40 protein-coding genes and 1 pseudogene (1 of these 41 running past the window's edge) are annotated in these 57,671 nt (G+C 71.4%); 21 read left to right on the top strand and 20 right to left on the bottom strand.

Annotated features, from left to right (window positions below; translation table 11 throughout):
* The 3 genes from ABZ385_RS28775 to ABZ385_RS28765 form a co-directional block, all read right to left on the bottom strand.
* A protein-coding gene (locus tag ABZ385_RS28775) for a glutamate ABC transporter substrate-binding protein (RefSeq protein ID WP_358913764.1) crosses the window boundary here: on the bottom strand, positions 1 to 147 show its start. It extends 759 nt beyond the left edge of the window; 147 of the gene's 906 nt are visible here — the first part of the coding sequence; its start codon is at positions 145 to 147; its stop codon lies beyond the left edge, outside the window.
* Positions 148 to 176: 29 nt separating this feature from the next.
* Positions 177 to 920, bottom strand: a complete 744-nt coding sequence (locus ABZ385_RS28770; protein ID WP_358589813.1) for an amino acid ABC transporter ATP-binding protein — start codon at positions 918 to 920, stop codon at positions 177 to 179.
* A 114-nt stretch (positions 921 to 1,034) separates the two neighbouring features.
* The gene (locus ABZ385_RS28765) at positions 1,035 to 1,478 is read right to left on the bottom strand and encodes a DUF6278 family protein (RefSeq protein ID WP_358589815.1); all 444 of its coding nucleotides are present in this window, start codon (positions 1,476 to 1,478) and stop codon (positions 1,035 to 1,037) included.
* A gap of 283 nt (positions 1,479 to 1,761) precedes the next feature.
* Between ABZ385_RS28765 and ABZ385_RS28760 the strand changes: the two genes are divergently transcribed.
* Positions 1,762 to 3,567 carry an SGNH/GDSL hydrolase family protein gene (locus ABZ385_RS28760; protein WP_358913763.1) on the top strand — a complete coding sequence of 602 codons (1,806 nt, stop codon included), beginning with the start codon at positions 1,762 to 1,764 and terminating at the stop codon, positions 3,565 to 3,567.
* A 5-nt stretch (positions 3,568 to 3,572) separates the two neighbouring features.
* On the opposite strand, the gene ABZ385_RS28755 is transcribed toward ABZ385_RS28760, so the two are convergent.
* The 3 genes from ABZ385_RS28755 to pcaC all read right to left on the bottom strand — a co-directional run bounded on the left by ABZ385_RS28755 (position 3,573) and on the right by pcaC (position 6,407).
* Complete coding sequence (locus tag ABZ385_RS28755) at positions 3,573 to 4,352, bottom strand: exodeoxyribonuclease III (RefSeq protein ID WP_358913762.1); 780 nt, start codon at positions 4,350 to 4,352, stop codon at positions 3,573 to 3,575.
* A 30-nt stretch (positions 4,353 to 4,382) separates the two neighbouring features.
* Positions 4,383 to 5,015, bottom strand: coding sequence for an MBL fold metallo-hydrolase (locus ABZ385_RS28750; RefSeq protein ID WP_358581627.1), 633 nt, complete (start codon positions 5,013 to 5,015; stop codon positions 4,383 to 4,385).
* A 63-nt stretch (positions 5,016 to 5,078) separates the two neighbouring features.
* A complete protein-coding gene (gene pcaC / locus ABZ385_RS28745) occupies positions 5,079 to 6,407 on the bottom strand; it encodes a 4-carboxymuconolactone decarboxylase (RefSeq protein WP_358913761.1) in 1,329 nt (442 codons plus the stop codon).
* Positions 6,408 to 6,670: 263 nt separating this feature from the next.
* On the opposite strand from pcaC, the gene ABZ385_RS28740 reads away from it, so the two are divergent.
* A complete protein-coding gene (locus ABZ385_RS28740) occupies positions 6,671 to 8,428 on the top strand; it encodes a serine/threonine-protein kinase (RefSeq protein WP_358913760.1) in 1,758 nt (585 codons plus the stop codon).
* A gap of 778 nt (positions 8,429 to 9,206) precedes the next feature.
* Here ABZ385_RS28740 and ABZ385_RS28735 read toward each other — a convergent pair.
* The 3 genes and pseudogenes from ABZ385_RS28735 to ABZ385_RS28725 form a co-directional block, all read right to left on the bottom strand.
* Positions 9,207 to 9,776: a hypothetical protein gene (locus tag ABZ385_RS28735; RefSeq protein WP_358581613.1), complete on the bottom strand. Its 570-nt coding sequence runs from the start codon at positions 9,774 to 9,776 to the stop codon at positions 9,207 to 9,209.
* Between the two features lie 251 nt (positions 9,777 to 10,027).
* Positions 10,028 to 10,132: pseudogene (locus tag ABZ385_RS28730) on the bottom strand (3-oxoadipate enol-lactone hydrolase); the annotation flags it as partial.
* Between the two features lie 263 nt (positions 10,133 to 10,395).
* Entirely contained in the window at positions 10,396 to 11,391 is a 996-nt protein-coding gene (locus ABZ385_RS28725; protein WP_358913759.1) for a PHB depolymerase family esterase, read from the bottom strand.
* Between the two features lie 397 nt (positions 11,392 to 11,788).
* On the opposite strand from ABZ385_RS28725, the gene ABZ385_RS28720 reads away from it, so the two are divergent.
* The 4 genes from ABZ385_RS28720 (at position 11,789) to ABZ385_RS28705 (ending at position 18,574) form a co-directional block, all read left to right on the top strand.
* Positions 11,789 to 14,002 carry a 1,4-beta-glucanase gene (locus tag ABZ385_RS28720; protein ID WP_358913758.1) on the top strand — a complete coding sequence of 738 codons (2,214 nt, stop codon included), beginning with the start codon at positions 11,789 to 11,791 and terminating at the stop codon, positions 14,000 to 14,002.
* A gap of 95 nt (positions 14,003 to 14,097) precedes the next feature.
* Positions 14,098 to 15,204: a ricin-type beta-trefoil lectin domain protein gene (locus ABZ385_RS28715; protein WP_358913757.1), complete on the top strand. Its 1,107-nt coding sequence runs from the start codon at positions 14,098 to 14,100 to the stop codon at positions 15,202 to 15,204.
* 214 nt (positions 15,205 to 15,418) lie between these two features.
* A complete protein-coding gene (locus tag ABZ385_RS28710; protein ID WP_358913756.1) occupies positions 15,419 to 16,822 on the top strand; it encodes a non-reducing end alpha-L-arabinofuranosidase family hydrolase in 1,404 nt (467 codons plus the stop codon).
* Positions 16,823 to 16,909: 87 nt separating this feature from the next.
* Positions 16,910 to 18,574, top strand: coding sequence for a ricin-type beta-trefoil lectin domain protein (locus ABZ385_RS28705; protein ID WP_358913755.1), 1,665 nt, complete (start codon positions 16,910 to 16,912; stop codon positions 18,572 to 18,574).
* Between the two features lie 61 nt (positions 18,575 to 18,635).
* Here ABZ385_RS28705 and ABZ385_RS28700 read toward each other — a convergent pair whose 3' ends face one another.
* Positions 18,636 to 19,844: an ROK family protein gene (locus ABZ385_RS28700; RefSeq protein WP_358581599.1), complete on the bottom strand. Its 1,209-nt coding sequence runs from the start codon at positions 19,842 to 19,844 to the stop codon at positions 18,636 to 18,638.
* 105 nt (positions 19,845 to 19,949) lie between these two features.
* On the opposite strand from ABZ385_RS28700, the gene ABZ385_RS28695 reads away from it, so the two are divergent.
* The gene (locus tag ABZ385_RS28695) at positions 19,950 to 22,088 is read left to right on the top strand and encodes an alpha-galactosidase (protein WP_358913754.1); all 2,139 of its coding nucleotides are present in this window, start codon (positions 19,950 to 19,952) and stop codon (positions 22,086 to 22,088) included.
* Positions 22,089 to 22,344: 256 nt separating this feature from the next.
* Positions 22,345 to 24,573 (top strand): alpha-xylosidase, encoded by a 2,229-nt coding sequence (yicI, locus tag ABZ385_RS28690; RefSeq protein WP_358913753.1) that lies wholly within the window; start codon positions 22,345 to 22,347, stop codon positions 24,571 to 24,573.
* A gap of 71 nt (positions 24,574 to 24,644) precedes the next feature.
* Here the strand turns inward: yicI and ABZ385_RS28685 are convergent, their stop codons facing one another.
* From ABZ385_RS28685 to ABZ385_RS28675, 3 genes are read right to left on the bottom strand one after another with little or no spacing between them, the layout of a single operon-like run.
* A complete protein-coding gene (locus ABZ385_RS28685; protein WP_358913752.1) occupies positions 24,645 to 24,959 on the bottom strand; it encodes a hypothetical protein in 315 nt (104 codons plus the stop codon).
* A complete protein-coding gene (locus tag ABZ385_RS28680) occupies positions 24,956 to 25,825 on the bottom strand; it encodes a phytanoyl-CoA dioxygenase family protein (protein ID WP_358913751.1) in 870 nt (289 codons plus the stop codon). The genes ABZ385_RS28685 and ABZ385_RS28680 overlap by 4 nt, the downstream gene beginning before the upstream one ends.
* A 53-nt stretch (positions 25,826 to 25,878) precedes the next feature.
* The gene (locus tag ABZ385_RS28675) at positions 25,879 to 26,712 is read right to left on the bottom strand and encodes an AraC family transcriptional regulator (protein WP_358913750.1); all 834 of its coding nucleotides are present in this window, start codon (positions 26,710 to 26,712) and stop codon (positions 25,879 to 25,881) included.
* 362 nt (positions 26,713 to 27,074) lie between these two features.
* Between ABZ385_RS28675 and ABZ385_RS28670 the strand changes: the two genes are divergently transcribed.
* The 3 genes from ABZ385_RS28670 (at position 27,075) to ABZ385_RS28660 (ending at position 31,818) form a co-directional block, all read left to right on the top strand.
* Positions 27,075 to 29,060 carry a beta-galactosidase gene (locus tag ABZ385_RS28670; protein ID WP_358913749.1) on the top strand — a complete coding sequence of 662 codons (1,986 nt, stop codon included), beginning with the start codon at positions 27,075 to 27,077 and terminating at the stop codon, positions 29,058 to 29,060.
* 165 nt (positions 29,061 to 29,225) lie between these two features.
* The gene (locus tag ABZ385_RS28665) at positions 29,226 to 30,740 is read left to right on the top strand and encodes a glycoside hydrolase family 43 protein (protein WP_358913748.1); all 1,515 of its coding nucleotides are present in this window, start codon (positions 29,226 to 29,228) and stop codon (positions 30,738 to 30,740) included.
* Between the two features lie 91 nt (positions 30,741 to 30,831).
* On the top strand, positions 30,832 to 31,818 hold the full coding sequence (locus tag ABZ385_RS28660; RefSeq protein ID WP_358913747.1) for an acetylxylan esterase: 987 nt from the start codon (positions 30,832 to 30,834) through the stop codon (positions 31,816 to 31,818).
* Between the two features lie 42 nt (positions 31,819 to 31,860).
* Here ABZ385_RS28660 and ABZ385_RS28655 read toward each other — a convergent pair whose 3' ends face one another.
* From ABZ385_RS28655 to ABZ385_RS28645, 3 genes are read right to left on the bottom strand one after another with little or no spacing between them, the layout of a single operon-like run.
* A complete protein-coding gene (locus ABZ385_RS28655) occupies positions 31,861 to 32,787 on the bottom strand; it encodes a carbohydrate ABC transporter permease (protein ID WP_358581572.1) in 927 nt (308 codons plus the stop codon).
* Positions 32,784 to 33,887, bottom strand: coding sequence for an ABC transporter permease subunit (locus ABZ385_RS28650; RefSeq protein WP_358913746.1), 1,104 nt, complete (start codon positions 33,885 to 33,887; stop codon positions 32,784 to 32,786). Before ABZ385_RS28650 ends, ABZ385_RS28655 begins: the two co-directional genes overlap by 4 nt.
* Positions 33,887 to 35,566 carry an extracellular solute-binding protein gene (locus tag ABZ385_RS28645; RefSeq protein WP_358913745.1) on the bottom strand — a complete coding sequence of 560 codons (1,680 nt, stop codon included), beginning with the start codon at positions 35,564 to 35,566 and terminating at the stop codon, positions 33,887 to 33,889. Before ABZ385_RS28645 ends, ABZ385_RS28650 begins: the two co-directional genes overlap by 1 nt.
* Before the next feature lie 256 nt (positions 35,567 to 35,822).
* Between ABZ385_RS28645 and ABZ385_RS28640 the strand changes: the two genes are divergently transcribed.
* Entirely contained in the window at positions 35,823 to 38,693 is a 2,871-nt protein-coding gene (locus ABZ385_RS28640; protein ID WP_358913744.1) for a glycoside hydrolase family 3 C-terminal domain-containing protein, read from the top strand.
* A 28-nt stretch (positions 38,694 to 38,721) separates the two neighbouring features.
* Here the strand turns inward: ABZ385_RS28640 and ABZ385_RS28635 are convergent, their stop codons facing one another.
* Positions 38,722 to 39,735, bottom strand: a complete 1,014-nt coding sequence (locus tag ABZ385_RS28635; RefSeq protein WP_358581625.1) for a LacI family DNA-binding transcriptional regulator — start codon at positions 39,733 to 39,735, stop codon at positions 38,722 to 38,724.
* 189 nt (positions 39,736 to 39,924) lie between these two features.
* Entirely contained in the window at positions 39,925 to 40,893 is a 969-nt protein-coding gene (locus ABZ385_RS28630) for a phytanoyl-CoA dioxygenase family protein (RefSeq protein WP_358913743.1), read from the bottom strand.
* Between the two features lie 501 nt (positions 40,894 to 41,394).
* Between ABZ385_RS28630 and ABZ385_RS28625 the strand changes: the two genes are divergently transcribed.
* The 9 genes from ABZ385_RS28625 (at position 41,395) to ABZ385_RS28585 (ending at position 54,571) form a co-directional block, all read left to right on the top strand.
* Positions 41,395 to 42,816: an ABC transporter substrate-binding protein gene (locus tag ABZ385_RS28625; protein ID WP_358913742.1), complete on the top strand. Its 1,422-nt coding sequence runs from the start codon at positions 41,395 to 41,397 to the stop codon at positions 42,814 to 42,816.
* A 97-nt stretch (positions 42,817 to 42,913) separates the two neighbouring features.
* The gene (locus ABZ385_RS28620) at positions 42,914 to 44,818 is read left to right on the top strand and encodes a radical SAM protein (RefSeq protein WP_358913741.1); all 1,905 of its coding nucleotides are present in this window, start codon (positions 42,914 to 42,916) and stop codon (positions 44,816 to 44,818) included.
* On the top strand, positions 44,811 to 45,902 hold the full coding sequence (locus ABZ385_RS28615; protein ID WP_358913740.1) for a ThiF family adenylyltransferase: 1,092 nt from the start codon (positions 44,811 to 44,813) through the stop codon (positions 45,900 to 45,902). The genes ABZ385_RS28620 and ABZ385_RS28615 overlap by 8 nt, the downstream gene beginning before the upstream one ends.
* On the top strand, positions 45,899 to 47,656 hold the full coding sequence (locus tag ABZ385_RS28610; protein ID WP_358913739.1) for a carbamoyltransferase C-terminal domain-containing protein: 1,758 nt from the start codon (positions 45,899 to 45,901) through the stop codon (positions 47,654 to 47,656). Before ABZ385_RS28615 ends, ABZ385_RS28610 begins: the two co-directional genes overlap by 4 nt.
* A 19-nt stretch (positions 47,657 to 47,675) precedes the next feature.
* A complete protein-coding gene (locus ABZ385_RS28605) occupies positions 47,676 to 49,703 on the top strand; it encodes a hypothetical protein (RefSeq protein ID WP_358913738.1) in 2,028 nt (675 codons plus the stop codon).
* 45 nt (positions 49,704 to 49,748) lie between these two features.
* Positions 49,749 to 51,068 carry an MFS transporter gene (locus ABZ385_RS28600; RefSeq protein WP_358581543.1) on the top strand — a complete coding sequence of 440 codons (1,320 nt, stop codon included), beginning with the start codon at positions 49,749 to 49,751 and terminating at the stop codon, positions 51,066 to 51,068.
* Position 51,069: 1 nt separating this feature from the next.
* Entirely contained in the window at positions 51,070 to 52,704 is a 1,635-nt protein-coding gene (locus ABZ385_RS28595) for an ATP-binding cassette domain-containing protein (protein WP_358913737.1), read from the top strand.
* 61 nt (positions 52,705 to 52,765) lie between these two features.
* Positions 52,766 to 53,491, top strand: a complete 726-nt coding sequence (locus ABZ385_RS28590) for a 2OG-Fe(II) oxygenase (RefSeq protein WP_358581537.1) — start codon at positions 52,766 to 52,768, stop codon at positions 53,489 to 53,491.
* A gap of 90 nt (positions 53,492 to 53,581) precedes the next feature.
* Complete coding sequence (locus ABZ385_RS28585; protein ID WP_358913736.1) at positions 53,582 to 54,571, top strand: aldo/keto reductase; 990 nt, start codon at positions 53,582 to 53,584, stop codon at positions 54,569 to 54,571.
* A gap of 33 nt (positions 54,572 to 54,604) precedes the next feature.
* Here the strand turns inward: ABZ385_RS28585 and ABZ385_RS28580 are convergent, their stop codons facing one another.
* Both ABZ385_RS28580 and ABZ385_RS28575 read right to left on the bottom strand, forming a co-directional pair.
* Positions 54,605 to 56,860 carry a GAF domain-containing SpoIIE family protein phosphatase gene (locus ABZ385_RS28580; protein ID WP_358913735.1) on the bottom strand — a complete coding sequence of 752 codons (2,256 nt, stop codon included), beginning with the start codon at positions 56,858 to 56,860 and terminating at the stop codon, positions 54,605 to 54,607.
* Complete coding sequence (locus ABZ385_RS28575; RefSeq protein WP_358581531.1) at positions 56,857 to 57,282, bottom strand: STAS domain-containing protein; 426 nt, start codon at positions 57,280 to 57,282, stop codon at positions 56,857 to 56,859. The genes ABZ385_RS28580 and ABZ385_RS28575 overlap by 4 nt, the downstream gene beginning before the upstream one ends.
* Positions 57,283 to 57,671 lie beyond the last annotated feature (389 nt).

Genomic DNA, 57,671 nt, shown 5'->3' with positions numbered 1-57,671 from the left:
CCGGGGCAGTTCGAAGCCGGCCGCCACCCGGTACTCGGGGAGTTTCCCGGCCGCGGGTCCCTTCGTCGGCGGGCTGCCCTCCTTGCCGCAGGCGGCGCAGGCGAGTGCGGCGAGGACGAGTGCGGCCGCGAGCCGGGCCGTGCGCATGGTGTGTCTCTTCACGAGCGTCGCCCCCGTCAGTGCTTGAGGATCTTGGAGAGGAAGTCCCTGGCGCGTTCGCTCTCCGGGTGCGTGAAGAAGTCCTCCGGGGCCCGGTCCTCGACGACGCGGCCGTCGGACATGAAGACGACGCGGTTGGCGGCGGAGCGGGCGAAGCCCATCTCGTGGGTGACGACGACCATGGTCATGCCCTCGCGGGCGAGCTGCTGCATGACTTCCAGGACTTCGTTGATCATTTCGGGGTCGAGGGCCGAGGTCGGCTCGTCGAAGAGCAGCGCCTTGGGGTCCATGGCCAGCGCGCGGGCGATGGCGACGCGCTGCTGCTGGCCGCCGGAGAGCTGCGCGGGGTACTTGTCGGCGTGGGTGGACAGGCCCACGCGCTCCAGGAGTTCCCGGGAGCGGCGGTCCGCCTCGTCCTTCTTGCGGCCCCGCACCTTGGTCTGCGCCAGGGAGACGTTCTGCAGCACGGTCTTGTGGGCGAAGAGGTTGAAGGACTGGAAGACCATGCCGACCTCGGTGCGGAGCCGGGCGAGCGCCTTGCCCTCGTCGGGCAGGGGCCTGCCGTCCAGCCTGATCTCCCCGGACTGGATCGTCTCCAGCCTGTTGATCGTCCGACACAGTGTCGACTTGCCCGACCCCGACGGGCCGATGACCACGACCACCTCCCCCTTGCCGACGGTGAGGTTGATGTCCTGGAGGACATGCAGCTCTCCGTAGTACTTGTTCACATCGCGCAGTTCGATCAACGGATCGACGGCCATGGCGAGACCTGCCCACTCTCAGCTGTGTACGTCCGCGCAAACTATCCACGTGAAAACGGGACCTAATGGACGACACGCACGTATGGGCATTAACCGTATTTGCGGCAGCCGCGGCTACGTCTCGGAGGCCTCGGAGTAGATCTGCGACAGCTCGGGCGCCCCCTGCACCGCCCAGTCGAGCCCCGCCTCGACGACCGGGATGTCCCGCCCGGACCTCAGCCGTACGACGGGGCTGCCGCCGGGCCACACGTGCCAGACGGCGCCCGGCACGGTGCGCACCACGACCGTCCCCAGGTACAGCCCGGCGTCGTTGCCGAGCCAGGGCAGCAGTTCCGGGTCGTCGCGCCAGCGGGGCAGCAGCTGGTCGAGGGCGGTGAGGGAGGCCGGGGAGTCGTCCAGTTCGAGGCCGGCCGCGGCCGCCTGGGACCGCAGCAGCTCGCACTCCGAGAACAGCTCGGCGACGGCGTCCGGGTTCCGCGCGAAGGCCGCCGCGAGCCCGTCGGCCGGGTCCGCCACCACGTGTCGACGGCGCCACTTGGCGAGGAACGGAATGTTCATGATCGGCCTCTCCGTCGAGTGGCGCCACCGGTCGCGCGGCCGGACGCTGCCGCTGTGGTGTCCCAAAGGTAACCGGCATCAGTTGATCACGAAATCCTCCGAATCACCCTTCGGGGGCCGCCGGGTGGACCATCCGCGGGCCCGAGGGGGCGGGAGCCGGCGGCGGGCGGTGACCGGACGTCACATGAAGCGGGCGGGCAGCGTGTTCGCGTGCCCCGTGCGACGAGTTCGCGTCGTGTTCCCGCCCCGCTCATTGACGCGCCTCCGACGCCTCCTTAGCTTCATGGCGCATCCACCATCACCCTCGGGAGGGTCCGTCGTGCGCCGACACATCTGGGGAACGGCCGCCGTGCTCGCCCTGCTCGCGGGTGCCGTGCCCGTGGCGTCGGCGCGCACCACGGCCGCTTCGCCCCGGCCACTCCCCTTGGAGCGGCTCTTCGACAACAGGGCGGTCAGCGACGACGCCCGGCCCGGCGCCGCCGACTTCGACGGGGCGGGCGGCTCCCTCTCGGCGCGGGACCTGCGGGCCGCGGGCTGGACCCCCGGCCGCTCCCTGGACCTCGACGGAGCGCGGCTCGCCCGGCCGCGCACCCGGCCGGGCGAACGGGACAACGTGCGGGCCGACGGCCAGTCGGTGCGGGTGCGCGGCCGGGGCGACGCCCTCGCCTTCCTGGTCGCGGGCACCGGCGGCGCGGCGAGCGGCACCGGGACGGTGCGCTACCGGGACGGCTCGCTCAGCCGCTACCGGCTCACCGCGCCGGACTGGCGTTCGGGCCCACTCGCCACGAAGGCCGTCGCCCTGCCGCACATCAGCACACCCGGCGGACAGCTCGCCGAGAAGGCACGGCTGTACGTGGTGACCGTGCCGCTCGTCCGGGGGCGCGAGGTGGCCTCCGTCACCCTGCCGCCCGACCCGGGCGCCCCTGACCTGCACGTGTTCGCCGTTTCGGTGAGGGCGCGGACCCAGGGGTGGACCGGCAGCTGGTCGGCGGCGAGCGCCGGGTACACGGCGGTGGGGCCCTGGAGCGACCGCACCGTGCGGCTCGTCGTGCACACCAGCGCGGGCGGGCCGCGGGTGCGCGTCCGGCTGGCCAACACCTTCGCGGCGGCCCCGGTACGGATCGGCGCCGCGACCGTGGCGGTGCAGCGGGCCGGGGCCACGGCCACGGGCGTGCCGCGGCGGCTCTCCTTCCGGGGCCGGGCGGGCACGGAGATCCCGGCGGGCGCCCGGGCGGTCAGCGATCCGCTCGACTTCCGGGTGCCCGCGGACACGAACCTGCTGGTCAGCTTACATCTGCCCGGTCCGGTGGTGACGGCGCCCGTGCACAGCCAGGCCCTCCAGCGCTCGTACGTCAGCGGGCCGGGCGACCACGCGGCGGACGCCTCCCCGGCCGCGTACACCTCGACGATCACGACATGGCCGCTGCTCACGGGTGTCGACGTAGGGGGCGGGCCCGGCTCCGTGGTGCTGCTCGGCGACTCCATCACCGACGGCGTCAAGTCGACGCCGGACGCCAACCGGCGCTGGCCCGACGTCCTCGCCACCCGGCTCCTGAACCAGTCGCGGGTCCCGCGCTACGGCGTCCTCAACCAGGGGATCTCGGCCAACCGCGTGGTCGCCGACCGCTATCCCGGCGACGGCGTCTCCACGGACACGGGCGGGGTCAGTGCCCTGCACCGCCTGGACCGTGACGTCCTCGCACAGACGTCGGCGCGCACGGTCGTGGTCTTCGAAGGGGTCAACGACGTGCGCTGGGGGGCCTCGGCGCGGGAGGTGATCGCGGGCCTGCGGGAGATCGCGGAGCGCTCCCGGGCCAGGGGGCTGCGGGTGGTGGCGGCGACGATCGCGCCCTGCGAGGGCGAGTCGCTCTGCACGGCGGCGGCGAACACCCGGCGGGAGGCGGTCAACGCCTACCTCCGCGGCGGCGGGGACTTCGACGCCGTGCTCGACTTCGACGAGGTGCTGCGCGACCCCGCGCACCCGGCGCGGCTGCTCCCCTCCTATGACAGCGGGGACCACCTGCATCCGGGGGACGCGGGGCTCGCGGCGCTGGCGGACTCGGTGGACCTGCGCCAGCTGGTGCCCTAAGGGGCTCAGAGGTTCAGGTCGACCACGACCGGTGCGTGGTCGGAGGCGCCCTTGCCCTTGCGCTCCTCGCGGTCCACGTACGAGTCGGTGACGGCCTTCGCGAACGGTTCGTTGCCGTACACGAGGTCGATGCGCATGCCCTTGTTCTTCGGGAAGGAGAGCTGGCGGTAGTCCCAGTACGTGTACGGGTGGTCGTACTTCAGGGGGCGGGGCACGACGTCGGTCAGGCCCGTCTCGCGCAGGGAGGCGAGGGCGGCGCGCTCGGCGGGGGTGACGTGCGTGGCGCCGACGAAGAGCGCCGGGTCCCAGACGTCGTCGTCGGTCGGCGCGACGTTGAAGTCGCCGAGGACGGCGAACGGGCGCGAGCCGCCCGCGTCCCCGGCGACAGCGGCCTTCAGGGCCTCGAACCACTGGAGCTTGTAGGCGTAGTGCGCGTGGTCGACCTCGCGGCCGTTCGGCACGTACACCGACCAGAGGCGGACCGGGCCGCAGGTGGCGGAGACGGCACGGGGCTCGTCCACGCCCTCGTACCCGGGGTCGCCCGGCAGGCCCCTGACGACGTCCTCCAGGCCGACCCGGGAGATCAGCGCGACGCCGTTCCACCGGCCGGTGGCGTGGACCGCCGACTCGTAGCCCAGCTCGCGCAGCTCGGCGGCGGGGAAGCCCTCGGCCGTCGTCTTGGTCTCCTGGACGCACAGCACGTCCGTGCCGGTGCTCTCCAGCCAGGCCAGGAGCCTCGGCAGCCGAGCGGTGATCGAGTTCACGTTCCAGGTCGCGATGCGCATGCCTCACAACCTACCGGCCGCCACCGACAGTCAGAGTTCGGCCGTCTCCCCCGGCGTCAGACGCAGGTGCTCGGCGCCGCCCAGGGCCCCGATCTGGTGGTCGTAGATCGGCCGGGCGAGGTCGGTGAGGAGCGCGTCGTGGATGTCGTAGGCGCGCTGCGGCCTGACCTCCCGTACGTAGTCGATCACCTCGGAGATCTTGTTCCAGGGCGCCATGACCGGGAGCAGCAGGGTCTCCACGGGCTGGTCGGGGACGGTCAGGGCGTCGCCCGGGTGGAACACCGAGCCGTCGACGAGGTACCCCACATTGGTGATGCGGGGGATGTCCGGGTGGATCACGGCGTGCAGCTCGCCGTGCACCTGGACGTCGAACCCGGCGGCCGTGAAGGTGTCGCCGTGCCCGACGGTGTGCACGCGGCCCGGGAAGGCGGCGGTGAGCTGGTCCGCGACCGACTTCAGCGTCCAGATCTCGGTGTCGGGGCGCTCTTCCAGGGCGGTGCGCAGCCGGCCCTCGTCGAAGTGGTCGGGGTGCTCGTGGGTGACCAGGATCGCGTCGGCGCCGAGGGCCGCGTCGCCCTCGCTGAAGCCGCCCGGGTCGATGACCAGCGTGCGTCCGTCCTTTTCGAGACGCACGCACGCGTGGGACTTCTTCGTGAAGGTCATGCGCTTCGCGCGCGAGGGGGAGCTGTCGGCGGGGTTCGTCATGCCAGTCATCCCCCCATCCTGCTACTCCGGGGGCGTGGTTTCCTCACGGATCACGGCCTGGGCGACCTTGAAGGCCGAATTCGCCGCGGGAACGCCGCAGTAGACGGCGGCCTGGAGCAGCACTTCCTTGATCTCGGCCGGGGTGAGGCCGTTGCGCAGGGCGGCCCGCGTGTGGAAGGCCAGCTCGTCGAGGTGGCCGCCGGCGACGAGGGCGGTGAGGGTGACGCAGCTGCGGGAGCGGCGGTCCAGACCCGGGCGGTTCCACACCTCGCCCCAGGCGTAGCGGGTGATGAGCTCCTGGAAGTCGCCGGAGAAGTCGTCGGCGGCGGCCAGCGCCCGGTCCACGTGGGCGTCGCCGAGCACCTCCCGGCGGACCTTGAGCCCCGCCTCGTACGGGTCGCTCCTGACCGCGCCGGCCACGGCCTCGGGCTGCTCCGGCGAGGCGATCTCCGCCACGGGACCCATGGGTGCCAGGGGAGCCACGGGAGCCATGGGCGTGACGGGGGCTGCGGGCAGCGGGGTGGTGACGGGCTTGCCGAGCGTGGGTGTGATGATCGCCGTCTGCGTGTCCTGCCAGGCCGTGGAGAAGTGGCGCACGAGCAGGTCGGTGACGGCCGCGGGCTGCTCCACGGGCGCGAGATGCGAGGCGCCGGGCACGACGGCGAGCCGCGAGTCCGGTATCCCGGCGACGAGGGTGCGGGCCTCGCCCTGGCCGGTGACCTGGTCCTCGGAGCCGACGAGGACCAGCGTGGGCACGCCGATCCGGCCCAGTTCGGCGCGGACGTCGAAGGCGGCGAGGGCCTCGCAGGCCGCGATGTAGCAGCCGGGGTCGGTGGTGCGCACCATCTGCACGGCCCAGTCGGTGATCGCGGGCTGCGCGGCGGCGAACCCTGGCGTGAACCAGCGCTCGGGCGCGGAGCGGGCGATGGGGTCGAGGCCGTTGCTGCGCACGATCACACCGCGTCGGCGGAACTCGTCGGCGGTGCCGAACCTGGGCGACGCGGCGATCAGCGCCAGCGAGGCGACCCGCTGCGGATGCCGCAGCGCCAGCTCGGCGCCGATGGCCCCGCCGAAGGCGCAGCCGGCGTACCCGAAGCGCCGCACGCCCAGCTCGTCGAGGGTCGCGAGCAACCGCCCGGCCAGCTCCCCGACGGACCCGCACGGGTGTGCGGGGGCGCCGCCGTGCCCGGGCATGTCGAACCGGAAGACCCGCCAGTGCCGGGTCAGCTCGGGTATCTGGCGGTCCCACATGTGCCATGTGGTACCCAGTGAGGCACCCAGGATCAGGACCGGGGCGTCCTCTGGCCCGTCAAAGCGGTATTGCAGGGTGTTCATCGGTGTCTCACTCACCCGCCAGACCCTCTCATCTGTCACGAGATGTCACATCGCCGGGGTGAACGTAGCTCACCTCAGCCCTCTCACGACGGCACGTCCGGGCGCTGCCCCCGGACCTTTGAGACTCGTCGTCGAGTTCCGCCGCCAGCGCGCGACGATTCGTCGCACGCCACTCGCACACCAGGTACTGCGTTGGACAGTCGGCAGCAGGCCGCCGCTTCTCGTCGGTTTCACCCTGCGCCTGCACGTCCTTCAGGGGGTGTCATCGCCAGTCGTTCGTGGCCCACAGCAGCAGCAGGGACGAGTCGGCGTACCGGCACCGGCTCGCGCACCCGGTCGTCGGCGACATCGGTTCGCCGGGCGCTCTGCGGCGGCAGCGTCGACGCCTCTCCGCCGCGGGCCCGAGCAAGCGTCGGCTGGCGGCGCCAGGGATGGCTCAATCTTTCCGGGGTACTTGCGTTCGGGGCCGTGTCGACCACCACCTGGACGAGCCCCCGCCTTTTGCAGCGATGGGAGATGGCATGGGACTCCGTGAGTCGGCTCTCGCACTGACCTCGCGGTTCTCCGCCGAAGTGCTGGCCGGTCGGTATCGTCTGGACGCGCTCATCGGCTCGGGCGGTGCGGCCGACGTACACCGCGGTGTGGACCTGCGTCTCAAGCGGCCGGTGGCGGTCAAGGTCTTCCGGCCGGGCACCGACATCGGCATGGAGGAGCGCTTCCAGAGCGAGGCCGTGATCCTGGCCCGGCTGCAGCACCCCGCGCTGGTCACCGCCTACGACGCCGGAACACACCACGGCCACGCCTACCTGGTCATGCAGCTGATCGACGGGCCCACGCTGAAAGACCGCATCGCCGAAGGCACCCTGACCCCCGGGGAGACCGCCGCACTCGGCGCCGCACTCGCCGAGGCGCTGGCCCATGCCCACGAGGCAGGGGTCGTGCACCGTGACGTCAAACCGTCCAACATCATCCTGGACGCCTCGGGCCGCCCGCACTTGACCGACTTCGGTATCGCCCGACTGCTCGACGCCACCACTCACACCGCTACCGGCGCGCTCATGGGCACCGCCGCCTACTTGTCTCCCGAGCAGGTGCTCGGCCGGCCCGTCGGCCAGCGCGCCGACATCTACGCTCTTGGCCTGGTGCTCCTCGAATGCCTCACAGGCAGGCTCGAATACGACGGCGGGCCCCTGGAGGCCGCGATCGCACGACTGCACCGCCAACCCGCATTGCCCAGTTCTCTGCCGGAACAACTCGGGCATCTGCTGCGGGACATGACGGCCCTGGACGAACCAATTCGGCCGTCGGCACAGGACTGCGCCACCGCACTGGGCACCCTCACCGGCACGACGGGGCCCGCACTCCTCTCTTCTGCGGCATACCTCACGAACGCCGTTTCGCACCCGGTTCCGGCACGGGACACGAATCCCACGCACACGGACCCCGCGCACACCGCCCCCTCGGCCGCCGCCGCGGTCGCCGTCACGCCGAAGGCCACACCCGCCCGGCGCCATGCCTTGGTCGCCGGTGGAACCGCCGCACTCGCCACTGTCCTGGCCGTCACCCTCGGCATCTCCGACAGCCCGCGGCACCAGGGAAACAACGAGAGCGGGAAACGAACCACCAGCGGCCCCTCCGCAAAATCCGATTCCCCCAGCTCTTCCGAGGGACGGAACGACACGTATCCCACGCCCCCGCCGTCATCCGCTCAGGAGACCTCCGCCACGTCGTCCGGTGACACCACCCACGACTCACGCACCCGTTCCGCCACTGCCCCTCCCCCGGCCGGGCGGGAACGATCCGTCAGCGCTACGACCGGTCCTGGTGCAGCCGCCAGGGGACCCGCCGGGTCAGCCGGCCCCCCAGCGGCCCCGACAGAGCGAGCTCCCCAGACGGCAGGACAGGCGAAGACGGAATCGCCCGGCGGGAAGGCCGGTAAGCCCGGCAAGCCCGGCAAGCCCGCAAAAGAGAAAAAGGTCAAGAAGGCGCAGAAGAACGAGAAGGCAGGCAAAGAAAAACCGTCCAGGGCGCGTTGAAGGCCCGCCTGTGCCGCACAGCGCTGCGGCGCAGCCCCCACTTACGCACACCTCAGTCGCAACGACGATGCCGCCCGGCACAGCGCGCTGACTTCAATGAGAGAGAAGTACGACCGTTCCCATGTACAGCGCTCGGCAGCGCATCGCTTCCGTGCCCGCCAAATCCAGACCGGACCGGCGCGGAACGCGCTCCGGAGCCCACCCGCCCGTGAGCGCTGCCGACATCGCGCTTGTGCGAGCCAGTCTCCCGGTCGCGAACCGCATGTCACCGAACTCGACGTCCAGCGCGAACGTCTGGTGCGGGCTCTGCTGCGCATCGCCCACACGGCGGAACTCCCCGTCCCCTCACAGCGACCGCGACGTCGGCGGACAGAACGATGAGTACGCCTCGGCGCGGTGAGCACACGCAGGCACGTCGGCTCCTTGGAGCTTGAGCATCTCGCAGAAGCCTCCGGCCGATTGACCAGGTCCCGGTAGGTACCGCTCTCGGAAATGCGGTCCTGGTCGGGGACGATGATGCGGTCGGCGAGTGGGGCGTTGCGGCGGTCGACTCATCCTTACAAGCACGGGGGCGGCGCAGTAGAAGCCCCGGGGAGGGGCCGAGAGTGCGGCCCGTACGTGAGCGAGAAGGCCATGCGTGCAGTCCTCGGCGACGCTGTGGCCTGAGCGGTGCCGTACCGTCGAACGGCCGATACTGTCCCCCTTGGGGGGGCCGCAACCGCGATGGGCCACGGGAGATCTCGTGGCCCAACGTCGCCTCCACAAGGTCGCGGCCGGTCTACGTCAGGAGGAACACTGCGGTGGTGGCCGCGCCGAGCGAGGCGCCCGCCACGGTCTGGGCGGTGGAGTGGTAGGTCAGCGCGACGCGCGACCAGCACACGGCGGCGACGAGCACGTACGCGGCGATCCACCACGGGGAGGCAATGACCGCCAGCATCGCGACGACTGCGGAGGCGACCGCGGAGTCGACGCTGATCTTCCAGGCGGAGTTCACTGCCAGGAGGACGACGGTCATCGCCCACAGCGCGATCATCGCGACGAGGATGCCCGTGGGCGCGTGGCCAAGGATCATCGCCACGGAGCCGAGGCCGATGGAGCCGAGGATCACGAAGAAGATCGGGGCGCGCTGCGTGCGGTCGACGACGTGCCTGTCGCCCCAGGTTCCGCGTTTGCGGTGCCACTCGATGTAGGCCGCGGGGATGATCCCGGCGCAGACGGCGCCGAGGAGCCCCCAGGGGAGGCCGGTCCAGTCGCCGGCGGCGGCCAAGCCGATGCCCAGCATGCCGACGAGGAGGACGTTGCGGGGCTGGAGTGCGTCGGTGATGGTGCGAGCTGCGGTGGTGCTCATGCGTGTGCTCCGATAGCGGCGAGCAGGGTGTGTGCCGGGTCGGCGGTGGTCTTGACGTAAGCCTTGGCGACGAGGCGGAGCCATGCGACTTCGCTGCTCTGGCTCGTTGCCGGGGCCTGTTCGAACGCGGCGAACTTCGTGCCGGTGGGGCGGCCTAGTCACCAACCACGTTGACATATCTGGACCGCAAGGCCCTGACCTGCTCTTACGCCCCTGACCTGGACCACCTAGACCCCACAGGACGCATTCGCCCACCTGTGCCATGTGGTCCCCAGTGAGGCACCAAGGATCAGGACCGGGGCGTCCTCCGGCCCGTCAAAGCGGTATTGCAGGGTGTTCGACGGTGTCTCACTCACGCCCCAGACCCTCTCACGTCTCCCGGACGCCCCTATGACGTGGGGGTACGGGGGACCTGTCCGACCAGGTCGAAGACCTCGCGGGACTAGGGCGTGTTTCGAAAGTAGCGTCGTCCGCCCGCAGGGCGGGCCTGGCGGCGTCTGGTGCGTGCGATCGCAAGGCGGAGGGTCGCCCCGATACTGGTGGTATCGGGGCGATCCCGACAACGCTGCGAGCGTGCGTGCCAGGCGTCGCCAGGCAGACGGGACTTTCGAAACATGCCCTAGGGTGCCAGGCCCATGAACCTCAGGGCCAGCAGTGCCATGCCGGGTTTGGGCAACTCGTGGCCGTAGCCCTGGAAGCTGTTGGCCTCGACCGGTGGCTGCGTGCCGGCGTCACCGTAGCGGGTCCTTGTCCAGTTCGGCTGGGGCTGGTCGGTGCAGACCGGGGTCTGGCCGACACCGTGGACGTTGGTCCACTGTTTGATCTCTTCGCCGAGGTTGTGGTGGTCGAGGGCCTCGTCCTGGGTGCCGTGCCACAGTTGGATGCGCGGCCGTCGCCCGGTGTGGCCGGGGTGGGCGGCGCGGGCCAGGTCGCCCCATTCCTGCGGGGTCTTGGTGATGTTGCCTGTGGAGCAGTCACTGTTCCAGCCGCGGAAGGTGCCGGTGTAGAAGCAGTGGTACGGCACGCCCATGAACGCCGATCCGGCTTTGAACACGTCCGGGTAGTCGGCGAGCATGACATTGGTCAGCATCGCGCCGGAGGAGATGCCGGTCATGTAGACCCGATGCTGGTTGGCACCGCGTTTCGCGATCTCCCACCGCACCATGGACATCACGCCGGCCGGGTCGCTGGAGCCGTCGTGCTTCAGCGCGGCGTCCGACGCGACGTCCCAGCACTTGATGTCACCCGTGATCGAGGGGTAGACCACGATGAATCCGTACCGGTCGGCCAGTGACGCGAATTCCGTGTTGTGGTACACGTCAGGGCCGGATCCGGTGCACCAGTGCGCGACCACGAGCACGGCTGGATGACGGGGCAGCTTGGCCGGCACGTACTCGTACATCTGGAGGTTCGTCGGGTTGTGGCCGAAGTTGTCGACCAGGGTCAGCGTCGCCGCGGACGCCGGTGACGCGGACGTCACGCCGCCCGCCAGGACGCTCAGGGCCACAGCCACCGCTGTGGCCGCCCTCCTCAGCCATCCTCCGGCCCTGCCGACGGGTGTCGCCCGCGCCAGGCGGGCGGCCGCGGCCGCGAAGCGGCGCCTTTGTCTGCTCATGCTTCCTCCACCGTGCGGACTTGTTCACGGGCGGCGACTCTTCTGCATGGACGTGTCGAAGCGCTTGAACCAGCCGCGAGGTTAGCGACACACCGTCCCGTCCGACAAGCCTGGCGACTCAGCACATTCGCGGCCACGCGAGCGTGTTGGAGGAGTCAGACCCCAATGCCGCACAGAGGCAGGGGAGGAATCTCCGTACCGACCCTTGAAGGCCCCTGGGCGTTCACCTAGCCTGGCAGCCACGTCGAAGCGCTTCGAATGCGTCACCCGCGTTTTCTGCCGACCCTCGCCGTTCAGCCCTCCCGCGCCGTACCGACAGCCATCCCCCTGTTCTCCGCGGTCGGGTACGGGAGCGCCCGCGGCCTCCCCCTTTGTCCTGCACGGAAAGAGGAGAGTCATGCGCGCATTCCACCTCAGCAGACGAGCCGCACTCGCCGGGACCGCCGCCACGGCCGCGGTCGCCGCCCTGCCGGGCCTGCGAGGACGTGCCGAGGCAGCGGGGAGCGGCGGCGAGGCCGCGGGCCCCGTCTACCGCTGGCGCAACGTCGTCCAGGGCGGGACCGGGTTCGTCACCGGCATTCTCTTCCATCCCTCCCGCCGAGGCCTCGCCTACGCCCGTACGGACATCGGTGGCGCCTACCGCTGGGACGACCGGACCGACCGCTGGGTCCCGCTCACCGATCATCTCGGCTGGGACGACTGGAACCTGCTCGGCGTCGAGGCCCTGGCCGTCGACCCCACCCACCCGGACCGGCTGTACCTCGCCCTCGGCGCGTACACCCAGTCGTGGGCCGGCAACGGGGCCGTACTGCGCTCCGAGGACCGCGGTGCCACCTGGAAGCGCACCGACCTCACCGTCAAGCTGGGCGGCAACGAGGACGGACGCGGTACGGGAGAGCGGCTGCTCGTCGACCCCCGCGACAGCGACACGCTGTGGCTGGGCACCCGGCACGACGGCCTGCTCAAGTCAACTGACCGGGGCGCCAGTTGGCGGCCCGCGAGCTTCCCGGCGGCGCCCGGTGCCACCGGTCAGGGCGTCACGTTCCTCGTCGCCGCGGGCCGTACGGTCTACGCCGGCTGGGGCGACTCCGACGGCACCGCCGGCCGTCCCCACTTGTACCGCACCTCTGGCGGCGCGACCTGGGAGGCCGTCCCCGGGCAGCCCGCCGGCACGGCGGCCAAGGTGCCGATCCGCGCCGCGTACGACAGGCACACGCAAGAGCTGTACGTGACGTACGCCAACGCGCCGGGGCCCAACGGCCAGTCCGACGGCAGCGTGCACAAGCTGCGCACCGCCGACGGCAAGTGGACCGAGGTCACGCCCGTGAAGCCGGGCGGAACCTCGACGGACGGGTCCGTCGACTCCTTCGGCTACGGCGGTGTCGCCGTCGACGCCCGCCGCCCCGGCACGGTGGTCGTCTCCACGAACAACCGCTGGGCCGAGACGGACACCGTCTTCCGCTCCACGAACGGCGGCCGCACCTGGACGTCCCTGAAGGACCGGGCCGTCCTCGACGTCTCCGAGACCCCCTACCTCAAGTGGGGCACGGACAAGCCCAAGTTCGGCTGGTGGATCCAGGCCCTCGCCCTGGACCCGTACGACTCGCAGCATGTCGTCTACGGCACCGGCGCGACCCTCTACGGCACCCGCGACCTCACGCACTGGGCCCCGCAGATCCGCGGCCTGGAGGAGGCGTCCATCCGCCAGTTGGTCTCGCCGCCCACCGGTGAGGCGCACCTGCTCAGCGGGTCCGGGGACATCGGTGTGATGTACCACGAGCGGCTCACGGCGTCGCCGTCGCGCGGCATGGCGTCGAACCCGGTGTTCGCCACCTGCACCGGCCTGTCGCTGGCGGCGGGCAAGCCGTCGTACGTGGTCCGGGTGGGCTGGGGCAACGAGGGCAACGGCGCCTTCTCGAACGACGGCGGCAGAACCTGGGCGCCCTTCGGCGCGCAACCCGCCCACGCCAAGGACGCGCCGGGGCCGATCGCCACCAACGCCGACGGCAGCGTGCTGCTGTGGTCCTTCGGCGCGGCGAACCCCGGATTCCGCTCGACGGACAACGGCGCCACCTGGTCCGAGGTCGCCTCCTTCCCGAAGGGTGCCGCTCCGGTCGCGGATCCCGTGGACCCGGCCCGCTTCTACGCCTTCGACACCGCGACCGGCACGGTGTTCGCCAGCACCGACAGCGGCCGGACCTTCGCCGCGCGAGCCGGTGGCCTGAGCAGGGGCGACAGCGAGTTCCAGCTGACGGCCGCTCCGGGCCGCTCCGGCGACCTGTGGCTCAGCCTCAAGGGGGACGGCCTTCACCGGTCGACCGACGCGGGCGCGACCTTCGCCGAGGTCGGCAGCTGCCGTGCCGCGCACACCCTGGGTTTCGGCAAGGCCGCGCGGGGTGCGTCCTACCCGGCGATCTACCTGGTCGGTGCCGTCGAGGGCGCCAACGCCATCCACCGCTCCGACGACCAGGCGAAGACCTGGACGCGGATCAACGACGACCAGCACCAATGGGGTTGGACCGGAGCCGCCATCAGCGGTGACCCGCGGGTGTACGGGCGGGTCTACGTCGCCACCAACGGACGCGGAGCGCAGTACGGGGAGCCCGCCTGACGCCCGTCCCGGGCAACCGCCCTGCACGGGAGTGCGGCCGGACGGTGGCCGGCCCCGTCGCTGGAGCACTTACTCACAGAACTGAAGGAGACTGCATGAGAAGGTCTTGGTTTCTCTCCCTGATCGCGCTTGTCGCTGTCACGTTCGGGGTGACGGCGACGGGCGTGGCCCCGGCCTCCGCCGCCTCCACCACGCCCTTGCGGGTCATGCCGTTGGGCGACTCGATCACCTGGGGAGTGGGAAGCAGTACCGGCAACGGCTACCGCGCACCGTTGCGGGACCGGCTCGTGTCGGACGGCCATCCGCTGGACTTCGTGGGCACGGTGCGCAGCGGTTCGATGTCCGATCCGGACAACGAGGGCCACCCCGGGTACCGCATCGACGAGATCGCCGCGCTCGCCGACGCCTCGCTGACCCGCTACCGGCCCAACGTCGTGACTCTGCACATCGGTACCAACGACCTCCAGGGGGCCTCCGAGGTCGACAGCGCCATCGGCCGGCTGAGGTCGCTGGTCGGCCGGATCACCGCCGACGTCCCCGACGCCACCGTCCTCGTCGCCTCCCTGGTGGTGTCCACCAGCAGCTCGGAGGAGCGGTTCCGGGGCACGTACAACCAGGCCACCCGCCGGATCGTCAGCGACGCCCAGGCCGCGGGCAAACACGTCGCGTTCGTCGACATGAGCGCGCTGACCGCGGCCGACCTGGCGGACCCGCTGCATCCCAACGACTCCGGCTACCAGAAGATGGCCGACGCCTTCCACCGCGGTGTCCGGTCCGCGGACAGCGCCGGGTGGCTGAGGAATCCCGCCCCCGCGCCCGCCCGCGTGCGGTCCGGCGTGGCCGGCAAGAGCCTGGACGTCAACGGCGCCCAGAGCGCCGATGGAACCGCCGTCCAGACGTGGAGCTGCGGGGAGGGCGCCCACCAGTACTGGTCGGCCTACACCGACGGCACCCTGCACTCCCTGGGCAAGTGCCTCGACGCCGCGGGCGGCAGCACGGCCAACGGCACCAAGGTGCAGCTCTGGTCCTGTCACGGTGGCCCCAACCAGGTCTGGCAGCCCTACGACGGCGGCTACCGCAACCCCGCCTCCGGCCGCTGCCTCGATGTGCCGGGCGCTTCCACGGCCGACGGCACGCAGCTCGTGCTGTGGGACTGCAACGGCGGCCCCCAGCAGAAGTGGACCACCCTGGCCGGCGGCTGACCCCCGTCCCGGGGCCTCAAAAAGCCGCCCTGTCACATGCGTTGACTTCCGCACGGGACACCCTCTACGTTCGGCGCCACTCCTCGTCCGGTAACTCGACCCACGTTCGAAATAGCGGTCAAGGGCGATGCGGGGAAGGTCCACCGGGTCGACGGTCCAGACAGCCGGGGGCGGGGCCGGACCGGGAACGCTCACTCAACGAATGAGGTCCGAATTGCGCAGGCTACGTTTCAGCCGCAGACAACTGTCCGTGGTGCTCGCGACCTTGATCGCCGCGGCGACGCTCGTCGTCAGTCCCTCTCAGGCGGCCACCACCGGTGCCGTGCGCGGTGCCGGTTCCAACCGGTGTCTCGATGTACCGGGCGCCGCCCGGACCGACGGCACGGGCGTGCAGATCTGGGACTGCTCCGGCGGGAGCAACCAGCAGTGGACGCTGACGGACGGCAACCAGCTGACGGTGTACGGCGACAAGTGCCTGGATGTCCCGGGCCACGCGACCACGGCCGGCACCCGGCCGGTGATCTGGTCCTGCAACGGCGGTACGAACCAGCAGTGGCGGGTGAACGCCGACGGCACGATCGTCGCCGTGGAGTCCGGGCTGTGTCTGGACGTCAGCGGCGGCGCCACGGCCAACGGCACGGTGGTGCGGCTGTGGAACTGCAACGGCGCCGACGCCCAGAAGTGGACCGGCCTGGCCGGCACGCCCACCTCGTGTTCTCTTCCGTCGGCCTACCGGTGGACGTCGACCGGTCCGCTGGCACAGCCGGCGAACGGTCAGGTGGCGCTCAAGGACTTCACCACGGTGACGTACAACGGCCGGCACCTGGTCTACGCGACCACCTCCGACGGGACCTCGTGGGGTGCCACGATGTTCCGTCCCTTCACGAACTGGTCGGACATGGCCTCGACCGGCCAGACCAAGATCAGCGGGTCCGCGGTGGCGCCCAAGCTCTTCTACTTCGCCCCCAAGAAGATCTGGGTGCTCGTCTCGAACGGATGGGGCACCGCCTGGCCCTTCACGTACCGCACCTCCAACGACCCGACTGATCCCGCGAGTTGGTCCGCGCCGCAGGCGCTGTTCACCGGCAGCGTCCCCACCGGCGGCCCGATCGACCCGACCGTGATCGCCGACGGCCAGAACATGTACCTGTTCTTCGCCAACGACAAGGGCAGCATCTTCAAGTCGACCATGCCGATCGGGAACTTCCCGGGCAGCTTCGGCTCGTCGTACACGACGGTGATGAGCGACACCGAGGAGAAGCTGTTCGAGGCGCCGGAGGTCTACAAGGTCCAGGGCCAGAACCAGTACCTCATGATCGTTGAGGCGAGGGGGGCGGGCGGCCGCTACTTCCGCTCGTTCACCGCCTCCAGTCTGAACGGTCCGTGGACCGTCCAGGCCGGCAGCGAGAGCAGCCCCTTCGCGGGCAAGGCCAACAGCGGTGCCACCTGGACCAACGACATCAGCCACGGCGACCTGGTCCGCACCAACCCCGACCAGACGATGACCGTCGACCCCTGCAACCTCCAGTTCCTCTACCAGGGCAGGTCCCCTTCATCGGACGGCACCGACTACCTGAAGCTGCCCTACCGGCCGGCCCTGCTCACCCTGCGGCGCTGACCCGCGCGCGTGTGATCACACGCGCGTGACCCTGCCCCTTGTGGGAGGCGGAGTGGCTTCCGCTCCGCCTCCCGGGAAGGACCTCCCATGGTTTCCCTGCGCAGACGACTGCTGCGTCTCCTCACAGCCACCGCACTGACGCTCACCGCCACCGCCACCGCCACCGCCTCCGCCTCTGACACCGTCGCCACGGCCGCCGAGGCCGCACCGGGCAGCCCCGCGCCCACCCCTCCGCTGGGGTGGAACAGCTGGAACAGCTTCGGGTGCGGGATCACCGAGGCGCAGGTGCGCGAGGCCGCCGACGCGATGGTGTCCTCGGGCATGCGGGACGCCGGATACCGGTACGTGGTGGTCGACGACTGCTGGTTCGACCCGCGGCGTGACGCGGCCGGCAACCTGCGGGCCAACCCCACCAAGTTCCCCGGCGGAATGAAGGCGCTCGGTGACTACATCCACGGCAAAGGCCTGAAGTTCGGCATCTACCAGGCCCCCAACGAGAAGACGTGCGCCCAGGGCGTGGGCACCTACCCCGGCTCCACCGGCAGCAAGGGCCACGAGGCGCAGGACGCCAAGACATTCGCCTCCTGGGGCGTGGACTACCTCAAGTACGACTGGTGCTCCAGCAGCGGCACCCTCCGCGAGCAGGTCGCCCAGTTCACCCTGATGCGCGACGCCCTGCGCGCCACCGGCCGGCCCATCGTCTACAGCATCAACCCCAACAGCTTCCACTCCCCCGCCGGCGACAAGTACGACTGGGGCGAGGTCGCCGACCTGTGGCGGACGACCGAGGACCTGCTCGACATCTGGCAGAACAACAACACCAACAGCTACCCCATGGGCGTCGGCAACGTCCTCGACGTCACCGCGCCGCTCGCCGCGCAGTCGGGACCCGGGCACTGGAACGACCCCGACATGCTGGTCGTGGGCCGCCCCGGCCTGTCCCTGACCGAGTCCCGTTCCCACTTCGCCCTGTGGGCGCTCATGAGCGCCCCCCTGATGGCGGGCAACGACATCCGCACCATGTCCGCCGACGTGAGCGCGATCCTGCGCAGCCCGCGCCTGCTCGCGGTCAACCAGGACCCGCTGGGCGCGGGCGGGCGCCGGGTCCGCGACGACGGCGCCACCGAGGTGTTCGCCAAGCCGCTGTCCGACGGATCCGTGGCGGTCGGCCTGTTCAACCGGGGCGGCGCCACCGCGACCGTCACCACCACGGTCTCCCAAGTCGGGCTGTCCGGCGGCTCGTTCTCCCTCACCGACCTGTGGTCGGGCGCTACGTCGACCACCTCCGGGCAGATATCGGCCAGTGTCCCCGCGCACGGTGTCGCCGTGTTCAAGGTGACCGGCGGCAGTCCGCTGGCCGCCACCACCGCACGCCTGCGCGGTACCGGCTCCGGCCGCTGCCTGGACGTGGACGGTGCCGCCACGGCGGCCGGGACCAAGACGCTGATCTGGGACTGCCACACCGCCGCCAACCAGCTGTGGACCACCTGGGCCGGCGGCGAGATCCGCGTCTACGGCGACAAGTGCCTGGACGCCTCCAACCAGGGAACCACCAACGGCACGCCGGTCATCATCTGGCCCTGCAACGGCCAGAACAACCAGAAGTGGACCGCCGGTTCCGACGGTTCGCTCCGCAACGCCCATGCCGGGCTGTGCCTCGACGTCGACGGGGCCGGGACGGCGAACGGGACTCCGGCCGTCCTGCGGACCTGCAACGGCCAGAGCAGCCAGAAGTGGTCCACCCTCCGGTAACAGGCAGCCACTGCCCCCGACACGTCAGGCCGCGTGCACGTTCAGCGCGTTTCGCGCGCGGTCACCGTGAGCGGGGGGTGCGGCCTTGGGGGAACAGGGCCTGGATGCTGACCGCGGCGGCGCCGCGGGCCCATTGCTCGAAGGGGTGGGGGCGGATGAGGACCGTGGCCTGAGCGGCGGCTCCGAAGGCGTGCGCCGCGAACGAGGCCCAGATGCGTTCCTCGAACAGGTCGTAGGTGTCCAGCCCTTCGCCGGACACCACGATCCGTTCGGGGCCGCAGACGTTGACCATCGCCGCGACCGCGAGGCCCATCGCCGTTCCGGCCTTGGCGAAGACCTCCTTCACCCGCTCGTCGCCCGCGCGCGCCCGCTCCACGGCGCGGGCGAAGTCCAGGTCGGGGTCGCCGGACGCGTCCCGGGCCGCCGCCAGAATCGCCCCGGTGGCGGCGACGGTCTCGACGCAGCCCCGGGCGCCGCAGCGGCAGCGCGCGCCGTTCGGGTCGATGCACAGGTGCCCGATCTCTCCGGCCACGCCGTGGGCGCCGGTGAGCAGGCGGCCGTCGACGACGATGCCGCAGCCGATGCCGGACCCCACGGTGACGAGGGCGAACGAGTCGGTTCCCGCGCCCTCGCCGAACCAGTGCTCCGCGACGGTGAGCGCCTTGACGTCGTTCTCGACGGTGACGTCGAGCCCGGTCGCGTCGGCCGCGAGCTGTGCGAGGGGGATGTTCCGCCAGCCGAGGCCGGCCGACCGCCGGACCAGCCCTCGGGATCTGTCGATGTCACCGGCGACGGCGATGCCCAGATGGTGGGTGCGGGCACGGAAGTCCGCCTCGGTGTCGAGGAGTTGGTCGACGAGCGCGGCCAGTTCCAGGACGACGGCCTCGGGGCCGTGGTCCGGGAGGGGCCGCCGCAGGGAGGCGCGGACCTGGGCCCGCAGGTCGCAGAGGACGCCGACGATCTCGCCGTGGGGGCCGTCGGCCGCGCCGTCGGTGATGACCTTCACCCCGGCGAAGAACTCGCGTTGCGTGGTGACGGCCAGCGGGCTGACCGGGCGCCCGGCTCCCGGTGCGGTCCGCTGGGCGGCGAGTTCGTGCAGGTACCCGGCGTCGAGGAAGGGCCGCGCGGCCTTGGTGACGGCTGCCGACGACAGACCGAGACGGCGGGCCGTCTCCACCCGGCTCAGTGGGCCTTCGGTCAGCAGGAGGGCCAGGACGGCGGACGCCGCAGGTGTCGCCGCCAGTGTCTTGGCGCTCTGTTCAGGAAGCACGGGGGGAACCTAGAGGTCATTAAATAACTTCGTCAAGTATTGAATCCCAGGGCTTCGCGTCCTACCGTCGGGCCCCAACTGCCGCTGCCCACAAGGGGATTCACCTTGACCCACCCGCCCGTATCCTTCGATCCCGCGACCGGCCTCGGCCTGCTGCGGACCACCCACAGCCTGTACGCGCTGCGCGTCGGCCAGGACGGAAGCCCTCGGCACGTCTACTGGGGCGCTCCCCTGACGGGCTCCGAGGTGGCCGCGCTGCCCGAGGCCCAGCCGCCCACGGGCAGCAGCTTCGACGCGGACGCCGCACCCGATGAGCTGGGCATCCAGACCGGTGCCCGGTTCGGCCCCGCCGGGCTCCAAGTGCGCTTCTCGGACGGGGTGCGAGGGGCCCAGTGGCGGTTCGACGGACACGGCGTCGAGGACGACGGAACGCTGCGGATCCACCTCGCGGACCGCGTCTACCCCCTCGCCGCGGCCCTCTGCTACCGCGTGCGCGGCGACACCGACGTCATCGAGCGCTGGACCGAAGTCACCCACACCGGGACCGACGCGGCGGACGACCACCAGGGCGGACCAGGCCGCGGGCCCCTCGCCGTCGAGCGCTGCGACTCCGCCTCCTGGACGCTCCCCCACCGCGCCGACTACCGGCTCAGCCACCTGGTGGGCGGCTGGAGCAGCGAGTTCCAGCTGCGCCGCGACCGGCTCCCGGTGGCCGAGACCGTTCTGACGAGCCGCCGCGGCGTCACCAGCCACCAGGCGAACCCATGGCTGGCCCTGGACGACGGAACCGCCGACGAGGAACGGGGTGAGGTCTGGAGCACCGCCCTTTACTGGAGCGGCAGTTGGCGCATCACCTTGTCCCGGGACCCGGTGGGCCGTACCACCTGGAGCGGCGGTTTCGGGCACGAAGGCGTCAGCTGGACACTGGAGCCGGGCCAGCGCCTGTGCACGCCGGTCTTCGCCGGGCTCTACAGCCCTTCGGGGTTCGGCGCGGCCAGCCGCTCCTGGCACCGTCACATCCGCTCCCACGTCCTGCCCCGGCCCGACGAGGACCGGCCGGTCCTCTACAACTCCTGGGAGGCCACCGCCTTCGACGTCTCGGAGAGCGGGCAGCGGGAACTCGCCACGATCGCCGCCGACCTCGGCGCCGAACTCTTCGTACTGGACGACGGCTGGTTCGGCGCGCGCCGCAACGACCGGGCGGGACTCGGCGACTGGACGCCGAGCCCCGACGTCTTCCCGCGCGGTCTGCGCCCGCTGGCCGACGAGGTGCGCCGGCTGGGCATGAGGTTCGGGCTGTGGGTCGAACCGGAGATGGTCAACGCGGACAGCGACCTGTACCGCGAGCACCCGGAGTGGGTCGTGCACGCCCCGACCCGGCAGGCCACCGAGCTGCGCAACCAGCTCATGCTGAACCTCGGGCGGCCGGACGCGGCGGAGTGGGTCCTGCGGACACTGGACGGCCTGGTCCGGGAGTACGGCGTCGACTACCTGAAGTGGGATGCCAACCGCGTCGTCACCGAGGCCGGCTGGAGCGGTCACCGGGACCCGGACCGGCTGTGGATCGACCACACCCGCGCGGTGTACGCGATCATGGACCGGTTGCGCGGCGACCACCCGGGCCTGCGCGTCGAGGCGTGCGCGGGTGGTGGCGGGCGCGCCGACCTCGGTGTCCTGGCCCGTACCGACGAGATCTGGACCTCGGACAACACCGACCCCGTGGACCGGCTCGGCATCCAGCACGGGTTCAGCCAGCTCTTCCCGGCGCAGGCGATGTCGGCGTGGGTCACCGACAGCCCGAACGCGATCACCGGACGCGCGACACCGCTGCGTTTCCGGTTCCACGTGGCGATGGCGGGGGCGCTCGGCCTCGGTGGCGACCTGACCGCGCTGACCGACCGGGAGAAGGCGGAGACCGCCGCGCTGGTGGCCGAGTACAAGGAGATCCGCGGCCTGGTCCAGCACGGGGACCAGTACCGGCTCACCGGGGAGGGTGGCGTCCGGGGCGTGCACTACGCGGCCCGGGACGGCTCGGAGCACGTCGTCATCGCGTGCTGTCCAATGTCCCGCTTCGGCCGGCCGCCCGTCCCGCTGGTCCTGCCCGGTCTGCGCGCCGACGCGCGATACGAGGAGCCGGCCGGCGAGATGGTCCACGACGGTGCGCTCCTGACCACCCGGGGTCTGGACCTGGGTCTGCCGGGCGGGGATTACGCGAGCCGGGTGATCCGCCTGCGGCGCCTGTGACCCCAGCCCGGCGCCGGCCCCGGGGGATCTCGGGCCGGGGCAGAGCCGCACCCGCACCGTCGAAGCGCTGGACCTCCTTTCCGGTACCACGCGGGCAAGAGCCCTCAACTCCCTCACAAAAGCACCGTCGAAGCGCTTCAACAAATTGGCCCTTCGACCCTTGCCCTTTCGATTTGCGTGCGCTCAAATGGCGGGGGCGGCAGCTCTGCCGAGCTGTTCTGCCGCCCCGTCCCGCCCCTGCTTCCCTGGGAAGAACATGAAGTTCACCGACGGCTTCTGGTTGATGCGCGACGGGGTTCAGGCCTCGTACGCCACCGAGGTCCGCGACATCCGTACGAGCACCGACCGGTTCACCGCGTACGCCGCCGTCAAGCGCGTACGGCACCGCGGCGACACCCTCAACACCCCCCTGCTGACCACCGACTGCTTCTCCCCCGCCGAGGGAGTCATCGGCGTACGCCTGACGCATCACACGGGCAAGCGGAACCCCGGCCCCGACTTCGCGCTGCCCGGCGCACAGGCTTCCGCGGGACGGGTGCGGACGGAAGGCAACGTTGTCGCGCTGGAGAGCGGCGCCCTGTCCGTCCGGCTGGACGCCGCCGCCCCGTGGTCGCTGTCCTTCCACGACGCGGACGGGCGCGAGGTGACCCGGGCGGGCCGCAAGGGCACGGCGTTCCTCACCACCGGCGACGGCTCCCACCACATGGCCGCGCAGCTCGCCCTCGGCGTCGGCGAGCAGGTCTACGGGCTCGGCGAGCGCTTCACCCCGTTCGTCAGGAACGGCCAGGTCGTGGACATGTGGCAGGCCGATGGCGGCACCAGCAGCGAACAGGCCTACAAGAACGTCCCGTTCAGTCTCCACCTGACCTCCGACGGCGCGTTCGGGGTGTTCGTCGACCATCCGGGGCGGGTGGGCTACGAGGTGGGGTCCGAGTCGGTCGGGCAGATGCAGTTCAGCGTCGAGGACCAGTCCCTGACGTACTACGTCGTCGCGGGGCCCACCCCCAAGGACGTGCTGCGCCGTTACACCGCGCTCACCGGACGGCCCGCGCTGCCGCCCGCCTGGTCGTTCGGGCTGTGGCTGACGACGTCGTTCACCACCGAGTACGACGAGGCGACGGTGGCCTCCTTCGTGGACGGGATGGCGGAGCGGGAGATTCCGCTGTCCGTCTTCCACTTCGACTGCTTCTGGATGCGCGAGTACCAGTGGTCGGACTTCACCTGGGACCCGGACGTCTTCCCGGACCCGGGGGGCATGCTGGCCCGGCTCAAGGAGCGGGGCCTGCGGGTCTCCGTGTGGATCAACCCGTACATCGCCCAGAAGTCCGCCCTGTTCGAGGAGGCCGCGCGGCTCGGACACCTGGTGCGGCGGACGAACGGCGACATCTGGCAGTGGGACCTGTGGCAGGCCGGCATGGCCCTGGTCGACTTCACCGACCCGCGGGCCTGCGCCTGGTTCCAGGGGAAACTGAAGGTCCTCCTCGACCAGGGTGTCGACTGCTTCAAGACGGACTTCGGCGAACGCGTCCCCACCGATGTCCGCTGGCACGACGGCTCCGAGCCGGAGCGCATGCACAACTACTACACGCACCTCTACAACCAGGTCGTCTTCGAGCTGCTGGAGAAGGAGCGCGGGGCCGGCGAGGCGGTGCTCTTCGCCCGGTCGGCCACGGCGGGCGGCCAGCAGTTCCCCGTGCACTGGGGCGGAGACTGCTGGGCGTCGTTCGGAGCCATGGCGGAGTCGCTGCGCGGCGGGCTGTCCCTGTCGCTGTCCGGCTTCGGCTTCTGGTCGCACGACATCGGCGGCTTCGAGGGCACGCCCGATCCGGCCGTCTTCAAGCGCTGGCTGGCCTTCGGCCTGCTGTCCTCGCACAGCCGGCTGCACGGTTCGGATTCGTACCGCGTGCCGTGGGAGTTCGGGGAGGAGGCGGTCGAGGTGACGCGGAGGTTCACCCTGCTCAAGCACCGTCTGATGCCGTATTTGTACGGTGCCGCCACCGAGGCGCACCGCGAGGGTGTGCCCCTGATGCGGCCCATGCTGCTGGAGTTCCCCGGGGACCCCACGTGCCGGGCGCTCGACCGGCAGTACATGCTGGGGCCGGACCTGCTGGTGGCCCCTGTGTTCACCGAGGACGGCGACGTCGAGTTCTACCTCCCGGAAGGCACCTGGACCCATCTGCTCACCGGTGAGCAGGTGCAGGGGCCGTGCTGGCGGCGGGAGCGGCACGGCTTCGACAGCCTGCCGCTGTACGTCCGGCCGGGCGCGGTGATCGCGTTCGGTGCCGACGACCAGCGCCCGGACGGCGACTGGGCGGACGGCCTCACTCTGCTGGTGGCGCCCGGGACGGGGGAGACGACTGTCGTCCTGCCGGACCGCGAGGGGCGCACGGCGGCGACGTACCGGGTGAGGCGGGACGCCGGGAACGGGGCGGTGACGGTATCGACTCCGGAGGGGGGACCGCTGCCCCGGGTCACGGAGCTGTGAGGACCGCTCCGGCGGGGCGGGCGTGGGACGTGCGGGGGTGCGCCGCGGAATCGGTCCCGGGCGCGCGGCCGTCAGCCGCGCACGTCCACGAGCTGCTCGAAGACGAACTCGTGCTTGAGGAAGGACACGTCGTACTCGCTGCCCCGCCCCGGCGGGATGAGCGGCGAGGCCTGGATCAGGCGCCAGCCGTCGCGCAGGGCCGCCACGCCCGTCTCGTACGGTGCTTCGTCGCTGTCGCCGGACGTCGGGGAGGTCTGCCCGGTGCCGTCGTAGCGGGACCAGCCGATGACCGGGGCGTCCAGCGCGGAGGTGGAGAGGTAGAGGACCAGCAGGCGCTGGCGCGGCAGCGGGGCGTCGGTGGTGTGCTGGGGTGTGGTGCTGGTCATGCGGAGGGCACCTCGGGGCGGTCGGCGGGGCGGTTGGTGACCCTGGTGACCCAGTGGTCGAGGTCGAACGTGGGGTCCGCGGTCAGCTCGCGCCACAGCAGGACGCGGTGGTAGCGCTCCAGGCGGCCGGTGGCCTGCTCGTACCAGGGGAAGTGCGCGTCGAGTTCGGCGCGCACCCGCGGGTCGTGCAGGTCGGAGTGGTCCCACAGGAGGCGCTGGCGCTGCGTCGGGTTGAAGCGGATCTTGTACATGTAGCGCCGGATGTCGCTGTCGTTGCGCCGGCCCCCGTGCCAGAGTCCGTGGTGCAGGAACACCACCGTCCCGGCCGGGCAGACGAGCCGGTCCTGGCCGCGGAGGTTCTGGTAGCGGCCGGTGTCGGACTCGTTGGTGCGGCGCAGATGGCTGCCGGGCACGCTGAGGGTGCCGCCCATGTCCAGCGTCACCTGCTGCGGGTAGTACATCAGCTGGACGTCGAAGGCGTCCGGGCGTACGTCGATGATGGCGTCCGCGTGCAGGGGCTGGGCCTCACCGTTGTGCGGCTCGCGGATGTGCACGGCGTGGTGGTCCACCGTCGGCTCGACGCCGACGAGGCTGCGCAACGCGCCTGCCACCCGCGGGAGTTCGAGCAGACGGCGGGGGAAGGAGCCTGGTGCGTACGCCTGAGGGAGCGGGGTTCCGTAGGCGACCGACGGGAGACCCGCCTCCAGCACGCTCAGCGCCTCCGCGTTCATCTCGGCCGGGACCACCGCGTCCAGGCGCAGTGATCCGCTCGCCACGAAGCGCGCCATCTGCACGGAGGTCAGGAGCGTGCCGCCCCGGTCGGCCGACCCGTCGGTGGGGGTGCGGTGCTCGGTCTGTGTCGTCATGGCGTTCACGCTAGGAGCGGTCGACCGCTGGGCGGGTGGGCCGTGTTCACCGTCTAGTGGTCGATTCTCACCGTGCGCTGCTCCGTGGGGACGCCGATCCCGGAGGCCCGGACGGTGCGGGGGCAGGCGCCGAGTTCGCGGCGGCAGGCCTTGTTGAACGCCTGGAGGTCGGGGATGCCGACGGCGGCCGCCACCCGCGAGATGGACAGGGTGCTGGCCCGCAGGAGGTGCTGGGCGCGCTCCATCCGGCGGGTGCGGATGTAGCCGACGACGGTGTCGCCCAGGGCGGTGCCGAAGAGGCGGGTGAGGTGGTTGTGGGAGACGCCGGCCGCCTTGGCGATGTCGGGCACGGAGAGGGGTTCGGCGAGCCGTGCCTCGATCAGGGCCACCGCCGTGGCCACGGCGGGGTGCGGGACCTGCGGTTTCCCGTCCTGGGGCGGAGTCAGTTCGGCCGTGCCCCACAGGGCCGCCCACACCTCGGCGGCGGCCCGGCCGGGGGTGTGCGGCCAGGCGGCCAGCGCCTGGCGCAGTTGCCGGTCGAGTACGGGGACCTGCGCCCCGGCGTGCTGAACGGTCGGCACCTCGCGGGCCGTGCCCGTCGTGCCGAGGCGCAGGTGGACGTAGAGGTGTTCGGAGCGGCCCCGGTAGCGAAAGCGCACGACAGTGCCGGGCGGCACCAGGCTGACGGTGCCGGGGCGCAGGCGGTGCTCGACGTCGTCCACGGTCAGGTCGGCTTCGTAGCCGTAGAGATGGAACTGCCACATGTCGGGCAGCTGGAACTCGTCCACGTGCCCGGCCGGACCGTGGACGCCGATGCCGATGGCCGCGGGCTCGGGCGGGGCGTCAAGGCGGACAAGGGTCGTCTGCGCGCACGGGTGGTCGCTCATGGCACCTCGGGAGCGGGGGTGGGGTGGGGTGCGGGTGAGCGTACTGCGCCGGGCGGGGTCCACCGCGGTTGCCGGAGAGGACGATGATCCCGAAGCGCTTCCCTGGAGGCTGCGGGCCGGATGCCTCGCCCGCCGGGCCGGGCGACTTCGCCTGATGGGTGGGGCGACTTCGCCTGATGGGTGGTCACGGTGACGTCCATGCGGCAGTAACTCTTGTTTTGCGCGAGGCCGTTCCGTTACCTTGCATGCGCGGTTGAAGCGCTTCGACTTCTCCTCTGAGCCGCCCCCTCCCCCGTGACGTTCCCCTTGCCCCTGCCGGAAGTCACCCCCCGCAGGCTCCTCCCCCGACCCGAGGAACCCCCATGACCACTCGCAGCATCACCGACCGCCTGGGCGGCCTGGCCTTCGGCGGGGACTACAACCCCGAGCAGTGGGACGAGGCCGTGTGGAAAGAGGACGACGAGCTCATGCGACGGGCCAGGGTCAATCTGGCCACCGTGGGCGTCTTCTCCTGGGCCCTGCTCGAACCGGAAGAGGGGCGTTACGAGTTCGGGTGGCTCGACGCCCACATCGAGCGCCTGCACGCCAACGGCGTGGCCCTCGACCTCGCCACCCCGACCGCCTCTCCCCCGCCGTGGTTCACCCTCGCCCACCCCGACGCGCTGCCCGTCACCCCCGAGGGCACCCGTCTGGTCCACGGCAGCCGCGACACCTACTGCCTGGCCGCGCCGGCCTACCGCCGCGCGGCCCGCCGGATCGCCGCCGCCCTGGCCGAGCGGTACGGGGACCACCCCGCGCTCGCTATGTGGCACGTCCACAACGAGTACGCCACGCTGTGCCACTGCGACCACACCGCCGCCGGTTTCCGGGTGTGGCTGCGGGCGAGGCACGGCTCACTGGACGCCCTCAACGAGGCCTGGGGAACGGCGTTCTGGAGCCAGCGCTACAGCTCCTGGGAGCAGGTGCTGCCGCCGCGCGCCACGCAGTGGCACAAGAACCCGGGCCAGGCGGTGGACTTCCGCCGCTACTGGTCCGACGAGGTGATCGCCTCCTGCTGCGAGCAGCGCGACGCGATCCGGGCGCACAGCGACCGCCCGGTGACGACCAACCTGATGCTCCCCGCGTACCAGCACGTGGACCTGTGGGCCATCGCCCGCGAACTCGACGTCGTCAGCTCCGACCAGTACCCGACCTCCCCCGGCCTGGGCGCCGCCGCCGACGTGGCCGTGCACGCGGACCGCACGCGCTCGCTCGCGGGCGGGCGGCCGTGGCTCTTGATGGAGCAGGGCACCAACACCGTGTACGCCGGCGACCGCGTCCTGGGCAAGGAGCCCGGCGAGATGCTGCGCCACAGCCTCGGGCACATCGCCCGGGGTTCGGAGGGCGCGTTGTTCTTCCAGTGGCGGCAGTCCCGAGCGGGTGCGGAGACCTGGCACTCGGCGATGGTCCCGCATGCGGGCCCCGAGAGCAGGATCTTCCGCGAGGTGACGCAACTGGGCGCTGCGGTGGGGCGGTTGGGCGAGCTGGCCGGGTCGACGGTCAGCGCCTCAGTGGCCGTACTGGACGACCCGGACGCCTGGTGGGCGCTGGGCGTGGACGGGTTGCCCTCCGCGCGGCTCGACTACCACGGGGCGCTCCTCAGGGCGCACCGCACGCTGTGGGAGGCGGGGGTGGGCGTCGACTTCGCCCATCCGGAGCAGGAGTTGGGGGGCTACTCGCTCGTCGTGGCGCCGGCCTTGTTCCTGCTGACGGACAGAGGGGCACAGAACCTGCGCCGGTACGTGGCGGGGGGCGGCACCCTTCTCGTCCAGCACGCGACCGGGCTGGTGGACGAGCGGCTGCAGGCCCGGCCGGGCGGCTGGCCGCCCAAGCCGCTGCGCGAGGCACTGGGGGTGCGGGGGGAGGAGTACCGGCCCTTGGCACAGGAGGAGTTGGTCACGCTGTCGGATGGCTCACACGGTACGGACTGGAGCGAGCGCGTGCACACCGAGGGGGCGCAGGCGGTCGTGACGTACACCCACGGGATGCTCGCGGAGGGGCCCGCCCTCACCCGGCACCGGTCCGGCGACGGTCAGGGGTGGTACCTCTCGACCCGGCTGGACGATACGGCGTACGCGGCGCTGATGGCACGGCTGCTCGCGGAGGCCGGGGTGGAACCGGAGGTTCCGGGGCTTCCGGCGGGGGTGGAGGGCGTGGTACGGCGTGCGGCCGACGGGCGCCGCTGGACGTTTGTGCTGAACCACACGGACGAGGCCGTACCGCTGCCCGACCCCGGCCACGACCTGCTCACCGACGCCGTGGCGCACGAACTGCCGCCGGGCGGCTGCGTGGTGCTGCGCGGGCACTGAGCGGGGCGCCGGGCGCAACGGCCGCACGGGCAGGCCCCATCCCGGCTCACGCAAGCGCCCGGCACCCGCACCCCGCACCTCGCACCCCGCGCGAACAGGCCCCGGGCCCGCCCCCGTCCCGCGCCTTCCCGCGAACCCCGCCGCACGCCTGACGAAAGGACCCTCGTGTCGCCCCTTCCGGACCGGACCGACGCACGGCCCGCCAACCCGGTGCTGCCCGGCTTCCACCCCGATCCCAGCGTCTGCCGGGTCGGTGAGGACTACTACCTGGCGTGTTCCAGCTTCGAGTACTTCCCCGGGATACCGCTCTTCCACAGCCGCGACCTGGTCCACTGGACGCAGATCGGCAACGTCCTCGACCGTCCCGGGCAGCTTCCGCTCGCCACCGCGGCGTCGTCCGGCGGCATCTACGCCCCCACCCTGCGCCACCACGGCGGGCGGTTTTGGCTGATGGTCACGAATTGCAGCAAGGACGGCGGCAATCTCATCGTCACGGCCACCGACCCCGCCGGCCCCTGGTCGGACCCGATCCGGGCGCCCGACGTGCCCGGCATCGACCCCGACCTGGCCTGGGAGGAGGACGGCACCTGCTGGTGCACGGTCGCCGGGGGGTGGCAGGTCCGCATCGACCCGGCCACCGGGAAGACGTACGGCGATCCGCACCGGGTCTGGGCGGGCGGGCCGGGCGCCAAGGCACCGGAAGCGCCGCACCTGTACCGGATCGGCGCGTACTGGTACCTCCTCATCGCCGAGGGCGGCACCGAGCGCGGCCACGGCGTGTCGATCGCCCGGGGCACGTCGCCCACCGGGCCCTTCGAGCCCTGCCCGGACAATCCGGTCCTCACCCACCGGGGCACCGACCGGCCCGTCCAGAACACCGGGCACGCCGACCTGGTCCAGGGCCCGGACGGCTCGTGGTGGATGGTGCTGCTCGGGGTCCGGCCGGGCGGCGGCACGCCGGGCTGGCACGTGCTCGGGCGGGAGACCTTTCTGACGCCGGTGACCTGGGTGGACGGCTGGCCGGTCGTCGGGGAGGTCGACCTGGAGCTGCCGGAAGTGCCGTGGCCGCTGCGCCCCGGGCCGGTCGAGGCCCTCCGGGACGACTTCGACGACGCCGCGCTGCGGCCGGGCTGGATCTCCGTACGGGAGCGGTCCGACGCGCACTGCTCCACCGAGGAGCGCCCCGGCTGGCTGACCCTGCGTGTGCGCGGTACGTCTCTCGACGCGCCGGACGTGATGTTCACCGGGCGCCGGCAGCAGCACGCGGCGTTCCGGGCCCGTGCCCTCATGGACCCCGGTCAGGGACGCGGCGGCCTCGGCGTACGCCTGGACGAACAGCACCATTACGCGATCGAGGCGTCCGCCGAAGAGATCCGCGTGGTGGCGCGCATCGGCTCGCTGCGTACGGTGGTGGCCACGCGGCCCGCGCCGCGGGGCCCCGTGACCCTCACCGTCTCCGCCGTCGACCCGCCGCTCCCGCACGGTCCGTGCACCGGGCCCGACGTCCTGTCGCTGGGCGTCGAGGAGGCCGACGGCACGGTCACCGAGCTGGCCGTCCTCGACGGGCGTCACCTGTCGACCGAGGTCGCGGGCGGTTTCACCGGGCGGGTCATCGGCATGTACGCCGCCGACGGCACCGTCCACTTCGACTGGTTCGACTACGAACCCCTCGACGACTGAACCGTCCCGGCCGCCCGCCTCCGCCGGGCCGCCGGAACGGCCCGTGCCCTTCCCTCTCATCCCTCATCTTCCCGGCCCCCCAAGGATCGCCATGTCTGAGACCGTCTTCGCTTCCGACGCACTCCGCGACCACCGTCCGGAGCTGTCCCTGCCCCCCGACTTCGACGCCTTCTGGCACAAGACCCTCGCCGAGGCCCGCTCCCACGGCGGGGCCGTGCGCACCGAACGCGTCACCGGACAGCACCTGCTGCACACCGTCGAGGTGGACGACGTGCGCTTCCCCGGCTGGAACGGCGAGCCGGTGGCCGCCTGGCTGCTGCGCCCGCGCGGCGCCGCAGAGGGGCCGCTGCCGGTGGTCGTCAGCTACGCCGGGTACTCCGGGGGGCGCGGGCTGCCCACCGATCATCTGCTGTGGTCGGCGGCCGGTTACGCCCAGCTCGTCGTGGACAGCCGGGGGCAGGGGCACGACACCCCCGACCGCGGGGAGGGCGACGCTCCCCAGTGGGTCGGGGGTGTGATGACCCGGGGCATCGACTCCCCCCACCACCACTACTACCGGCGTCTCATGACGGACTGCGTGCGCGCCGTCGACGCCGTCGCCGAACTGCCGGGCCTGGACAGCAGCCGCATCGTCGCGGCCGGTGGCAGCCAGGGCGGCGGCCTGACCCTCGCGGTGGCCGCGCTGGCGTCGGAGAAGGTGGCGGCGGCGCTGGTGGACGTGCCGTTCCTGTGCCACTACCGGGAGGCGACGCGCACCAGCGAGGGCGGTCCGTACCTGGAGATCGTCGAGTACCTGCGCCGGCACAGCCCGCACCTCGTCGAGGAGACGTTCGCGACGCTCGACCACTTCGACGGCGTCCACTTCGCCACCCGGGCGACTGCTCCGGCCCTGTTCAGCGTCGCGCTCATGGACCCGATCTGCCCGCCCGCCACGGTGTACGCCGCGTTCAACCACTACGCCGGGCAGGACCGCACCATGTCCGTCTGGCCCTACGGCGACCACGGCGGCGGGTACGGCCGCAACACCGCGCGCCAAGTGCGGTGGCTGCACGAGCAGGGGCTCTCCCCGCAGCAGTAGCAGTGCACGGTCCGCCCGCACTGACCGAGCGGCCGAGGGACCTCAGCCCTTGATCGCGCCGGTCAGCATGCCCTTCTTGAAGTGGCGCTGGACGAACGGGGAGGCGACCGCGACGGGGATCAGGGCCAGGACCATGACCGCCATCTGGAGGCCGAGGGCGGACAGCTGGCCGGTGCGCACGGCTTGCTGGAGGCCCGTGGGCATCTCCGTGTTCTTCTGGACCAGTTGGATCAGGATGTTCTGGAGCGGCAGCATCTCGTGGTCGTTGAGGTAGAGGGAGGCGTTGAACCAGGCGCTCCAGTAGCCGACCGCGTAGAACAGCGAAATGACGGCCACCACCGCTCGCGACAGCGGCAGGACGATGGTCAGCAGGATGCGCAGGTCTCCTGCCCCGTCGATGCGGGCGGACTCGCCCAGTTCGGGGGAGATGCCCATGAAGAAGGCGCGCAGGACGAGGATGTTGAAGACGCTGACCGCGCTCGGCAGGACCAGCGACAGGTAGTTGTCGGTGAGGCCGAGCGTCTGCACCAGCAGGTACGTGGGGATGAGGCCGGCCCCGAAGAACATCGTGGCCATGATGATCATCAGGAAGGAGCGGTGGCCCAGGCTCCCGGGCCGGGACAGGCCGTAGGCCGCCAGAACCGACACCGTCATCGAGAACAGGGTGCCGAAGAGGGTGACGCCCACCGAGACCGTGATGGCTCGACTGACCTGTCCGCCGCTGAGCAGTTCGGTGTAGTTGACGAAGGTGATGCCCCGGGGGATCACCACCAGCCCGCCGACCTCGTCGATGACCCGCTTGGGCGAGAGACTGGTGACGATCACGATCCACAGGGGGGCCAGCACGCCCAGGCAGCAGAGCACGAGGAAACCGCTCTTGGCGGTGAGTCCCACCTTGCTCGGGGGCTCCTCCCACACGGGCCGGGGCGGTGCCTTGAGACTGCGGATCAGTTGCGTGTTGAGGCTCACTTCTTGTACACCCCCTGCTCGCCCAGCAGGTGGGCGAACTTGTTCGCGCCCAGGACGAGGGCGACTCCGATGAGACCCTTGGCCAGGCCGACCGCCGCCGCGTAGCTGAAGTCGCCGTTCTGTATGCCGACGTTCCACACATACGTGTCCAGGACTTCGCTGGCTCCGGCACCGACCGCGTCCCGCTGGAGGAGGTACTGCTCGAAGCCGACGCTCAGTGCGTCGCCGACCCGCAGGACCAGCAGCAGGGCGATCACCGGGCGCAGCGCGGGCAGTGTCACGTGCCACATGCGCCGCCATCGGCCCGCGCCATCCATGGCGGCGGCCTCGTAGAGGTCGGTGCTGACGGCGGACAGCGCGGCGAGGAAGACGATGATGCCCCAGCCCGCGTCCTTCCAGACGGCCTGTGCGGTGACCAGGTACTTGAAGAGGTCCGCGTCGGTCATCAGGTCGAAGCCGTCCCAGCCGTGGGCCTGGAGGGTCTGGGCGACGATGCCCGCGCCGCCGAAGACCTGCTGGAAGACGGTGATGACCAGCACCCAGGAGAAGAAGTGCGGGAGGTACATGATCGCCTGCGCGACGGCTCGCACGCGGGGGCGGATCACGGAGTTGATGAGCAGCGCGAGGGCGATGGGGACCGGGAAGAACAGCACCAGTTGGAGCCCGAACAGCAGGAGCGTGGTCTGGGTGGCGTCCCAGAAGAGAGGGTCCTCGACCATCCGCGTGAACTGCTCGACGCCGACCCAGGGGCTCTCGAAGATCGCCGCGAGGCCGTTGCTGCCGACGTACGGGTCGTAGTCCTGGAAGGCGGTGACGTTGCCCAGCAGCGGGACGTAGTGGAAGACCAGGAGCAGGAGGATGACGGGCATGGTCATGAGGATGAGCGTGCGGTCGCGGCGCAGGCGCAGCCGCCAGGGCACCTTGCCCGGCACGCTCTTCCGCTTGCCGCCCTTGCCGCCCTTGCCGTCCGCGCCCGGGGCGCGCGGGGCGCGCGCGGCCCCTTCGTGCGGTGTCGCGTCCGCGGGGGCGCCGGAGGGCGGCTCTCCGGCGGCCGCGGGAGCGGGGGCCCGGCCCGGCCTGCTTCTGGCGGTGAGCGCCATCAGTTGCCGCTGCCGTTCTTGTCGAAGAGCTCCTTGTACCAGTCGCGCAGCTTGTCGCCGCCGGAGGACCGCCAGGTGGAGATCGCGGACTGCACGTCGGCCAGGCTCTTGTTGCCGCGCACGAAGTCGAGCTGCAACTGCTCGTGCTGGGAGGCGATGTTGGCGTACCGGCTGGGCTCGATGATGTTCATGCCGTACGTCGACGTCTTTTTCATGAAGGCGCCCATCCGCTGCTGCCACTCGACCTGCTTGCGGGCGATCTCGGGGAGGTCCGGGTGGGCGATGTAGGGGGCCGGGGCGCCGAGCATCGGCCAGGCGTTGATCAACTCGCTGTTGCCGCGGGCGGTCTTGACGGGGGTGCCGTCCTTGACCGTGTAGTGGGTGCCTTCGACGCCGTAGTCGACGAGCATCCGCTCCTTGGTGCCGTACGGCGCGGCGGCGAAGTTCGCGGCGGCCAGGGCGTTCTCCACGACCTCCTTGGGGGCGTCCTTGCGGATCATCGACCAGATGCTGGCGGGCGAGGACGCCCACAGCCTCGGGTTGCCGCCGTCGGCGCCGAAGATGTCCATGCCCTCGATCCTGAAGTCGGACTTTCCGGCGCCCTGTTCGGCGGACAGCGTGTACCAGTGGGAGGTGTCGCTGTTGAAGGCCAGGATCTGTCCGGCGGTGAAGCGCTGGATGGGGTCGCCGGAGCGCGCCTTGTCGTCGGGGTGGACCACGCCGGCGGCGAACAGCTTGCGGGTCCACTCCAGGGACTCCAGGTACTCGGGCCGCTCGATCTGGAACCGCACCTTGCCGTCGTCGTCGATGTTCCACCCGGGGCAGACGCCGAAGATGCTCGCCGAGATCCAGCTCATGTCCCCGCAGGCCCACACCTTGGCCCTGCTGCTGGTGGCCTCTTTCGCCCAGCTGAGGAACTCGTCGGCCGACGTGGGGGCGGTCCAGCCCTTCTTGTCGAAGATGTCCTTGCGGTAGTACGGAACGATGCGGTTCGCGGGGGCCAGCGGCATCGGGATGCCGCGCAGCGCACCGCCGAAGATGCTCATGCGCCAGGCGTCGCTCGGGATCGCGGCCAGGTTCGGGTACTTCTTGACCTTGTCGCCCGCCAGGTAGGGGCCGAGGTCCAGGAACTTCGAGGCGATGGCCTGCCGGATCTTGCCGCCCATGTGGTAGTCGGCCAGGACCATCACGTCGGGCAGGGAGCTGGAGGCGAGGACGGCGCCCACTTTGTCGGCGTAGGTCATGCCGTCCTGGTTCTGCCAGGTGACCTTGGTGCCCGCCGCCGCGTCGACCGCCTTGTAGTAGGCGCAGTCGGGCTTCGGCGGTGTGCCCCACAGCGGGGACATGATCTTGAAGGGGGCGCCGGTGCCGAGCTTGTGGGGGACGGAGACGACGAGGGCCGCGAGGTCGACCTTGTCGGTGTACCCGGCCGCCGAGCCGTTCTTCGCCGGGATGTCCGGCCGGGCGACCGTGCTGGGGACGTGGGCGGGGAGCAGCTTGGCGGCCTCCTTGCCCGAGGTGGCGCCCTCGCGCTTCTTCGCGTCCTTTGATCCGCCGCCGCACGCGGCGAGCAGCGGCATTCCTCCGGCGACCGCGGCGGTGGCGATCGCCGTGGAGGCGAGGAAGCTTCTCCGGCTGGGTCCGGTGCTGGTCCCGGGGGAGGAGGAATTCGGCGTCATGGCGTCAACCCTTCGTGGCATACCGGGGCACCCGTCGGCAGAGCGGCGAATCGAAGCGCTTCAATGTTGCTGCGAGATTAAGTGAACACCCATAGGCGCACAAGAGTCGCTCCGAACTTTCCACAACGGGACGGGGGCCCTCATCTATGGGCTGCCGGCGACGCATTGGCGGTTGTCCCTTGACAGTCACCTCGGTCTGTACGGAGCATCGAAGCGCTTCGCATCCGTTGCCTGCTCCAGCTCAAGGGGACCCCACGTGTCTACCCGAACGACGCTCGCTTCGCTGCCCTTCCGCGATCCGCGACTGCCCGTGGCGAAGCGCGTCGACGACCTTCTGTCGCGGCTCACCCGCGAGGAGAAGATCGGCTTCCTGCACCAGTTCGCGCCCGCCGTGAAGCGGCTCGGCGTCGCCGCGTTCCGCACCGGTCAGGAGGCGCTGCACGGCGTGGCCTGGATGGGTGCCGCGACCGTCTTCCCGCAGGCGGTGGGCCTGGGCGCGACGTGGAACACCGATCTCGTACGACGGGTGGGCGACGCGGTGTCCAAGGAGGTCCGCGCGATGGCCGCCGGCGACGACCGGGTGGGCCTCAACGTCTGGGCCCCGACCGTCAACCTGCTGCGCCACCCCCTGTGGGGCCGGAACGAGGAGGGCTACTCGGAGGACCCGAAACTCACCTCCGCCATCGCCACCGCCTACACCCGCGGCCTGCGCGGCGACGACCCCGCGCGCTGGCGCACCGCGCCCGTCCTCAAGCACTGGCTCGCCCACAACAACGAGACGGACCGCGCCGTCATGTCCGTCTCCGTCCGTCCGCGCGTGCTGCACGAGTACGACCTGCGCGCCTTCCGCGAGACGGTCGAGGCGGGGGCCGTCGCCGGTGTGATGCCGGCGTACAACCTGGTCAACGGCCGCCCCAACCACGTCTCGCCGTACCTGCGCGAGCACTTGCGCACCTGGACCGAGCAGGACCTGCTGGTCTGCTCGGACGCGGGCGCCCCCTCCAACCTGGTCGACGCCGAGCACTACTTCGACACCCACGAGGAGGCGACCGCCGCCGCCCTGCTGGCCGGCGTCGACAGCTTCACCGACCACGGCACCGACGGCTCGCGGATCGCCGCCCGCGTGCGAGGCGCCCTGGAACGCGGGCTGCTGACGGAGGCCGACCTCGACTCGGCGGTGCGCCGTCAGCTCTCGGTGCGGGTGCGCCTGGGTGAGTTCGACCCGGAGGGCGGCACGCACGCGGCGGCCTTCGACACCCCGGCCCACCGGGCGCTCGCCCAGGAGGCGGCCGAGCAGGCGATCGTCCTGCTCAAGAACAGCGACAACCTGCTGCCCCTGCCCCGCGGCGCGCGGGTCGCCGTGGCCGGTCCGCTCGCCGACGAGTGCAAGCTCGACTGGTACAGCGGCACCCTCCTGCACCGCAGCACCCCGCTGTCGGGGCTGCGCGAGCGGTTCGGCGCGGACCGGGTGGAGTACGCCGAGGGCGTGGACCGCGTCCTGCTGAAGACCTCCGACGGCCGTTTCGTGCACGTCCCCGAGGCGGCCGCCGATGGCGCGGTGCGCGGCGCGGAAGGCGCCCTCGACCCGGCACTTTTGACGGGACGGACGGACCTGCCCGCGCTGACCGTCTCCGCGCGGGGCACCGAACTGTCCCTCGTGGACTGGGGCGAGGGCGTGCTGACCCTGCGCGCTCCCGACGGGCGCTACCTCTCCGTCGCCGAGGATCGCCGGGTCCGGGCCTCCGCCGACCAGCCGGGCGGCTGGGTCGTACAGGAGACGTTCCGCCTGGAACCTCACGAGCGCGGACACCTCCTCCGGCACCTGGGAACGGGTCATCTCCTCCATGTGGCCGCCGACGGGCTGAAGGTTGCCGCCGACGGCGAGGAGATCGCCGGGACTTGTGGGCAGAACGCCGGGGAGGTCTTCGAGGTCGTGGTCGTGGAGCGCGGCGAGGACGCCGTGCGGCGCGCCGCCGCGCGGGCCGACGTGGTCGTGGTGGTCGCGGGCAACGACCCGCACATCAACGGACGCGAGACCGAGGACCGTACGACCCTCGCCCTGCCCGCCCACCAGGAACGCCTGCTGCGGGCCGCCCGCGCCGCCAACCCGGACACGGTCCTGGCGCTGGTCTCCTCGTACCCCTACGCGCTCGACCACGCGGAGATCCCCGCCCTGCTGTGGACGGCCCACGGCGGCCAGGCGGCGGGCACGGCTCTGGCCCGGGTACTGGCCGGTGACGTCTCCCCCGCCGGACGGCTCCCGCAGACCTGGTACGCCGGGGACTTCGACCTGCCCGCCCTCAGCGATTACGACATCATCGGCAGCCGGCAGACCTACCTCTACTTCGAGGGCACGCCGCTGTTCCCGTTCGGGCACGGCCTGTCGTACGCGTCCTTCTCCTACGACGGCCTCCGCACGCGCGTCGAGGACGGCACCGTGCACGCGTCCTGCACCGTCGCCAACACCGGCGGGGCCACCGCGGACGAGGTGGTCCAGCTCTACGGACGGGCCGTCGGGTCACCGCTGCCCCGACCGCGCCGGGAACTCCTGGCACACCGGCGGCTGTCCCTCGCGCCCGGCGAAGTGGCGCGGGTCGCCTTCGAGGTCCCGGTGCCGGCGTTCGCGTTCTGGGACGTGGCGCTGGGCCGCGAGCGGGTGGCGCCGGGGGCGTACGAGATCCTGCTCGGCGCGTCGAGCGAGGACGTCCGGCTCACCACGACCCTCCACCTCGACGGCGAACCGGCCGCGCCCCGGCCGGTGACGACCGGCGGCCTGGAGGCGGCGGACTACGACGAGCAGCGCGGTACGCGGCTCGTGGACCGCACGAAGACCTCGGGGGACGCCGTGACCCCGGTGGACGGCGGAACGGGCCACCTCACCTTCTGGGACTGCGACTTCGGGCCGGGGGCCGCCGGCATCACGGTGGAGGCCGCGGGCGAGGGCAGGGTCGAATGCGCACTGGGCGACGGCCCGGTGCTGGCGGCGCTCGACCTGTCTCCGGGTACGGCGGGACCGTACGCCTACACGACCGTGAGCGCGCCGGTCGCCGTGCCCGCCGGAGTGCACGAGGTACGGCTCACGCTGCGCGGCGGGATACGGCTGGCGCGGGTCGGGTTCGCCGGCTGAGGGCCGCAGGAGGGTCGGGGTCCGGCGGTCAGGCCCCGGCGGGGGCCGGGCCGCTGCTGGCGCGGACGACGAGTTCGGGGGCGAGGAGGAGGACCTCGTCCTCGGTGTCGCCCTCGATCTTGGCGACGAGGCGCTCCACGGCGTGGCGGGCCATCTCCCGGGCCGGGACGGTGACCGAGGACAGCCGGACCGAGGCCTGGAGGGCCACCTGTTCCGGGCAGACGGCGACGACGGAGATGTCCTCGGGGACGGCGCGCCTGTCCTGGCGCAGCAGACCGAGGAGGGGTTCCAGCGCCTGCTCGTTCTGTACGACGAAGCCCGTGACGCCGGGGCGCTCGGTGAAGATCTGGCCGAGGGTGCCCGCCATCGTGGCGTACCCGCCCTCGCTGGGCCGGTACAGCACGCCGAGCCCCAGCTCGCGGGCGCGGGTGCGCAGGCCGTCGATGGTCCGCTCGGCGAAGCCGGTCTTGCGCTCGTACACGGCCGGCGCCTCGCCGATCACGGCGATCTGCCGGTGCCCCAGGTCCGCCAGGTGCTGCGCGCACTGGGCCCCGGCTTCGGCGAAGTCGAGGTCGACGCAGGTGAGGCCGGTCGTGTCGGCGGGGAGACCGATGAGCACGGCGGGCCGCCCGCTCTCGCGCAGCAGGGGCACGCGGGCGTCCTCCAGCTCGACGTCCATGAGGATGATGGCGTCGGCGAGACCGCTGCCGACCACCCGCTCCACGGCGGCGGGCCCTTCCTCGCCGGTGAGCATCAGGACGTCGAACCCGTGCTCCCGCGCGTGGGTGGCGACGGCGATGGCGATCTCCATCATCACGGGCACGTACATGTCGGTGCGCAGCGGCATCATCAGCGCGACGATGTTGGACCGGCTGCTCGCCAACGCCCTTGCCCCCGCGTTGGGGTGGTAGCCGAGTTCCTGGATACTGCGCTCCACCCGTTGCTTCGTCACCGCGGAGATGGTCCGCTTGCCGCTGAGGACGTAGCTCACGGTGCTGGCCGAGACTCCGGCATGCTGGGCTACTTCGGCGAGGGTGACCATCGGACTCCAGGTGAAGAAGCGCTTCGACAGCGCATCATGCGACGACAATTGTGGCTGAACCCGCACAATAGTCGGGCTGGATGACACCTGTCCAATAAGTCATCGAAGCGCTTCGACCGCCGGCGTGAAGCGTGAAGCGGCGGGCCCGGGTGCCGCCCGGGCCGCTCGGGGCCCGGCGTGGGGCCCGTTTCACCCGGACCGGGTAGGTGACGTACCGAGGCCGACCCGAGCGACCGGGTCGCGCCTCTCGGGCGGTGTGCGCACGCCCTCGGCCCAGAGTTCGGGGTGGGCGACCGGGAAGAACCGCGACCGTGCCACGCTCCCGCCGTCGCGCACGTCGTCCGCCTGGAAGCGCAAGGTGGCGGGCACCGGCTCCCACCACGGCTGCGCGCCCAGGAGCCGGTGCATGGCTTCGCCGTCGCGCTCGGCCTTCGAACCGTAGATCATCCGCGCGGGGGCGGGTTGGTGCGCCGACTGCCAGCGGCAGTCCTGCGACAGGCGCAGCCGGTCGCTGCGGTTGGGCAACGCGGCGTGCGAGGTCAGGCAGTGGAACAGCAGCACGTCGCCGATCGAGAACTCGGTGCTCGCCCAGCCTTCGGCCTCGGCCCGCTCGATGTCCAGCACCTGGGCCGGCAGCGGGGCGCCGAGGTGGCTGCCGGGCAGCACGGCGAGTCCTCCGAGCTGCCACGGGATCGGCATCAGGGGGATCCAACTGGTCAGCATGTCCTCGACCACCAGGCCCATGTAGTCCTGGTGCACGTACCGGCCCTGCGGTACCCGGTCGCCCTCGGGGTGGACGGCGCGCAGCACCTTGACGGGATAGGAGAACGCGTCCTCCCCCAGCAGGCTCCGCACGAGCGAGCGCAGGGGCCTGAGGTACGGCAGCCGATTGAGCTCCGCCGAACCCGCGGCGCGTCGATAGGCCAGCTCCCCGACTGTCTCGCGCGCGTCGACCGCCCCCGGTGTGCCGCCGGCGGGGCCTGTCCCGGTGTCGGCCCAGCCGCGGGCCACCAGCACCGCGCGCGCCATGTCCGCGGCCGCGGCGACCGGGGCGGGGGGCAACAGACCGCGAAAGTACAGGTAGCCGTCTGCCGCCAGCCTCGCTCTAAGGGTGTCCGGATCTTCGACGTGAGCGACAGAATCCGCCAGAATCCTCATGCTCCCAAAATACGCCTCAGAGCGCATGGCACACCGGAAGTCATACCAGGGCGTGGATAAACTTCCGGAATGGAAAAACTTTCGGAAACGATTCAGCCGGAGCTTGTTGCAATCATTGCAAAATCAGGGCATACCGAACAAAAAGGATATGGCGGTATGGCAGAAAGTTAATCCATTGACAGCCCTCGGACGAGGTGGAACGCTCTCGATGGGCAACGGGGTTGCGAGAGTATGCAAACATCTGCACCTTCTCATTACTTGGTGCCGGCGTTCCATGTCTTTTCCACTCCGTCCGCTCACGACCATTCCGCGCGAGAAACGGAGTTCGTAATGGCTGAGGACACCACCGTGGAAGAGACCACCGAGGTGCAGGACCTGTCGGAGGAGCTCGACTTCGATCTGGTCAACCTCAACGAGGAGCTTGTGACCGTCAACCGCTGTTAATCCTCGCGCCGCGACCCCGGTTCCGCCGCGACGGCGCCGGGGTCGCAGTGATGGGCAATGAAATCCATGGAGCAAACGATCACTACGGCCAGAATATCCCTCGACGCCATGCCGCTGCACCGAGATGTTCGTCTTCCTGTGGATTACAGCGGTCGCCTGATAGCGGAATCCGTACTGCGCCGCCTTTTCACCGAAAATGACGTGCCCACTCAGGGGTGTGCGGTGGGGGCGGAGATGTTTGACGGCGGACGCCGCTGGCGCATTGCCCTCGACACGGATCTGCGGTGGTCCGATGGAAATCCTTTACGGGCCGAGGATGTCGTCGAAGCCGCTGACCATGCGCTGACCAGCCGTTCCAACAGCGCGGCGCTTTTCCTCGGCGATACCGCCGCGGGTAATGATGTGCCCGTGCGGGCTCTGCGCGCCGACACCGTGGAATTCCGCTTCGGCCGACCGGTCGCATTCGCTCCCGCGCTGCTCTCCCTTCCCGCCTTCGCTCCCTTGCGGCGCGGCCCTGACGGAGTAGGCGCCCCCGCTCTCGGCGACTACACCGTCGCCGACTGGGACACGGACGCGGTGGTGCTGGACCGCCGCCCGGAACTCCGGCACGCGGACGCGCTCGACTCGGTCCGGTTCGAGCATGTGCCGTTGGCCGCCGAGGCGGTGCGCCTCTTCCGTTCCGGGGAACTGGATGCCACCTCTCCCACGGGATTCGGCGTCGCCGAGGTGACGGAGCTGACCGCGCACCCCGACGCGGTGCGACAGCCGGTGGACATCTTCGGCAGTCTCGACCTCGGCCGACGGGCTCCGCGTCCCTGGCTCAGGTCGGCCGCCGCCCGGCGGGGGGTCTCGGCCGTGCTGGACCGCGCCCGTCTGGAGACCGTGACGGCCGGCCTCGCGGAACCCTGGCGGTGGCCGAGCATCGAGGCCCTGGGGGAAGGCGCCCCGGACGCCATCCCCTCCGAAGAAGGCGCCGAACCCGAAGAAGGCGCTCAACGCCGCGCCGGGGAAGTCGGCCCGATCGAGATCGCCTACTCCGCCTTCGACCCGAACGCCGAGATCGCGGAGGAGGTCGCCGCCCAGCTCCGTGCGGCGCTCGGGGCCGAGGTCGTCACGCGCCAACTGTCCTTCGACGCATACGTGAAGGCGTCGGCCACCCGGGATTTCTGCCTGTTGTACTCGCTGACCACTCCGGCCTTCTCGCACCCGGCCGGCTCGCTCTCCGACTGGCGGTCCACCGGCCGCGCGGCCCGGCGCTCGGGCCTGGCCGACCCGGTACTGGATGCCGCCCTGGACGCCGCCGAGAGCTGCCCGGAGCCCGGGGAGGCGGCCCGGCTGTGGGCCCGCGCCTCGGACCGCTGGTGCGCGCTCCTGCCGAAGATTCCCCTGGTCCGGGTGCGCGCCTGGTACCTGCGCGGTCGACGCCTCAGCGGACTCACCGTCTCCCGGGCGGGCCTGATGTGCCTGGGGGCCGGCTGATCGGCCGGAGCCCGGGCGGCGGTCCGCCGTACCGCGTGCAACGCAGCACAGCACACCAGTGGAGCTCGCCGTGCGAGCTGGAGTGAAGGGAACATGAGTGACTCCCGAGGACACAGACGTGTGGCTGCTCTTCCCTCCGTTGGTCGAGTCGAACTTCGGCAGCTTCTTCCCCTCGACGGCGGTTCTCGCCGCTTACCTGGAGCAGCAGGGGATCGGCACGGTCCAGACCGATCTGAACGAGGAGTTCGCCCTCTGGCTCCTGCACTCGCGCGAGTCCGATCGGAGCACCGTCGGTCCGCGCCCCGCCCCTGAGTCCTCCGCGGCGGCCGCGGGACGCTGGCTGGCCAGGTCTCGCGACCGGATGGTCGGACCTGACGGCCGCCATCGCTTCGGCCCCGACTCCCCCTATGGCCATGTCCTGCAGCTCATGGCCCAGCAGTACCTCGTCGACCCGGGCGAGGACGTGCTGGAGCGGAGGGAGCCGGCCCTGCGGGCCGCCGTGCCGTACCAGGACTTCTACGACCAGGCGGAGCTGGCCGAGCGGGTCCCGGCCGGCGTGGCCCTGTTCGGGGTCTCGGTGCCGATGGGCCCCCAACTCCTGCCGGCCCTGGTGCTGGCCGAGTGCCTCAAACGCCTGCGCCCGGACGTCCCTGTCGTCTTCGGCGGTCCGGCGCTGAGTCTGATGCACCCGAGCGAGCTGGAGAGGCTGCTCGCGGCCTGGCCCGCGGTGGACGCCGTCGTCCGCTTCGACGGCGAGTTCCCGCTCCGCGAGCTGGCCCTGCAGGCCCGCGAGGGCACATGGGACCCCGGCTCTGTCCGCGGCGTCTCCTGCCTGACCCCCGAGGGGGTACGGCACAACGAGCCCGGGGCCGGGCCGGCCGTCAACGCGCTGCCCGCGCCGATGTATCCGCCCGAGGCGCTGGCCAGGCTCGCTGACCCGGTCATCGGTATCACCCAGGCCCGCGGTTGCTACTGGGGCAAGTGCGACTACTGCGACTTCATCGAACTGTACGACGGCAGCCCGCCGTTTCGCGGGCGGCGGCCGGACCGGTTCGTGGCGGAGCTGCGGCATCTCTCCCGGTCCCACGGTGTCTCGCGGTTCAGCTTCATCACCGAGTCCATCCCGCCCGCCTTCGCCCGCCGGGTCTGCACTGCTCTCGTCGAGGAGGAAGCCGGCCTGCGCTGGACCTCCTTCGCCATGGTCGACCGCCGCTTCGACCAGGAGTTGCTGGCGCTGATGGTGGAGTCCGGATGCGAGTTCCTGGTCGTCGGTCTGGAGACCACCATCACCCGCGTCCTGAAACTGGTGCACAAATCCGCCGACCGGGAGGAGAACCTGCGCTTCCTGCGGGACGCCCGGGACGTGGGACTGCCGCTGGTCGTCAACCTCATCCCCGACCTTCCCACCACCACGTACGAGGAGGCGATGACCGCCTTGTCCGACCTGGAGGAGTTCGCCGACGGGATGCGGTCCGTGTCGGTGTTCCCCTTCGAGCCCACCCGTTCCTCCAACGTCGGCCGCGCCCCGGAGCAGTTCGGGCTGGACGTCAGCATCCCCTCGACCACCACCGGGCAGGCGCAGTACGCCCTCAACCACCTGGTCAGCAACGACCCGGCCATGACACAGGAGCAGCGCGCCGAGGTACACGCCCGCTACCGCGCGTTCGCCGACCATGTGCACGCGTTGAACAGCCGAGGCCACACCCCTGACGCCGGCCGCGCCTACGCGCCCGACGAGGCGCTGCGGGTGCCGGTGGAGGACCTCGACCTGTTCGAGGCGGAGTCCGGCCTGGTGTGCACCAACATGCGCACGCGCGGACGGGCCGTGGTCCCGGCCCGGGCCGCCCGCCTCCTCCGGCCCTTCCTCGACGGCACCCCTTTCACTCCGCGTACGCTCACCGAGGCCCTCACCGAAGAGGTGGGGAACCGGCTGCTGGCCAACCTCGACCGAGCCGCCATGCTCACCGCCGTCCCCGCATCCGGGCAGGTCACCTGTGGCTGACCTGGTCCGATTGCTCGACACCGTCACCGTCGTCGCCCCGACGGCTCCGGACGAACCCATGCTCGTCGCCCACGGCCCCCGCATGCTGCGCATCCGGGGCCGGGAACAGGCTGTGGAGGACGCCCTCGCCCGGCTTCGCGAGGGCGCCGAAGAGCACGTCCTGCGGGGGGACGACGCCGAACCCTCGGTGCGGCGCCTGCTGACGGCACTGGACGAACTGGGGTGGCTCACCCGCGAGTCGGCCCACATCACCTCCGAAGCCATCTGGGACCGGCAGGTGGGCTGGTGGTCCACGGTGACCACGGAGCCCACGGCCGCTCAGCGACGACTGGCGGCTGCCGGGGTCGCCGTGCTCGGCGTCGGAGGAGTGGGCGCTCTGGTCGCCCAGCATCTCGTCGCCGGCGGGGTGCGACGGCTGGACCTCGTGGACCACGACACGGTCGCCCCGCACAACCTCAATCGCCAGTACCTGTTCCGGCGTTCCGACGTGGGACGCCCCAAGGCCGCGGCCGCCGCCGCATCCCTGGCCGGCTTCGCCGACGACCTCGATCTGCGGCCGGTGCGATGCCGTGTGGAGCGCCCTGCCGACCTCGACGTGCTGAGCCGGCCGCTGGACCTGCTCGTCGTCGCTGCCGACACCCCGCCGGACCTGATGGACACCGTCTGGACCTGGGCCCGCGAGCGCGAGGTGGCGGTGCTGGGCGCGGGCGTCGGCCTGGAGAGCGGCTACTGGGGACCGCTGCTCGACCCTCGCCGAGGGCACTGCTGGTTCTGCTTCGAGGAGGAGCGGCGCTCCCGGCTGACCGCCGACGAATGTCGCCTGGAGACGGAGACCGGCCCCACGCCCTACTCGTTCGGCCCCACCAACGCCCTCATCGCCGACTTAACCGCTCGCGACGCGATGCTCTGGCTGGCCGTGGGCCGATGCGCGAGTCTGGGCCGCCGACAGGTCCTCGAGGTGATCGGGATCCCCCCGGCGGCCGGCCCGACACCAGGGTCGCGGCACGCCACGGACGGTCCGCCCGCCGAGGACCCGAGCACACCACCGGAAAGCTGTCCGCTACACGCAGGAGGACTCTCGTGATCGTTCTGGGCCTTTCTGCGCTGTACCACGACTCGGCGTGCGCACTGATGGTGGACGGTGAACTGGTCACCGCAGCGCAGGAGGAGCGGTTCACCCGGACCCGCTTCGACTCCGCGATGCCCGTCCGCGCGGTCCGGGCCTGCCTGCGCGAAGCGGGGGTGCGCATCCAGGACATCGACCACGTCGCCTACTACGAGGACCCGGTGCGCAAGCTCGGACGCCAGCTGTGGATGGGGCTTCCCGATCTGCCCACCGCGACCCCCCGGGCGCTGTACCGTCTCGACGCGGAGCGCCCGCTCCATCAGATCCGTGAACTTCTCGGCCACGAAGGTGAGATCACCTGCGTCTCGCACCATGAGGCCCACGCCGCGAGCGCCTTCTACCAGTCCGGGTTCCGCGAGGCGGCGCTGTTCACCGCCGACGCGGTCGGCGAGTGGACCACGACCAGCTACGGCCGCGGCGGAGAACACGGGATCGACCTGTTCGAGGAGGTCCCCTTCCCCCACTCGCTCGGCATCCTCTACAGCGCCCTCACGTCGTTCCTCGGCTTCGCGGTCAACAGTGACGAGTACAAGGTGATGGGGTTGGCGCCCTACGGCACCCCGCGCCGGCTCGACCTGCTGCGCCGACTCGTCACCGATCTGCCGGGCGGGCAGTTCCAGCTGGATCTCACCTACTTCGACGTCAGCGGCGCCTCCCCGATGTACACCCCGGCCCTCGCCGAACTCCTGGGCATGGAGCCGCGGGAGCCCGAGTCCGAGATCTCCGGCCACCACTGCGACCTGGCGGCCGGCGTCCAGGCGCTGCTGGAGGAGCTGCTGCTCGCCAAGCTGACCCACTTGCGGGAGGCCACCGGCAGCGACCAGCTGTGCTACGCCGGCGGGGTCGCCCTCAACTGTGTGGCCAACCGGCGCATCCGTGAGCTGGGTCCCTTCCGCGACATGTTCGTGCAGCCCGCCGCGGGTGACGCCGGCGGCGCCATCGGGGCGGCCGCCCTGGTCGGGCACCGCCTCACCGGCACGTACACCCCCCGGCGGGTGCGGGACATGCGGATCGGCCCGCGCCCGCAGACCACGGACCCTCGTGGCTGGCTGGACTCCGCGGGCGTGCCGTACCACGACCACGGAGGGGACGAGGCGGGCCTGCTGGAGCAGGCTGCCGAGTGGCTCGACAGGGGCCTGGTTCTCGGCTGGTACCAGGGGCGCATGGAGTTCGGTCCGCGTGCCCTGGGCGCCCGGTCGATCCTCGCCGACCCGCGCCGCGCGGACATGCGCGACCACATCAACGCCCTGGTGAAGAAGCGGGAAGCGTTCCGCCCATTCGCCCCCGCCGTCGTCGCCGAGCGGTGCGGCGACTTCTTCGACCTGCCGGTCGCTTCGCCGTTCATGCTCGACACCGCGACGGTCCGGGAACCCGCCGCCCTCCCCGCCATCACCCACGTCGACGGCAGCGCACGGGTGCAGACCGTCGACCGCGCCGACGACGCGCGCTTCCACGGCCTGCTCACCGCGTTCGGCCGGCGCACCGGCTACCCGATCCTGCTCAACACCTCGTTCAACATGCGAGGTGAGCCCATCGTGTGCAGTCCGGCGGACGCGCTCGCGTGCTTCGTCCGGTCGCGGCTCGACGTGCTCGTCCTGGACGACGTCACGGTCCGCTCCGCCGACCTGCCCGACCGCTTCTTCACCGAGGTCGACCGCCAGCAGCCGTTCCGCCGGCCCGCCATCAGCCGCGATGTCTACACCTTCCTCTGAGACAGGCGAGGAGCCGACCATGCCCAAGGACTCCCTGCGACACCGCGCCGACAACCTGGCTCGCCTGCTCGCGGACGGACGAGGCGCCGAGATCCTCGCCGAACTCCAGAAACTCGGCCTGGAGACCGCTGGTGTCAGGTCCACCGCCGCGACCACCTCGACACCCGAGGCCGCTGTGGCCGCATCACCCGACGGCGGGGTGCTGGGCGCCTGGCGGGTGGCGCCCACCCCGGACGGCCCGGCACTGCACCGCCGGGACCTCCCACCGGAAGAACTGCGGAGCTGGGCGGATGTCGAGCACGTCCCGGCCGCCGGCGACGCCACCCGGGTGGTGCTGCTCGGCGAGTCCAGCGCCCGGGGCTTCCTGCTCGATCCGCTCCTCACGCCCGCTGTCGCCCTCCAGCGGCAACTGGACGCCGCCGGCGCTCGCCACCAGGTCGTGGATCTCGCGCACACGGGCGCCGACCTGCGCGATCTGGCACAGACCCTGCACCAGCTCCCGCAGGCGGAACCAGAGGTCATCGTCGTCTACGCCGGGAACAACTGGGTCCGTTCCCGTCATACCCCGGCCCACCTGGACCTGCTGGCCGAAGCGCTGCGCGTCGGCGACTACCTCGCGATGCGCCGCGCCTACCTGGACCGGATCGTCGCGCCCGGCATCGAACAGCTCCTCGACCGCCTGTCCCGAACGGCCCGGGCGTGCGGCAGTGAAGTGGTCGTCGTCATCCCCGAGTTCAATCTCCGGGACTGGGTCCACGATCCCGAGCTCGAACTGCCCCCGCTGCCGGCGAAGGACCTCCTCACCTGGTCCGAGCTGCGGTCCGAGGCAGAGGCGGCCTTCGACGCCGGGGACGACGAACGGGTCCTGACCGTCACCGCGGCGATGGCCCGGCTCGACGCCGGTACCAGTCCCGTCACCGGATACCTGCGGGCCCGTGCCGCGGGCCGCGCCGACGACCCGCGAGGTGCGCGTGCCGCCCTGCTCGACGCCCGTGACGCCGTCTGCGGCCTCCTCGCCACCCACACCCCGCGGATCACCTCGGGCGTGCGTACCGCCCTCGTCGAGGGCGCCGCGCGACGCGGCTTTCGCACCGTGGACCTCGCCGAACTGCTGCGCGCGGACGACGGGTTGCCCGACACGGCCCATTTCCTCGACTACTGCCACCTCAGCTCGACCGGCATCGAGACGACGGCGGCCGCGGTCGCCGACGTCATCGCCGGACACGCCCCGGGGCGCACCGCGCCGCAGGAGACCCTGTCGGCCCCCGACCGCGCGATCGGCGACCTCCTCGCGGCGATCCACAACAGCTACTACGCCCAGCGGGACGACCGAGTCGTGTCGCTGGTCGCCGGCGCCGTCACGGTGCCCGAAGGCCGGATCTTCGCCACGTCCCTGCTCCGACTGCTGGAGAGCACCGGGCCGGTGTGGGCCTCGGCGGCCGTGCCGGAGCTGACCGCCCGCCCGCACGCCGCCCGCTACCTCGCCCCGATGCTGTCCCGGTCCGCCGAGACACTCGGTATGTGGAGCCTTCAGCAGGCGTTGCGCGAGGTGGTCGGCCGCCAGGACACCCTCGTACCGCGGGGCCGCGCCGTCGGCGGCACCGTCGACGTGCTGCGCACAGCGGAGCAGGGCCTGATCGACGGCGCCTTCCAGTCCGTGGACCACCGTCCGGAGCGAGCCTTCTTCCAGGGGTTCGGCCCGGTCACGCACCTCGGATTCCGCGCGGCGGCCGGCACGGCGACCGTGCGCCTGACGTACCGGGTCCCCGCGGCGATCCGCCAAGGTGACCCGGTGACGGTGGTCGTCAACGGACATCACCTCGGTGATCTTCCGTCCGTCGCCTCCTGGACCTCCGCCGACCTGTCGGTGGGCCCGGGGGTGCTGCAGGACGGCGTCAACCGCCTCGAGCTGCGATGGCCCTGCGGCGGGGACGACTGGCCGGAACGGCGACTCGCGGACGCGAGCCGGCTGGCTCGCGGCGACTATCCTTTCGTGCGGGCTGTGCAGGGTGAACTCTTCGACCTGGCAGTCGAGATGCACGACTGAGGACTACTGCTGGACGGTCGGGGCAGCGTCGGTGGCGTTGCGCACATGAACTCAAAGGAACTATTTATGCGCCGGTCCTCCCTAGCGGGTACGGGCTTCCACCGGATCTGGGCCGGTGAGTCGATTTCCCTGGTGGGAACTCAGATCACTTTCTTCGCTCTGCCCCTGGTGGCCGTGATCTCCCTGGACGCGGACGCCTTCGACATGGGGTTGCTCAACGCCTGTGGCTCGCTGGCCGTGCTCCTGCTCGGGCCGTCGATCGGCGTGTGGGCCGACCGCTGGGAACAACGCGGCACGATGATCGTCGCGAATCTCCTGCGCTGCCTCCTGCTGGCCGCGGTACCGCTCGCCTGGCTCCTGGGCGGACTGAACCTGCCGTTGCTGCTGGTGGTGGCCTTCGGCGCGGGTGCCCTCTCGCTGCTCTTCGACAGCGCGATGGCGTCCTACATCCCGGCGCTCGTCGGCAAGGACCGCCTGATTCCGGCCAACTCCTGGATGCAGAGCAGTGTTTCGGTCGCCGAGACCGCCGGCCCCGGCGTCGCCGGGCTGCTCATCCAGCTGCTCGGCGCGCCCCTGGCCGTGGCCGTGGACGCGCTCAGCTACCTCGCCAGCACCCTCGCGTTGACCGGCGCGCCCCGCAGCGTCAGCAAGACCCACGAGCACGAACATGAAGAGGACAACCACTGGCAGGCGATCCGGCACGGACTGCGGACGGTCCTGCGCGACCGGGTACAGCGTCCGCTGGTTCTCGCCGCGGCCCACTTCAACTTCTTCACGGCCATGTTCTTCGCCCTCTACATCCTGTTCCTGGTTCGCTCGCTCGGATTCAGTCCCCTCCTGATCGGTCTGCTCAGCGTGGCCAGCGGGGTGGCCGGGCTGGTCGGCGCCGCCATCAGCGCGCGGCTCGCGCATCGCTTCGGCTACGGCCCTGTTCTCGCCGTCGCCTACGCTCTGCCCGGTGGCGCCGCGGTCCTGGTGCCGTTGGCCGGGCAAGTGGGTACGGTGCCCGGCGCCGTCCTCGTCGCCCTGTCCGGAGCCGTGTGGTCGGGGGCGGTCGTGGTCAATCTCATCCTCAGCGAGTCGGTCAAGCAGGCCCTCGTGCCGCACGCCTACCTGGGTCGCGCCACCTCCATCATCAAGTTCGTCAGTTTCGGCGTGGAGCCGATCGGCGCGCTGCTCGCCCCCGGGCTGGTCGCACTGGGTCTCGGCCTCGGCGGCACCATGCTCCTCGCCTCGGTCGGCGTGGGCACCAGCTGCCTGTGGCTCGTCTTCACCGGAGTGCACCGGCTGCGCCAAGTGGCCGCCCCCGCGGAGCCCGACCGGCCCGCCCCCGCCCCCATCACAACCGTCGGTGAGGAACTCTGACATGGCATTCATCGATGTACGCGATGTGAGCTGCACGCTGTCCGACGGCAGGGTGCTCTTCCACGACGTCTCTTTCCGCGTCGGCGAGGGCAGCAAAACCGCCCTCATCGGTGCGAACGGCACCGGCAAGACCACCTTGTTGCGCATGATCGCCGGCGACCTCAAGCCCGCCGAGGGCACCGTCACGAGCGCGGGCGGCCTCGGTGTCATGCGACAGTTCATCGGGTCGGTGCGGGACGAGACGGAGCTCCGCGACCTGCTGTTGGATCTCTCCGCTCCGGACGTCCGCACCGCGGGCCGGGCGGTCGCCCGAGCCGAACTGGCCATGATGGAGCGCGACGACGAACCCACGCAGATGGCCTACGCCCAGGCCCTGGCCGATTGGGGGGACGTCGGCGGCTACGAGGCCGAGACGCTGTGGGACGTGTGCACCACGCAAGCGCTCGGCATCCCTTTCGAACGCTGCCAGTACCGGAAGGTGGCCGAGCTGTCCGGCGGCGAACAGAAGCGCCTGGCACTGGAGGTGCTGCTGCGCGGCCCGCACGGTGTGCTGCTGCTCGACGAGCCGGACAACTACCTCGATGTGCCGGGCAAACGGTGGCTGGAGTCCGAACTGGCGAGCACGTCCAAGACGGTGCTGCTCATCAGTCACGACCGGGAGCTGATCGCCAACACGGCCACCCGTCTGATCACTCTCGAGGCACATGGCGCCTGGGTGCACGGTGGCCCGGACAGCGCCACCACCTGGTCGACGTACCCGGAGGCGCGCCGGGGCCGGCTGGAGCGCATCGCCGAGCTGCACCGACGTTGGGACGAGGAGCACGAACGCCTGCGGCAACTCGTCTTCACCCTGCGCGAGCAGACCAAGTCCAGCCCGGCCATGGCCTCGAAGCTCGCGGCGACCGAGACCCGGCTGGCCCGCTTCGAGAAAAGGCCGCGCCCCCCGGAACTGGTCGTCGAGCAGAAAGTCCGTATGCGGCTTCGTGGCGGCCGCACCGGAGTGCGCGCGCTGATCTGTGAGGGGCTGGAGCTGACCGGCTTGATGAAACCCTTCGACCTGGCCGTGGACTACGGCGAGCGAGTCGCCGTCCTCGGTTCGAACGGGTCGGGCAAGTCGCACTTCCTGCGTCTGCTCGCAGGTCAGCAGGTGGACCACACCGGGGTCGTCCGGCTCGGCGCCCGCGTCGTGCCGGGCTGGTTCGCGCAGACGAATGAGCAGCCCGAACTCCTCGGACGTACCTTGGTCGAGTTCCTGCACCGGGGCGAGGGCGGTCGCCAGGGCATGGACCGCGGGTCCGCCATCGGGGCGCTGCGCCAGTACGAGCTGGACGGCGCCGCGGACCAGCGCTTCGAGTCGCTCTCCGGAGGCCAGCAGGCTCGCTTCCAGATTCTGCTGCTGGAGCTCTCGGGCTGCACCTTGCTGCTGCTGGACGAGCCGACCGACAACCTGGACCTGGTGTCCGCGGAGGCACTGGAGGCGGGCCTCCGCGCATTCGACGGCACCGTCCTGGCCATCACCCACGACCGCTGGTTCGCGCGGCAGTTCGACAAGTTCGTGGTGTTCGGTTCCGATGGCCGCCTCTACGAGTCCGCCGAGCCCATATGGGACGAGGGGCGGGTCGTCAGGCCCCGATGAACCGCGCGTGACACCGCGGCCTCGCTCCCTCTCCCCGACCTGCCTAGAGGAAGGACCCGAGATGTCCACCACCGTGCAGCACACCACCGACCCCCTGAAGGCGGAGGCCGTGGCGTATCGCCGGCGGGTCGTCGACCTGCTGACGGGCGACGCCATGCGTGGGGCCGTCGAGGAGCTGCGGCCCGGCGGCCCGGCCGTGCTCACCACCCTCCCGCTGCTGTCACCGGAAGAGGCTGCCTACTTCCATCGCGGGATGCAGCAGCAGGAAGCATGGACGCTGGAGAAGTGGCTGATCCTGCCCGACGAGTCGGTGCGCATGTGCAGCGACGAGGAGTTCGCGGCGGCACCGCCGGAGCAGCACTTCTCCCACAACGACTGCCTGCGCAGACTGCCGGCGGACGCCTACGCGGTGCGCGCGTTGATCTCGGCCATGGAGAGCCCCGAGGTGGCTTCCGCGCTGAGTGACGCCTACGGCGCCCCGCTCACCGTCAAGGGCGTCGACATGGCTCGCTACAGCGAGGGCCACTACCTGCGACGGCACACGGACACTTTCGACGACCGCCACTTCGCCGTGATCTTCTTCCTGGCCGACGGCTGGACGCCGGGCGACGGCGGGGAACTCGTGGTGGAGTCACAGAGCGGCGCCGCCGAGGTCGCCTACCCGCTCCAGGGACACGTGGCGCTGCTGCGCATCAGCCCCGGCCATCACCACCAGGTGTGCCGCAACAAGTCGGACACCTGGGTCCGTTGCGGACTGTCGGTGCACTTCGGTACCCCCACCGCCTGAACGACCCGCGGCGTCGCGCCAGGAGTGCGGCGCCGCGCGGCCAAGGGCACGACGGAGCGCGATGACACCAATGTGCGGGGAAGGGGAGAGGTGCGATACAGCACGCTGGGCAGGTCGGGGCTGAGGGTGTCCCCCCTCACGCTGGGCACGATGAACTTCGGGGCGTCGGGCGGGACGATGATCTGCTCGCCGGACGAGGCGGACCGGATGGTCGGGGCCTTCCTCGACGCGGGCCACAACCTGATCGACACTGCGGACAAGTACAACGACGGCCAGGCCGAGGAGATCCTCGGCTCGGTGCTCAAGCGACGCCGTGACGCGGTGGTGCTGGCGACCAAGGCCGGCCAGCCCCAGGGAGCGGGCCCGAACGACCGCGGACTGTCCCGGGCCCACCTCACCCGGGCGCTGGAGGCGAGTCTGCGCCGGCTGGACACCGAATACGTGGACCTCTACCAGTGTCACCTGCCGGACCCGGACACTCCGCACGAGGAGATCATGGCGACGCTGGACATGTTCGTCCGCTCCGGGAAGGTTCGCTACATCGGCTGTTCCAACTACAGCGCCGCGCAGCTCGTCGAGGCGCAGTGGGCCGCCGAGCGAGTCGGCGGCACCCCCTTCATCAGCCACCAGCTCCAGTACTCACTCGCGGCCAGAGAGCCTGAATCGGAAATCCTGCCCGTCGGCGCGCGCCACGGCACGGGCACACTGACCTGGAGCCCGCTGGGGGCAGGCGTCCTGGTGGGGCGATATCAGCGGGGCGTCGGGGCGACAGGGGCCGCGCAGGACAGCCGTCTGGGTCGAGTGACGGCGCGGTCCGAGCGGCTGGGGCGGTATTGGGCCACTACTCTCCTGACGGAACGCAAGTTCGACATCGCCCAGGTGGTCTCGGACGTCGCAGCCGACCTCGGGACGCCTCCGGCGGCGGTCGCCGTCGCCTGGCTGCTGCAACGCGAACACGTCACCTCCGTCGTCATCGGCCCTCGCACCCTGGGGCACCTGACCGACATCCTGGGCTCCGACGATCTCCGCCTGCCCCCCGAAGCGATGGCACGGCTGGAAAAAGTCTCCGCCCCGGCTTGACCACACCATCCGTTCGACGAGAGCGCTGCCCCGCTAACTCCCGACGTTCGCGGGAGGCTGCTCGGGCCGGCCGGGCCCGGTGGCGGTCAGGACCAGGATGGCCTGGTCGTCGTCGATGTCCTGGCCGCCGGTGAAGGCGTGCACGGTCCGGGTGACGGCGTCGATCAGGTGCTGGGCCGCGGGCCGGGCCGGTGCGCCGGCCACCGCTTCGGTGAGGCGCTCCTCGCCGAACAGTTCGTCGCCGCGGCAGCGTGCTTCGGTGATGCCGTCGGTGTAGAGCACCAGGCTCTCGTGGGGGCGCAGCCGCAGGTGATGGGGCGTGAGGTGGGTGTGGGGGCCGACGCCGAGCAGCAGGCCGGGCGCGTCGACGGGGTGGACGGCGCGGTCGGCGGCCACATGGAGGGGGAAGGTGTGGCCGGCGCGGACGAGTTCGACGTCCAGGCCCGCGGGGGTGGGGGTGAGCTGGCCGTAGACAAGGGTGACGAAGCCGGTGCCGTGCCCGGCGGGCCGGTTGACCAGGGCGCGGTTGACGGCCTCGACGACGGCCTTGGGCCCGGACAGCAGGGGCGCGACGGCGCGGGCGGTGTGGCGGACCAGCGCGGTGGTCGTGGCGGCGATGGCGCCGCGCCCGCAGACGTCGCCGAGCAGGAACGCCCAGCGGCCGTCGTCCAGGGGGAAGACGTCGTAGAAGTCGCCGCCGATGTCGAGGCCCTCGCCCGCGGGGCGGTAGTAGGTGGCCACCTCGGCGCCGGGCACCTGGGGCAGGTCGGGCAGGAGGAGGCCGGCCTGCAGATCGCGGGCGAGGGTGGCCCGGTGGGTGTACTGGCGAGCGTTGCGGGCGGCGAGAGCGGCGCGGGAGGCGAGTTCCTCGGCCAGGGCGACGGTGTGCCCGTCGAAGGTGTGCTCGCCGGTGGACAGCAGGGTCACGGCGCCGAACGCGCTGCCCCGGTCCAGGAGAGGGACGCACAGGTAGCCGGTGACACCCAGGTCGTGCCAGGGGCCGGGCCCGGTGGGCGTGCGGCGGGCGACTTCGCTGGCACCGGAGGCCAGGACGCGGGCGACGGCGTCGTCGGCGGCATCGTAGACGGGAATGTGCGAGGCCAGCAGGGCCTGCTCGTCCGGTGTGGGGGCGGCGGTGGCGACGCGGCGCACTCTCCCGGCCTCGATGACGTCCACGGCGCACACCGGGGCCAGGCGCGGCACGCAGGAGGCGGCCAGGCGCTGGAAGGTCTGGGCGGCGTCCAGGCCGTAGGACAGGGCGGTGCTGGCGTTCAGCAGGAAGGCGAGGTCGCCGCGGGCGGCCTTCTCGCGGGCCTCGGCCCGCATGCGTGCCTGTTCGGCCTGATGGCGTTCGATCGCCAGGGCGGCGGTGCCGGCGAAGACCCGGGCGAGTGCCAGGTCGGCCTCCTGCGGGGCGCGCGGGACGCGGTGGTACATCGCGAAGGTCCCCAGCAGCGAGCCGTCGCGGGCCAGGATCGGGGTGGACCAGCAGGCGGCCACGTCGGCCTTGCCGGCCAGATCGCGGAAGTCGTCCCAGAACGGGTCCGTGGCGATGTCGGCGACGATCACCGGTTTTCGGCGGTGGGCGGCGGTGCCGCACGAGCCCACTCCCTCGCCGGTGGCGATGCCGTCGATGGCCTCGTTGTAGAAGTCGGGCAGGCTCGGGGCGGCGCCGTGGCGCAGGTGGCGGCCGTCGGAGTCGGCGAGCAGGACCGAGACCAGCACCTCCTCGGGCGCCAGGTCCTCGATGGCACGCGCCATGCCCTCCAGCACCTCGGGCAGGGGTGCCTGGCGGGCGATCTGCTCCAGCAGCACCCGGTGCTCGGCCGTCAGCCGCTGCGCCTGCATGACCTGGGTGGTCTCCACCCCGATCACGCGTACGCCCAGGACGTTGCCGCCGACGTCCACACGGGGCTCGTAGCTGAAGTCGAAGAACGCCTCGCGCGCCTTCGCGCCCACGCCCAGCACCACCCGGGCCTCCCGCCGGGTGCAGAGCACGCCGGTGCGGTAGACCCGGTCCAGGAGTCCGATGAAGCCCTGCTCGACGAGTTCCGGCATCAGCTGGGCCAGCGGCACTCCGGTACGGGTGCGCTCGGGGCCGCCGATCGCCGCGAAGAAGGCCTCGTTCGCGCTCTCCAGCATGTGCGCGGGCCCGGCCAGGGAGGCGAACACGGCCGAGGAGTGCCCGAACAGCGCCCGCAGATCGTGGTCCGCGTCCGTGGGGGCCGCGGCGCGCGCATCTGCCGTCGCGGCATAGGGTGAGGCGTGCTGCCCCGGTACGCGCGTCATATGTTCTGCCTCTCCTTCGGCCGTGCCGGACCGTCCGGGCCGGCATCCGCGAGGTCACCTCGGGCGATGTCACCTCGGGCGTTGTCCACGGCCAGGGCCTGCTCGACGTCGGCGTACACGCCGAAGACCTGGTCCAGCCCCGTCAAGGACAGCAGCCGGGCCACCGGGCCGGGCACGGCGGCCACGCGCAGCACCCGCTGCTGCGCCGCCAGGCCCTGGAAGAGCCGCAGCAGAGCGCCGATGCCGGAGGAGTCACAGAACGTCAGATGGGTGCAGTCGGCCACCACCGGTCCCGTGTCCCGGCTCCCGGCCAGCTCCTGGGCACTGGCCTCCTGGAGCTGCACCACGCTTTCGAAGTCGAGCTCTCCGCGCAGCACGAACACCGCACCCCGCGCCTCATGCGTGACCTGCACCGAGAACACCCGCGACTTCCTCCGTATGGCGCTTTCAGGGTCCGCGTCGACGCATCAGTGGACCATGATCTTTGCTGCTGGGGGGTACCCCCCTCCCGACTCCTCACACCTGTGGACACCGGCAGCGGATCTCACGCGGTCACGGGGCGATCCGGCCGCAGTTCGTGCCGCTCCTGCCCGCCGACTCGGTAGCCGTCGTCATCGGCATGGTCCCGGGTGTCGTCCCGCTGGACCCAGGCGTACATGTGGACGGCCGCCCCAGGGACCCTGTGCGCCTCGGCACTCCGCGTCCCGGGCACCGGTACGGAACAGGTCAGAGACAGGTGGGCACCCCGTGGACGGATCGCCGGGGGTGGCCCCGGTTTGTGGACCGGGGTTGCTGCGGCTGGGCGAAGAAT

It is taken from the genome of Streptomyces sp. NPDC005898 (assembly GCF_040629635.1).
GTDB lineage: Bacteria > Actinomycetota > Actinomycetes > Streptomycetales > Streptomycetaceae > Streptomyces.
The sequence above is the reverse complement of the archived record's forward strand: the minus strand, read 5'-3'. Positions and strand labels throughout refer to the sequence as shown.

Bases quoted from the DNA above. Each gene is read 5' to 3' on its own strand.
- ABZ385_RS28770 (WP_358589813.1), bottom strand. From the start codon at position 920: ATGGCCGTCGATCCGTTGATCGAACTGCGCGATGTGAACAAGTACTAC.
- ABZ385_RS28765 (WP_358589815.1), bottom strand. From the start codon at position 1,478: ATGAACATTCCGTTCCTCGCCAAGTGGCGCCGTCGACACGTGGTGGCG.
- ABZ385_RS28760 (WP_358913763.1), top strand. From the start codon at position 1,762: ATGGCGCATCCACCATCACCCTCGGGAGGGTCCGTCGTGCGCCGACAC.
- ABZ385_RS28755 (WP_358913762.1), bottom strand. From the start codon at position 4,352: ATGCGCATCGCGACCTGGAACGTGAACTCGATCACCGCTCGGCTGCCG.
- ABZ385_RS28750 (WP_358581627.1), bottom strand. From the start codon at position 5,015: ATGACCTTCACGAAGAAGTCCCACGCGTGCGTGCGTCTCGAAAAGGAC.
- ABZ385_RS28735 (WP_358581613.1), bottom strand. From the start codon at position 9,776: ATGAGCACCACCGCAGCTCGCACCATCACCGACGCACTCCAGCCCCGC.
- ABZ385_RS28725 (WP_358913759.1), bottom strand. From the start codon at position 11,391: ATGAGCAGACAAAGGCGCCGCTTCGCGGCCGCGGCCGCCCGCCTGGCG.
- ABZ385_RS28720 (WP_358913758.1), top strand. From the start codon at position 11,789: ATGCGCGCATTCCACCTCAGCAGACGAGCCGCACTCGCCGGGACCGCC.
- ABZ385_RS28715 (WP_358913757.1), top strand. From the start codon at position 14,098: ATGAGAAGGTCTTGGTTTCTCTCCCTGATCGCGCTTGTCGCTGTCACG.
- ABZ385_RS28705 (WP_358913755.1), top strand. From the start codon at position 16,910: ATGGTTTCCCTGCGCAGACGACTGCTGCGTCTCCTCACAGCCACCGCA.
- yicI (WP_358913753.1), top strand. From the start codon at position 22,345: ATGAAGTTCACCGACGGCTTCTGGTTGATGCGCGACGGGGTTCAGGCC.
- ABZ385_RS28685 (WP_358913752.1), bottom strand. From the start codon at position 24,959: ATGACCAGCACCACACCCCAGCACACCACCGACGCCCCGCTGCCGCGC.
- ABZ385_RS28680 (WP_358913751.1), bottom strand. From the start codon at position 25,825: ATGACGACACAGACCGAGCACCGCACCCCCACCGACGGGTCGGCCGAC.
- ABZ385_RS28675 (WP_358913750.1), bottom strand. From the start codon at position 26,712: ATGAGCGACCACCCGTGCGCGCAGACGACCCTTGTCCGCCTTGACGCC.
- ABZ385_RS28670 (WP_358913749.1), top strand. From the start codon at position 27,075: ATGACCACTCGCAGCATCACCGACCGCCTGGGCGGCCTGGCCTTCGGC.
- ABZ385_RS28660 (WP_358913747.1), top strand. From the start codon at position 30,832: ATGTCTGAGACCGTCTTCGCTTCCGACGCACTCCGCGACCACCGTCCG.
- ABZ385_RS28650 (WP_358913746.1), bottom strand. From the start codon at position 33,887: ATGGCGCTCACCGCCAGAAGCAGGCCGGGCCGGGCCCCCGCTCCCGCG.
- ABZ385_RS28645 (WP_358913745.1), bottom strand. From the start codon at position 35,566: ATGACGCCGAATTCCTCCTCCCCCGGGACCAGCACCGGACCCAGCCGG.
- ABZ385_RS28635 (WP_358581625.1), bottom strand. From the start codon at position 39,735: ATGGTCACCCTCGCCGAAGTAGCCCAGCATGCCGGAGTCTCGGCCAGC.
- ABZ385_RS28630 (WP_358913743.1), bottom strand. From the start codon at position 40,893: ATGAGGATTCTGGCGGATTCTGTCGCTCACGTCGAAGATCCGGACACC.
- ABZ385_RS28625 (WP_358913742.1), top strand. From the start codon at position 41,395: ATGAAATCCATGGAGCAAACGATCACTACGGCCAGAATATCCCTCGAC.
- ABZ385_RS28605 (WP_358913738.1), top strand. From the start codon at position 47,676: ATGCCCAAGGACTCCCTGCGACACCGCGCCGACAACCTGGCTCGCCTG.
- ABZ385_RS28600 (WP_358581543.1), top strand. From the start codon at position 49,749: ATGAACTCAAAGGAACTATTTATGCGCCGGTCCTCCCTAGCGGGTACG.
- ABZ385_RS28595 (WP_358913737.1), top strand. From the start codon at position 51,070: ATGGCATTCATCGATGTACGCGATGTGAGCTGCACGCTGTCCGACGGC.
- ABZ385_RS28590 (WP_358581537.1), top strand. From the start codon at position 52,766: ATGTCCACCACCGTGCAGCACACCACCGACCCCCTGAAGGCGGAGGCC.
- ABZ385_RS28580 (WP_358913735.1), bottom strand. From the start codon at position 56,860: ATGACGCGCGTACCGGGGCAGCACGCCTCACCCTATGCCGCGACGGCA.